This window comes from Mesorhizobium erdmanii USDA 3471, assembly GCF_000472705.1.
Classification (GTDB): domain Bacteria; phylum Pseudomonadota; class Alphaproteobacteria; order Rhizobiales; family Rhizobiaceae; genus Mesorhizobium; species Mesorhizobium erdmanii.
Window position 1 is genome coordinate 339,091 of the sequence record NZ_AXAE01000011.1, and the last position, 55,711, is coordinate 394,801.

Annotated in this window: 55 protein-coding genes and 3 tRNA genes (2 of these 58 running past the window's edge); 19 read left to right on the forward strand and 39 right to left on the reverse strand. The window is 62.1% G+C overall.

The annotated features are described in order from the left end of the window. Positions 1-1,112 carry the 5' portion of a trigger factor gene (gene tig / locus A3AU_RS0106780; protein WP_027052125.1) on the reverse strand. The gene continues 367 nt to the left of window position 1, outside the view, so the window shows 1,112 of its 1,479 coding nt (coding positions 1-1,112); the start codon lies at positions 1,110-1,112; the stop codon falls past the left edge of the window. Positions 1,113-1,471: 359 nt separating this feature from the next. Here tig and A3AU_RS0106785 point away from each other — a divergent pair. Further along, positions 1,472-1,554, forward strand: a tRNA-Leu gene (locus A3AU_RS0106785). A gap of 114 nt (positions 1,555-1,668) precedes the next feature. On the opposite strand, the gene A3AU_RS0106790 is transcribed toward A3AU_RS0106785, so the two are convergent. Then, on the reverse strand, positions 1,669-2,253 hold the full coding sequence (locus A3AU_RS0106790) for a GDYXXLXY domain-containing protein (protein WP_027052126.1): 585 nt from the start codon (positions 2,251-2,253) through the stop codon (positions 1,669-1,671). Then, positions 2,250-3,368, reverse strand: a complete 1,119-nt coding sequence (locus tag A3AU_RS0106795; RefSeq protein WP_027052127.1) for a DUF2157 domain-containing protein — start codon at positions 3,366-3,368, stop codon at positions 2,250-2,252. The genes A3AU_RS0106790 and A3AU_RS0106795 overlap by 4 nt, the downstream gene beginning before the upstream one ends. A 234-nt stretch (positions 3,369-3,602) precedes the next feature. Here A3AU_RS0106795 and A3AU_RS1000000137625 point away from each other — a divergent pair, with 234 nt between their 5' ends. The 3 genes from A3AU_RS1000000137625 to trmFO all read left to right on the forward strand — a co-directional run bounded on the left by A3AU_RS1000000137625 (position 3,603) and on the right by trmFO (position 5,909). Beyond that, entirely contained in the window at positions 3,603-3,743 is a 141-nt protein-coding gene (locus A3AU_RS1000000137625) for a DUF1127 domain-containing protein (protein WP_013531315.1), read from the forward strand. A gap of 49 nt (positions 3,744-3,792) precedes the next feature. Beyond that, the gene (locus A3AU_RS1000000137630) at positions 3,793-3,933 is read left to right on the forward strand and encodes a DUF1127 domain-containing protein (RefSeq protein WP_013895120.1); all 141 of its coding nucleotides are present in this window, start codon (positions 3,793-3,795) and stop codon (positions 3,931-3,933) included. A 566-nt stretch (positions 3,934-4,499) separates the two neighbouring features. Beyond that, on the forward strand, positions 4,500-5,909 hold the full coding sequence (trmFO, locus tag A3AU_RS0106810) for a methylenetetrahydrofolate--tRNA-(uracil(54)-C(5))-methyltransferase (FADH(2)-oxidizing) TrmFO (RefSeq protein ID WP_027052128.1): 1,410 nt from the start codon (positions 4,500-4,502) through the stop codon (positions 5,907-5,909). Positions 5,910-5,975: 66 nt separating this feature from the next. Here trmFO and A3AU_RS0106815 read toward each other — a convergent pair whose 3' ends face one another. The 7 genes from A3AU_RS0106815 to yajC all read right to left on the reverse strand — a co-directional run bounded on the left by A3AU_RS0106815 (position 5,976) and on the right by yajC (position 12,817). Beyond that, positions 5,976-6,926, reverse strand: a complete 951-nt coding sequence (locus tag A3AU_RS0106815) for a sterol desaturase family protein (protein WP_027052129.1) — start codon at positions 6,924-6,926, stop codon at positions 5,976-5,978. Further along, the gene (locus tag A3AU_RS0106820; RefSeq protein WP_027052130.1) at positions 6,926-7,360 is read right to left on the reverse strand and encodes a hypothetical protein; all 435 of its coding nucleotides are present in this window, start codon (positions 7,358-7,360) and stop codon (positions 6,926-6,928) included. The genes A3AU_RS0106815 and A3AU_RS0106820 overlap by 1 nt, the downstream gene beginning before the upstream one ends. Before the next feature lie 79 nt (positions 7,361-7,439). Continuing rightward, positions 7,440-8,291 carry a phytoene/squalene synthase family protein gene (locus A3AU_RS0106825; RefSeq protein ID WP_027052131.1) on the reverse strand — a complete coding sequence of 284 codons (852 nt, stop codon included), beginning with the start codon at positions 8,289-8,291 and terminating at the stop codon, positions 7,440-7,442. Position 8,292: 1 nt separating this feature from the next. Beyond that, entirely contained in the window at positions 8,293-8,688 is a 396-nt protein-coding gene (locus tag A3AU_RS0106830) for an Mth938-like domain-containing protein (protein WP_032916909.1), read from the reverse strand. A gap of 25 nt (positions 8,689-8,713) precedes the next feature. Continuing rightward, positions 8,714-11,263, reverse strand: coding sequence for a protein translocase subunit SecDF (gene secDF, locus A3AU_RS0106835; RefSeq protein ID WP_027052133.1), 2,550 nt, complete (start codon positions 11,261-11,263; stop codon positions 8,714-8,716). An 89-nt stretch (positions 11,264-11,352) separates the two neighbouring features. Then, positions 11,353-12,423 carry a SecDF P1 head subdomain-containing protein gene (locus A3AU_RS0106840; RefSeq protein ID WP_027052134.1) on the reverse strand — a complete coding sequence of 357 codons (1,071 nt, stop codon included), beginning with the start codon at positions 12,421-12,423 and terminating at the stop codon, positions 11,353-11,355. Positions 12,424-12,475: 52 nt separating this feature from the next. Continuing rightward, a complete protein-coding gene (gene yajC, locus A3AU_RS0106845; protein WP_010909882.1) occupies positions 12,476-12,817 on the reverse strand; it encodes a preprotein translocase subunit YajC in 342 nt (113 codons plus the stop codon). A gap of 291 nt (positions 12,818-13,108) precedes the next feature. Here yajC and A3AU_RS0106850 point away from each other — a divergent pair, with 291 nt between their 5' ends. Next, positions 13,109-13,999, forward strand: coding sequence for an ATP-binding protein (locus A3AU_RS0106850; RefSeq protein ID WP_027052135.1), 891 nt, complete (start codon positions 13,109-13,111; stop codon positions 13,997-13,999). 27 nt (positions 14,000-14,026) lie between these two features. Here the strand turns inward: A3AU_RS0106850 and A3AU_RS0106855 are convergent, their stop codons facing one another. After that, a complete protein-coding gene (locus A3AU_RS0106855; RefSeq protein WP_032916911.1) occupies positions 14,027-14,878 on the reverse strand; it encodes a helix-turn-helix domain-containing protein in 852 nt (283 codons plus the stop codon). Positions 14,879-14,989: 111 nt separating this feature from the next. Between A3AU_RS0106855 and A3AU_RS0106860 the strand changes: the two genes are divergently transcribed. Continuing rightward, positions 14,990-15,880: an NAD-dependent epimerase/dehydratase family protein gene (locus tag A3AU_RS0106860; RefSeq protein WP_027052137.1), complete on the forward strand. Its 891-nt coding sequence runs from the start codon at positions 14,990-14,992 to the stop codon at positions 15,878-15,880. A 210-nt stretch (positions 15,881-16,090) separates the two neighbouring features. On the opposite strand, the gene A3AU_RS0106865 is transcribed toward A3AU_RS0106860, so the two are convergent. The 13 genes from A3AU_RS0106865 to A3AU_RS0106925 form a co-directional block, all read right to left on the reverse strand. Next, the gene (locus tag A3AU_RS0106865) at positions 16,091-17,635 is read right to left on the reverse strand and encodes a peptidoglycan DD-metalloendopeptidase family protein (protein WP_027052138.1); all 1,545 of its coding nucleotides are present in this window, start codon (positions 17,633-17,635) and stop codon (positions 16,091-16,093) included. 165 nt (positions 17,636-17,800) lie between these two features. After that, positions 17,801-18,454 carry a protein-L-isoaspartate(D-aspartate) O-methyltransferase gene (locus A3AU_RS0106870; RefSeq protein WP_027052139.1) on the reverse strand — a complete coding sequence of 218 codons (654 nt, stop codon included), beginning with the start codon at positions 18,452-18,454 and terminating at the stop codon, positions 17,801-17,803. Between the two features lie 13 nt (positions 18,455-18,467). Continuing rightward, the gene (surE, locus tag A3AU_RS0106875) at positions 18,468-19,226 is read right to left on the reverse strand and encodes a 5'/3'-nucleotidase SurE (protein WP_027052140.1); all 759 of its coding nucleotides are present in this window, start codon (positions 19,224-19,226) and stop codon (positions 18,468-18,470) included. Continuing rightward, complete coding sequence (gene serS / locus A3AU_RS0106880; protein WP_027052141.1) at positions 19,226-20,530, reverse strand: serine--tRNA ligase; 1,305 nt, start codon at positions 20,528-20,530, stop codon at positions 19,226-19,228. Before serS ends, surE begins: the two co-directional genes overlap by 1 nt. A 192-nt stretch (positions 20,531-20,722) precedes the next feature. Continuing rightward, a complete protein-coding gene (gene tatC / locus A3AU_RS0106885; RefSeq protein ID WP_027052142.1) occupies positions 20,723-21,598 on the reverse strand; it encodes a twin-arginine translocase subunit TatC in 876 nt (291 codons plus the stop codon). Beyond that, the gene (gene tatB / locus A3AU_RS0106890; RefSeq protein ID WP_027052143.1) at positions 21,595-22,347 is read right to left on the reverse strand and encodes a Sec-independent protein translocase protein TatB; all 753 of its coding nucleotides are present in this window, start codon (positions 22,345-22,347) and stop codon (positions 21,595-21,597) included. The genes tatC and tatB overlap by 4 nt, the downstream gene beginning before the upstream one ends. A 31-nt stretch (positions 22,348-22,378) precedes the next feature. Further along, on the reverse strand, positions 22,379-22,600 hold the full coding sequence (locus A3AU_RS0106895; RefSeq protein WP_010909892.1) for a twin-arginine translocase TatA/TatE family subunit: 222 nt from the start codon (positions 22,598-22,600) through the stop codon (positions 22,379-22,381). A gap of 180 nt (positions 22,601-22,780) precedes the next feature. Then, positions 22,781-23,548, reverse strand: coding sequence for an SMC-Scp complex subunit ScpB (gene scpB, locus A3AU_RS0106900; protein ID WP_027052144.1), 768 nt, complete (start codon positions 23,546-23,548; stop codon positions 22,781-22,783). Further along, complete coding sequence (locus tag A3AU_RS0106905; protein ID WP_051355291.1) at positions 23,545-24,345, reverse strand: segregation and condensation protein A; 801 nt, start codon at positions 24,343-24,345, stop codon at positions 23,545-23,547. The genes scpB and A3AU_RS0106905 overlap by 4 nt, the downstream gene beginning before the upstream one ends. 63 nt (positions 24,346-24,408) lie before the next feature. Beyond that, positions 24,409-25,428, reverse strand: a complete 1,020-nt coding sequence (nagZ, locus tag A3AU_RS0106910) for a beta-N-acetylhexosaminidase (RefSeq protein ID WP_027052146.1) — start codon at positions 25,426-25,428, stop codon at positions 24,409-24,411. 149 nt (positions 25,429-25,577) lie between these two features. Next, positions 25,578-28,970: an SPOR domain-containing protein gene (locus A3AU_RS0106915; RefSeq protein WP_027052147.1), complete on the reverse strand. Its 3,393-nt coding sequence runs from the start codon at positions 28,968-28,970 to the stop codon at positions 25,578-25,580. Positions 28,971-29,073: 103 nt separating this feature from the next. Then, positions 29,074-30,831: an arginine--tRNA ligase gene (argS, locus tag A3AU_RS0106920; protein ID WP_027052148.1), complete on the reverse strand. Its 1,758-nt coding sequence runs from the start codon at positions 30,829-30,831 to the stop codon at positions 29,074-29,076. A gap of 62 nt (positions 30,832-30,893) precedes the next feature. Beyond that, positions 30,894-32,108, reverse strand: a complete 1,215-nt coding sequence (locus A3AU_RS0106925) for a deoxyguanosinetriphosphate triphosphohydrolase (protein WP_027052149.1) — start codon at positions 32,106-32,108, stop codon at positions 30,894-30,896. 87 nt (positions 32,109-32,195) lie between these two features. On the opposite strand from A3AU_RS0106925, the gene erpA reads away from it, so the two are divergent. The 5 genes from erpA (at position 32,196) to A3AU_RS0106950 (ending at position 34,512) form a co-directional block, all read left to right on the forward strand. After that, complete coding sequence (erpA, locus tag A3AU_RS0106930) at positions 32,196-32,543, forward strand: iron-sulfur cluster insertion protein ErpA (RefSeq protein ID WP_027052150.1); 348 nt, start codon at positions 32,196-32,198, stop codon at positions 32,541-32,543. Positions 32,544-32,547: 4 nt separating this feature from the next. Further along, positions 32,548-32,940: a VOC family protein gene (locus tag A3AU_RS0106935; RefSeq protein WP_027052151.1), complete on the forward strand. Its 393-nt coding sequence runs from the start codon at positions 32,548-32,550 to the stop codon at positions 32,938-32,940. A 7-nt stretch (positions 32,941-32,947) separates the two neighbouring features. Further along, the gene (xth, locus tag A3AU_RS0106940; protein WP_027052152.1) at positions 32,948-33,742 is read left to right on the forward strand and encodes an exodeoxyribonuclease III; all 795 of its coding nucleotides are present in this window, start codon (positions 32,948-32,950) and stop codon (positions 33,740-33,742) included. Positions 33,743-33,817: 75 nt separating this feature from the next. Beyond that, a complete protein-coding gene (locus A3AU_RS0106945; protein ID WP_027052153.1) occupies positions 33,818-34,117 on the forward strand; it encodes a hypothetical protein in 300 nt (99 codons plus the stop codon). 167 nt (positions 34,118-34,284) lie between these two features. Continuing rightward, the gene (locus A3AU_RS0106950; RefSeq protein WP_027052154.1) at positions 34,285-34,512 is read left to right on the forward strand and encodes a hypothetical protein; all 228 of its coding nucleotides are present in this window, start codon (positions 34,285-34,287) and stop codon (positions 34,510-34,512) included. Here A3AU_RS0106950 and A3AU_RS0106955 read toward each other — a convergent pair. From A3AU_RS0106955 to A3AU_RS01000000134990, 3 genes are all read right to left on the reverse strand, one after another. Further along, positions 34,484-34,702, reverse strand: coding sequence for a hypothetical protein (locus A3AU_RS0106955; RefSeq protein WP_027052155.1), 219 nt, complete (start codon positions 34,700-34,702; stop codon positions 34,484-34,486). The genes A3AU_RS0106950 and A3AU_RS0106955 overlap by 29 nt on opposite strands. Positions 34,703-34,849: 147 nt before the next feature. Continuing rightward, positions 34,850-35,389 (reverse strand): sigma-70 family RNA polymerase sigma factor, encoded by a 540-nt coding sequence (locus tag A3AU_RS0106960; protein WP_027052156.1) that lies wholly within the window; start codon positions 35,387-35,389, stop codon positions 34,850-34,852. Beyond that, the gene (locus tag A3AU_RS01000000134990) at positions 35,389-36,222 is read right to left on the reverse strand and encodes a hypothetical protein (RefSeq protein ID WP_051355292.1); all 834 of its coding nucleotides are present in this window, start codon (positions 36,220-36,222) and stop codon (positions 35,389-35,391) included. Before A3AU_RS01000000134990 ends, A3AU_RS0106960 begins: the two co-directional genes overlap by 1 nt. Positions 36,223-36,435: 213 nt before the next feature. Here A3AU_RS01000000134990 and A3AU_RS01000000134995 point away from each other — a divergent pair, with 213 nt between their 5' ends. Continuing rightward, on the forward strand, positions 36,436-36,987 hold the full coding sequence (locus A3AU_RS01000000134995) for a sigma-70 family RNA polymerase sigma factor (RefSeq protein WP_032916917.1): 552 nt from the start codon (positions 36,436-36,438) through the stop codon (positions 36,985-36,987). Further along, the gene (locus A3AU_RS0106975; RefSeq protein ID WP_027052157.1) at positions 36,984-37,604 is read left to right on the forward strand and encodes a ChrR family anti-sigma-E factor; all 621 of its coding nucleotides are present in this window, start codon (positions 36,984-36,986) and stop codon (positions 37,602-37,604) included. The genes A3AU_RS01000000134995 and A3AU_RS0106975 overlap by 4 nt, the downstream gene beginning before the upstream one ends. A gap of 143 nt (positions 37,605-37,747) precedes the next feature. On the opposite strand, the gene A3AU_RS1000000138810 is transcribed toward A3AU_RS0106975, so the two are convergent. The 9 genes from A3AU_RS1000000138810 to A3AU_RS0107015 all read right to left on the reverse strand — a co-directional run bounded on the left by A3AU_RS1000000138810 (position 37,748) and on the right by A3AU_RS0107015 (position 49,119). Beyond that, entirely contained in the window at positions 37,748-37,987 is a 240-nt protein-coding gene (locus A3AU_RS1000000138810; protein WP_154674531.1) for a hypothetical protein, read from the reverse strand. A gap of 143 nt (positions 37,988-38,130) precedes the next feature. After that, positions 38,131-38,982: a tetratricopeptide repeat protein gene (locus A3AU_RS0106980; RefSeq protein ID WP_027052158.1), complete on the reverse strand. Its 852-nt coding sequence runs from the start codon at positions 38,980-38,982 to the stop codon at positions 38,131-38,133. After that, on the reverse strand, positions 38,969-40,693 hold the full coding sequence (ilvD, locus tag A3AU_RS0106985) for a dihydroxy-acid dehydratase (RefSeq protein WP_027052159.1): 1,725 nt from the start codon (positions 40,691-40,693) through the stop codon (positions 38,969-38,971). The genes A3AU_RS0106980 and ilvD overlap by 14 nt, the downstream gene beginning before the upstream one ends. A 291-nt stretch (positions 40,694-40,984) precedes the next feature. Next, positions 40,985-42,256, reverse strand: coding sequence for an OmpP1/FadL family transporter (locus tag A3AU_RS0106990; protein ID WP_027052160.1), 1,272 nt, complete (start codon positions 42,254-42,256; stop codon positions 40,985-40,987). A gap of 361 nt (positions 42,257-42,617) precedes the next feature. Next, complete coding sequence (locus A3AU_RS0106995; RefSeq protein WP_027052161.1) at positions 42,618-45,401, reverse strand: valine--tRNA ligase; 2,784 nt, start codon at positions 45,399-45,401, stop codon at positions 42,618-42,620. A gap of 276 nt (positions 45,402-45,677) precedes the next feature. Continuing rightward, positions 45,678-46,526, reverse strand: a complete 849-nt coding sequence (locus A3AU_RS0107000) for a PopZ family protein (RefSeq protein WP_027052162.1) — start codon at positions 46,524-46,526, stop codon at positions 45,678-45,680. A gap of 201 nt (positions 46,527-46,727) precedes the next feature. After that, complete coding sequence (locus A3AU_RS0107005; protein ID WP_027052163.1) at positions 46,728-48,104, reverse strand: TolC family outer membrane protein; 1,377 nt, start codon at positions 48,102-48,104, stop codon at positions 46,728-46,730. Between the two features lie 180 nt (positions 48,105-48,284). After that, complete coding sequence (locus A3AU_RS0107010) at positions 48,285-48,953, reverse strand: protein-L-isoaspartate O-methyltransferase family protein (protein WP_027052164.1); 669 nt, start codon at positions 48,951-48,953, stop codon at positions 48,285-48,287. Positions 48,954-49,045: 92 nt separating this feature from the next. Next, positions 49,046-49,119, reverse strand: a tRNA-Cys gene (locus tag A3AU_RS0107015). A 225-nt stretch (positions 49,120-49,344) separates the two neighbouring features. Here A3AU_RS0107015 and A3AU_RS1000000138815 point away from each other — a divergent pair. Further along, positions 49,345-49,590 (forward strand): hypothetical protein, encoded by a 246-nt coding sequence (locus A3AU_RS1000000138815; RefSeq protein WP_154674532.1) that lies wholly within the window; start codon positions 49,345-49,347, stop codon positions 49,588-49,590. 41 nt (positions 49,591-49,631) lie between these two features. Here the strand turns inward: A3AU_RS1000000138815 and A3AU_RS0107020 are convergent, their stop codons facing one another. After that, positions 49,632-49,892, reverse strand: coding sequence for a hypothetical protein (locus tag A3AU_RS0107020; RefSeq protein ID WP_027052165.1), 261 nt, complete (start codon positions 49,890-49,892; stop codon positions 49,632-49,634). A 232-nt stretch (positions 49,893-50,124) separates the two neighbouring features. Here A3AU_RS0107020 and A3AU_RS0107025 point away from each other — a divergent pair. Both A3AU_RS0107025 and A3AU_RS0107030 read left to right on the forward strand, forming a co-directional pair. Continuing rightward, positions 50,125-50,199: transfer RNA gene (locus tag A3AU_RS0107025), tRNA-Asn, on the forward strand. A gap of 286 nt (positions 50,200-50,485) precedes the next feature. Continuing rightward, positions 50,486-51,037, forward strand: a complete 552-nt coding sequence (locus A3AU_RS0107030) for a hypothetical protein (protein ID WP_027052166.1) — start codon at positions 50,486-50,488, stop codon at positions 51,035-51,037. Between the two features lie 1,685 nt (positions 51,038-52,722). Here A3AU_RS0107030 and A3AU_RS1000000138820 read toward each other — a convergent pair. After that, on the reverse strand, positions 52,723-53,103 hold the full coding sequence (locus A3AU_RS1000000138820; protein WP_154674533.1) for a hypothetical protein: 381 nt from the start codon (positions 53,101-53,103) through the stop codon (positions 52,723-52,725). Between the two features lie 443 nt (positions 53,104-53,546). Here A3AU_RS1000000138820 and A3AU_RS0107055 point away from each other — a divergent pair, with 443 nt between their 5' ends. Both A3AU_RS0107055 and A3AU_RS0107060 read left to right on the forward strand, forming a co-directional pair. After that, positions 53,547-53,840, forward strand: coding sequence for a hypothetical protein (locus A3AU_RS0107055; protein WP_032916953.1), 294 nt, complete (start codon positions 53,547-53,549; stop codon positions 53,838-53,840). 128 nt (positions 53,841-53,968) lie between these two features. Further along, entirely contained in the window at positions 53,969-54,400 is a 432-nt protein-coding gene (locus tag A3AU_RS0107060) for a cupin domain-containing protein (protein WP_027052171.1), read from the forward strand. 78 nt (positions 54,401-54,478) lie between these two features. Here A3AU_RS0107060 and A3AU_RS0107065 read toward each other — a convergent pair whose 3' ends face one another. Next, positions 54,479-54,934 carry a carboxymuconolactone decarboxylase family protein gene (locus A3AU_RS0107065; protein ID WP_027052172.1) on the reverse strand — a complete coding sequence of 152 codons (456 nt, stop codon included), beginning with the start codon at positions 54,932-54,934 and terminating at the stop codon, positions 54,479-54,481. Positions 54,935-55,197: 263 nt separating this feature from the next. On the opposite strand from A3AU_RS0107065, the gene A3AU_RS0107070 reads away from it, so the two are divergent. Next, positions 55,198-55,711, forward strand: partial view of a copper homeostasis protein CutC gene (locus tag A3AU_RS0107070; protein ID WP_027052173.1) — the 5' portion only. Its footprint extends 245 nt past the window's final position; the window shows 514 of its 759 coding nt (coding positions 1-514); the start codon lies at positions 55,198-55,200; the stop codon falls past the right edge of the window.

The following is a 55,711-nucleotide window of genomic DNA, read 5'->3' on the forward strand; positions in this document are numbered from 1 at the left end:
CCGGCTTTCTCGCCGATCTCGGCCAGCACCAGGCCGAGACGCACGCGACGCTCGGCAAGGCGCAGATATTCAGCGCGGGCTTCTTCCTCTGTCGTCTCTTCGTCGGCGAAGGTGCGGCCGGCCGCTTCCAGGTCACGATTGACCTGCGCCCAGATGTTGTTGAACTCGGCTTCAATGAGCTTCGATGGCGCCTCGAACGAATAGGCCGCATCGAGCTGGTCGAGCAGCTGGCGCTTGACCTTCTGGCGCGTCATCGAGCCGAACTGGTTCTCGATCTGGCCGCGCACGATCTCACGCAGCCGCTCCAGCGATTCCAGGCCGAGGTTCTTGGCGGTCTCGTCGTTGATCTCCAGTTCGCCGGGCTTCGACACTTCCTTGACGGTGACGTCGAAGGTGGCTTCCTTGCCGGCCAGATGGGCCGCTTGGTAGTTTTCCGGGAAAGTCACGGTGACCTGCTTTTCGTCGCCGGCCTTGGCGCCGATGAGCTGATCCTCGAAGCCCGGAATGAACTCCTTGGAGCCCAGCACCAGCGGCTGGTCGGTGCCGGCGCCGCCGGCAAAGGCCTCGCCGTCGATCTTGCCGACATAGTCGATGCTGACGCGGTCGCCTTCGGCGGCCTTGCCCGTCTTCGGCTCGTAGCTGCGCGCGGATTCGGCGACGCGCTTCACCTGATCGTCGATCTCGGCATCCGGCACGTCGAACACCTGACGCGTCACCTTGATGTCGGAGAAGTCCTTGATCTCGATCGCCGGAATGATCTCGTAGTTGAGACGGAACTCGAAGTCGGTGCCGCCGGCCAGGATCTTCTCCGCTTCCTTCTCGTCCTCGGTCATGATGACTTCGGGCTGCATGGCGGCTTTTTCGCCGCGACCGGTAATGATCGAACGGGTCGAATCGTTGAGGATCTCGTTGACGACTTCGGCCATGAACGACTTGCCGTAGACCTTGCGCAGGTGCTGCACCGGAACCTTGCCCGGCCGGAAGCCGTTGATGCGGACCTTGTCGCGGGCGTCCGACAGCCGCGCTATCAGCTTGGCTTCCATGTCACCCGCCGGCACGGTGATCTTGATCTCGCGCTTGAGACCGGAGTTGAGCGTTTCGGTGACCTGCATCGTAAAACCTTTGTTTTCACCAATGAGACTGCCACGGCCTCTGCCGTTTACAGCCTGCCGGTATAATCTTGCCGGGAATGGCTTTTGGTACGGAACCTGGCGATTTGACCGAAATTACGGCTCAAACTCTCCCAAACTGCGTTCCAAAATGTGAATAAGTTCTTGTTTTTCCTACTTCTTATCACATTCTGCAGAAGCGGATCGTCGCGTCCCGTCACATTTGACACGCCTTTTGTCACAGGCGAGGCCAATTTTCAACAGTCTTCGCGTTCAGGCGAATAACCAACATTCCGGCTCCGATCCGACATCTTGTCCGTGACATTGACAGAATGATGGCTACATGGGATTGGCCGGGTAACGCGGGTATGGCGGAACTGGTAGACGCACCAGATTTAGGTTCTGGCGAGAGATCGTGGGGGTTCGAGTCCCTCTACCCGCACCACCCTTCGCTCTGACGAGCTTCGGGTGGCAGGCCACCTGAGGCTCGTCAGAGCGAAGGGTGTCCTCCGAAGCCTCGGCGAAGGAGGGCTGGCGCCAGCCAAACTCCCCCCAATTCCTAATACAGCGGCTCCTCGAACAGCGTCTTGTCGCCGTCGACCAGCGCCTTGATCTGAGCGGTGCCGTCGCTGGCGAGCGCCAGCCTTATCCCGAACGGACGCACCCGCATGTCGTTCTGGATCGTCATACCCTCGCCTTCCGGTAGATAGAAGCGCTCGATGCCGTAGTCCGGCGCGATCGTCATGCCCTCGCTGCGCAGATCCCAACCCGCGGCGACATGGCCCAAAATATCCGCCTCATCCGCGGCGGCGGGCGTCGGCGCCTTGCCGAACCATACGGTGACCGGCGTCCAGTAACCGTCGGCGCCCTTCTTCAGGCGGACGACGATCGCGGTGTCGTCACTGGAGAACGTGCCAGCGGGAATATTGGCGATCATTTTCACCGGTATGCGCGAGATGTCGTAGCCAAGAGTGATATAGTCGCCGCGCAGCAGGTCGCGCGGATCGACGGGTTCGATCTTCAGCAGCACTTCCTTGCCGTTGCGCAGGATCGCCGCCCGGCCGGCGATGATCCAGCTCAGGAAGCCGATCTGGACGAGCGCCAGCACCAGCGCCGAGATCACAAGCCTCTTTCCCGTCATCATGCCGTGGCTCCCTCTGAAGCTGGACCCTTCATGCGTTTCTCGACGCGGATGATGATGATCGCCAGGATGCCGAGCAGCACGGCGGCGGCAAGGAAGAAGCCGGCCGTGTCGAGCATCGATTGCAAGGTCACGACATAGATCATGGCGAGTTCGAAGGCGAAGCCGAGATAAGCCAGCCAGCGCAGGCCACGGCTCTCCCGCCCAGCCAGCACGATTGCGGCAACAATGCCAGCCAGGGCGACGACCGATGCAATGGCGAAACCGCTGTTGTAGGTGCTTTCATCGGCCAATTCGAACTGGATGATGGCGAGGCCGGTGAGAAAGCCGAGCAGTGCGTGCAGCGGCAGGCGGCCATCGAGTTGCACGATCCTATCGACCGGTTCCGGCGCGAAGGCGACGGCAGCGAAGAGCATGGCGGAGACAATCACCAGCGGGATCGCCACCGGCAGCGTCCCATGATTCCCGGCCAACAGCACGAGATAGAAGAGCAGCGAGAGGATGATCAGATGCCGCGCCGGCTGGCTGCGGGTCCAGAACGAGACTCCAAACAGCACGATCGCCATGACGACGAAGGCATGCGGAAACGCGCTGCGGCTGTAATAATCGAACCCTTTGAGGAACAGCCAGGCGTCGGCGATGCCGACCGCCGCGACGGTCAGCGGATTCGACCGCAGCGCGACTGCGGCCAATGCCGTGCCGGCGCCCCAGGTGATCAAGGCGGAAGCCTCGTCGCCCGACAAATGATACATCTGGCCGATCAGCGCGATCGAACCGCCGAAGGCAGCTGCCGCGACGATCCACAGGGCTTCGCCGATCGCCGAATGGTCGCGCGTCTTCAACACCGCGCCGCCGACATAGCCGCCAAGGATGATGGCAAAGAGCGCGGCCACCCGCGCCAGCCGCGGGATCGCTTCCCAGTTGGCGGCGACGAAGATCAGGATGGCCGCGCCGAACAGCAGGGCCGCCATCATCGCCAGGATCGAACCGAAGCTGAGTGATTTGCGCGCGTTGGCCTCGACGTCACGCGTCAGGGTATCGGCCGTGGAGGCGTCGATCAGCCCTGCCTGCAGCCACCGCGCGATATCGGACCTGACCCGTGTCGAGTAGCCTGCCATGCCTTGCCTCCCCCGCTAGGTCGTTTTTTCAGCCGAACCAGCCAAACCGTTGACGTCACGGCACTTTCCGATTCTGGCTCTTTGTGTCAGGTCCGTGAAGGCGCGTTAATGTTGCATTGCACAATTTGCATTGCTGCCATGCAGCCATAGCGCTTTTAAATCGATATGAGCCCGCCTATTTATGGATCGTACACAAACGGAATTATCCGCAAGAAAGACGAAACGAGAACTACCATGAACCTGATCCGCAACTACCGCAACTGGCGCCGCTACCGGGACACCGTCTCCGAGCTGAGCCGCCTGAGCAACCGTGAACTGACCGACCTCGGCATCAGCCGCAGCGACATTCCTTACGTCGCTCGCAAGGCGGTCTAATCCTTCGGACCGCGAATGGTCCGAACAAGTTTCTGAAAAGAGAACGACAATGAACCTGATCCGCAACTATCGTAACTGGCGCGTATATCGCGAGACGGTTACCGAGCTGGGTCGCCTTTCGAACCGCCAGCTGCATGATCTCGGTATCGTCCGCGACGAAATCAAGATCGTCGCCCGCCGGGCTATCTAACGACGGAATTTCGCTGAGGTCGACCTCCTCCCCGATCTTAGCGAACGGTCAGCCCTTATCCTCCTCCCGAGGGTTGACCACCAAAACGGCGCTCGCCGCACCTCCTCCCGCGGCGGGCACTGTTCTCCCGGGCGAAACTTCGTCCAAAAGGGTTTTGCCCCTTTTAAAAATGGCAAAAGAGATTTCGTCAAAGCCGACCTCCTCCCCGGCGATGACGAATAGGCCCGACCTTCACCTCCTCCCGAGGGTCAGCCAACCAAACGGCGCCCGCCGCACCTCCTCCCGCGGCGGGCGTTGTTTCCCCGGAGCGAATTTCGTTCCGAAAGGGTTTTGCCCCTTTCAAAAGATAGCAAAAGAGATTTCGTCAAAGCCGACCTCCTCCCCGGCGATGACGAATACGGTCGATCTTCACCTCCTCCCGAGGGTCGACCCCCAAAACGACACCCGCCGGACCTCCTCCCCCGGCGGGTGTTGTTGTTTTCCGGGCAGGCTTTCCCGATCAGGCGTTTCCCGTCGTCGGCGCGCGACAATTGCAATCGCCGCGCCAAGGGATTATTCCGGCGCTCATGAGCAAAAATCCAATCCACATCATCGGCGGCGGTCTCGCCGGTTCCGAAGCCGCATGGCAGGCGGCACAAGCCGGCATTCCCGTTGTGCTGCATGAAATGCGCCCGGTTCGCGGCACCGATGCGCACAAGACCGATGGCCTGGCCGAACTCGTCTGTTCCAATTCCTTCCGCTCCGACGACGCGGAAAACAACGCGGTCGGCCTGCTGCATGCCGAAATGCGGTTGGCCGGCTCGCTGATCATGAGCGCCGGCGACGCCAACCAGGTGCCGGCCGGCGGCGCGCTAGCCGTCGACCGCGACGGCTTCTCAGACGCCGTGACGAAAAAGCTCGAGGCCCACCCGCTGATCACCATCCAGCGCGAGGAAGTGCCGGGCCTGCCGCCAGCGGAGTGGGACCAGGCGATCATCGCCACCGGTCCGTTGACCGCGCCAGGGCTCGCCCAGTCGATCGCGGAAGCAACCGGCGCCGATGCGCTCGCCTTCTTCGATGCCATCGCACCGATCATCCATTTCGACACGATCGACATGGACACCTGCTGGTTCCAGTCGCGCTACGACAAGGTCGGGCCTGGCGGCACCGGCAAGGACTACATCAACTGTCCGATGGACAAGGAGCAGTACCTTGCCTTCGTGCAGGCGCTGGTCGACGGCCAGAAGACCGAATTCAAGCAATGGGAAGGCACGCCCTATTTCGACGGCTGCCTGCCGATCGAGATCATGGCCGAGCGCGGCGTCGAGACGCTGCGCTACGGGCCGATGAAGCCGATGGGCCTGACCAATGCGCACAATCCGACGGTCAAGGCCTATGCGGTCGTCCAGTTGCGGCAAGACAATGCGCTGGGCACGCTCTACAACATGGTCGGCTTCCAGACCAAGCTCAGGCATGCCGAGCAGGTCCGTGTCTTCCGCACCATTCCGGGCCTCGAAAACGCCGACTTCGCTCGGCTCGGCGGCCTGCACCGCAACACCTACATCAATTCGCCGACCTTGCTCGACGCGTCGCTGCAGTTGAAATCACGCCCCGGCCTGCGCTTCGCCGGGCAGATCACCGGCTGCGAAGGCTATGTCGAGAGCGCCGCCATCGGCCTGCTCGCCGGCCGCTTCGCCGCAGCCGAGCGGCTCGGCCATGCGCCATCGCTGCCGCCGCTGACCACGGCCTTTGGTGCCTTGCTCAACCACATCACCGGCGGCCACATTGTCTCCGACGATGAGCCGGGCAAACGCTCCTTCCAGCCGATGAATGTCAATTTCGGCCTGTTCCCACCTGTGGAAGCGGTGAAGATCGATGGCAAGCGCCTGCGTGGCAAGGACAAGACCGTTGCCAAAAGGCACGCAATCACCTCGCGCGCGCAGGCCGATTGCCGGCAATGGCTGGGGCTGCCGGCACAAGCCGAGGCGGCAGAATAGTCGATGGCAAAACGCTCCAGGCTGTCCCAGCTGATGCGCTACGATTCAGCAGGCGGATCGTGTTAGCTACTCCGCTGGCTCGACACCAGCCATCGGCAGCCCCGGCTTGCCCGCCTCACCCGGGTTGCGCCTGACATAGGCGGCCTTCAAACTCTCCGAAGTGTCACGCGAGCCGTCATGGCTCCAGCCGGGTGGCTTGATCAGGTAGTTGACGCGATCGCCTACCGAAAGGCCCGGCGAAAACGCATCCCTGAACATGCCGATCCATTCGTGGAACGCCACCTTCAGCGGGTTGAAGGTGCCGAGATTCTTGACGATGCCGTACCGCGGCCGGTCCTCTTCCAACTCCTCGACAAAAGTGCCGAACATGCGGTCCCAGATGATCAGGGTGCCGGCATAGTTGGCGTCGAGATAGCGCGGGTTGGTGGCGTGGTGGACACGGTGGTGCGAGGGCGTGTTGAAGACGAATTCGAACCAGCCCCACATCTTGCCGATGGTCTCGGTGTGGATCCAGAACTGCCAGACCAGGTTGAAACCGAACGTGAAGGCAATCACCGCCGGGTGAAAACCGAGCAGCACCAGCGGCGCCTGCAGCACGAACATGAAGGTGAACAGGCCGGTCCAGCTTTGCCTGAGCGCCGTCGACAAATTGTAGTGCTGGCTGGAGTGATGGTTGACGTGCTCGGCCCACACCCAGCGCACCCGGTGCGCGATGCGGTGATAGACGTAGTAGCGCAGATCATCGAGCAGGAAGGCGGCTAGAAAGACCCAGACCGACAGGCCGAGATTGAAGACACGGAACTGCCACAGCCACAGCAGCGCCCAGTAGGAGACGACGCCAAGCAGCAGTCCGGCCACGACATTGCCCGTGCCCATCATCAAGCTGGTCAGCGTGTCGCGCGTCTCGAACGAACCTTTCGCGCGGCCGCTGCGCACAAGCCAGAGCTCGATCAGGATGGCGGCGACGAAGAACGGAATGGCCAGCTGGGTGACCTGCGGAAAATCATAGCTGTCCATCACGCAGCCTCCGCGGTGGAATTTGAATGGTGCGGCCCAAGAGCAGTCAGCAAGGCCTGGGCATCGCCGACATTGGCGAAGCGGAAGCGGCCGCCTTTCCAGGTGAAGTCCGTCAGCCGCATAAAAATTGTGTTCGCCTCGCCGGAATTGGACACCGAAACGTCGGCGGTCGTCACGATCCTCGTCAAAAAGCAGTCGCCGATGCTGTGAACGATGCCGATGCGCCCTCGCCCGAGCTCCAGAAATGCTGTCCTGGCATCCGCGGTCAGGCGGATTTCTCGCGCCATCTCATCCGGAAAATCCTCGGCGAAACGACGCACTGCCTGATCCGGATCGGCCAGCGTGGCTGTCTTGCTGCCGCCGGTGAAATGCACCGCCGCAACCGACAGCGCAATGCCAAGGACGACGATCGCGACCAGTACGGGCAGGCTCATGGATTTCCTCCGGACCGGCCTGTCGTCTTTTGCGACAGTTCCCGGCTCGGCCGAATTCTTAACACGATTGACGTTTACGTCAAAGTGCCGGCCAGCCCTTGCTCGCGCGCCGCAACAGCAGCCAGTGCCGGCGCAAGGCCGACAGCCTCGCGACGCCGTCGAGCGGCGAATGGCGCGCGCCTTCCATCTTGTCGAGATAGGCGCGCGACAGTACCAGCGGAAGGAATGCCGGGCGCAACGACACCGGCAGCGCCGCGGCGCCCCGCTCGAAGGCGGAAAGATGTTCGCGCGCCAGCGCGATCATCGCCGCAACGGCGCGCTGCGCCCCGGGGCCGCCATCGCCAACGACAAACGCTTCCGGCGACGATCCCGCCGCCGCCAGTATGTCGGCCGGGATAAAGCACTGCCCGCGCTTGCGGTGCAGCGGCAACAGGAGCAAGAGGCCGGTCATCGCCTGCGCACAGCCCGCCCTGCCCGCAAGTTCGGCAAACTTTGGCGCCTCGACGGGATCGAGCACCATCGCCGCAAGCTGGATGAGTGCGGCTGCCGTCTCGCCGCAATAGCCTTCGAGGTCGGTGCGCGACGGCATCGGATCGTCGTAGAGATCGAAGATGCGCGCTTCGAGCATGTTGTCGAAGGCCAGCCGGGGCAGGCGATGGGCGGAAATTGTCGCCTTCAGCGCATCGGCGACGGGGTGGCCAACGCCTGCGCTATCATTGTCTGTGGCGATGAGGTCACGCCACCACTGTAACCGCACTTCACCCGGCAATGCCTCATGGATGCGATCACGGATGCCGGCAATTTCGGCGTTGAAGGCATAAAGCGAAAACAGCGCGTCGCGCTTGTCGGCCGGCGCATAGAGCGCAGTGAGGTACCGATCATGGTCGGCGGCGCGCACCGCGTCCATGACGATTTTGGCATTCTGCGACATATCAATCGACGGCGATGAGCGCGGCGGCGACCGCGCGGTCTTCCGCCAGAAGCACATTGTAGGTGCGCACCGCGGCTCCGGTCGACATCGGGTCGGAGGCAATGCCTGCGGCCTTCAACGCAGTCCGAAGCGCCGCTGGCAGCGGTCTGAGTTCCCTGCCCATGCCGACCAGCAGGATCTCGACCTTGTCGGCCTCGGCCAGCAGTTTGTCGAAATCCGCGACCGTCAGCGCCAGCGGATTTGCCGGCTCCCAGCCATGGATGCCCGATGGCAGGCAGAGCAGCGAGCCGCGATGCGACATGTCGGCAAAGCGGAACCCGCCATTGCCATAGGCCTCGATCGGCGCGCGACCAGGGAAATGCGCCTCGCGGATGACGATGCCTTTTCCGGTCACCACTTTGCCACCCCTTCGGGGCCGCGCGTCAGGTCGCGACCGCCTTGCCGCCGCCGACCGGCTTCTCCTCGTCGGCCGAAGCCTGCGGCCGCAACTTGAACAGGATCAGCAGCGGGGCGGCGATGAAGATCGACGAATAGGTGCCGAACACGACGCCGAACAGCATCGCCAGCGTAAAGGAGCGGATCACCTCGCCGCCGAACAGCACCAGGGCCAGCAGTGCCAAGCTGGTCGTCACCGAGGTCAACGTCGTTCGCGACAGCGTTTCGTTGATGGCGTTGTTCAACAGCTGCGGCAGCGGCATTCGCTTGTATTTTCGCAGATCCTCGCGAACGCGGTCATAGACCACGATCGTATCGTTCAGCGAATAGCCGATGATGGTCAGGATCGCCGCCAGCGATGACTGGTTGAACTCGAGCCCGGAGATGACGAAGAACCCGAGCGTCATGACCACGTCGTGCACCGTCGCGACGATGGCGCCGACCGCGAACTGCCATTCGAAGCGGAACCAGACGTAGACCAGGATGCCGACCAGCGCGACGATCATTGCGATGGTGCCTTGCTTGGCCAGTTCGCCGGAAACCGTCGGTCCCACCACTTCGACGCGGCGGAAATCATACTGGTCCTGCAGCTCGCCGCGGACCTTGTCGATGACGGTCTGCTCGGCATTTTCGCCGCCATCCTGCGTGCCGACGCGGATCAGCACGTCGTTCGGCGCGCCGAACTGCTGCACCTGCACTTCGCCGATGTTGAGTTCCGACAACCTGCCGCGGATGTCGGCAAGATTGGCATCACCGCTCTTGGACTGAACCTCGATCAGCGAACCGCCCTTGAAATCGATGCCGTAATTGATGCCGACACTCATGAACGCTACCACGGACAGTATCGACAATGCGCTCGACAGCGCGAACGTCCATCGACGGATGCCCATGAACGGAATTTTCGTGCCGGGCGGTACGAAGGTTATCGGTGCGCGTGGCAACTCCTTCGGGCGAGCACGGCGCAGCCAGATCGACACCAGCAGGCGGGTGAAGGTGAAAGCGGTGAAGACCGTGGTCAGGATGCCGATGGCATAGGTGATGGCGAAGCCCTTAACCGGTCCGGTGCCGAGATAGAACAGCACCACGGTGGCGATCAGCGAAGTGACGTTGGAATCGACGATTGTCGCCAGCGCCTTCGAGAAACCTGTATCGATCGCCTGGATCACGGAGCGCCCGGCGCGTCGCTCCTCTCGAATACGCTCATAGATCAGCACGTTGGAATCGACCGCCATGCCGATGGTCAGCACGATACCGGCGATACCAGGCAAGGTCAGCGTCGCGCCAAGCAGCGACAACAGGCCGACGATCATCGCCACGTGCACCGCCAGCGCGATGTTGGCGAGGAAACCAAGGAAGCCGTAGGCGACGAACATGAAGGCGACGACGAGGATCGAACCGATGATGCCGGCGACCTTGCCGGCATGGATCGAATCCTGGCCGAGGCCCGGGCCCACGGTGCGCTCTTCGATGACCGTCAATGTCGCCGGCAGCGCGCCGGCGCGCAGAAGCACGGCGAGATCGTTGGCGCTCTGGGCAGTGAAATTGCCTGAGATCTGGCCGGTGCCGCCGAGGATCGGTTCACGAATCTGCGGCGCCGAGATCACCTGGTTGTCGAGGATGATGGCGAACAGCTTGCCGACATTCTGAGCGGTGGCCTGGCCGAAGCGGGCGGCTCCCTTCGAATCGAAGCGGAATGAAACCACCGGCTCGTTGTTCTGCGAATTGTATGTCGCTTGCGCATCGACCAGGTTTTCGCCCGAAACGATGACGCGGTTTTCGATCAGGTACGGGACCGGCGGATCGTCCTGGGAATAGAGCACCGTTGAGCCTGCCGGCGGGCGCCCCTTGAGCGCGTCTTGCACCGGCATCGACTGGTCGACCATCTGGAAGGTCAGCTTCGCGGTCTGGCCGAGGATTTCCTTCAGCCGCTGCGGGTCCTGCAGGCCTGGCACCTGGACAAGGATGCGGTCGTCGCCCTGCCGCTGCACGATGGGCTCGGTGGTACCGAGTTCGTTGACGCGGCGCTCGACCACTTCGATCGACTGCGCCAATGCGGTCGACGTGCGGTATTTGATGCCGGCATCGGTGACGGTGAACTTGAGCAAACCCGGTTCGGAATCATCCAGCGCCATTTCCTGGATGGAGCCGCCGGTGAACAGGCCGGCGGCGACCGGATCGGTCAAGGTCTTCAACGCCTTCTTCGCGGAGTCGAGTTGGGCTGGATCAGTGATGCGAACCTGCAAGGTCCGCCCCGTGCCACCAAGTCCGGTGTAGCCGATCTTGGCGTCGCGCAGCAGCGTGCGGATTTCGTCGCGCGTCGTCTCCAGCCGATCCTTGATCAGATCGTTCTGGTTCATCTCGAGCAGGATGTGCGAGCCGCCCTGCAGGTCGAGGCCGAGTGTCATCTGCCGCTTCGGCACCCAGCTGGGCAGCTGGGCCAATGTGCTCGCGGGAATGAGATTGGGCGCGGCGAGGACCACTGTGGCGGCCACGGCCAGCCAGATCAGGATCATCTTGAAGCGCGAAAAGTAAAGCATCAGTTCTTATCCGTTCAGGCGTACAAGCGGCAGTGTTCCGCCATCGGTTTGGTTCGCGGGCACGTTTCTCATTCTGACCACGGCCGGCCCTATCTTGCTTCTTCGGCGATTGTCAATCTCGCTGGCAATGGACCGGTTCGTAGCAGCAAGGCAATGTTTTTCGCTTCTTGAACCGTGAAATTACCTGAAATCTGACCGAAGCCACTGTCGATGCGCTCACGAATGACAGGCGCCGAAATCACGGAGTCATCCAAGATCACGGCAAACGGCTTGCCCACATTCTGCGCTGTAATCTGCCTGAACCAGGCCGTACCTTTGGAATCAAGCCGGAATACGACAACCCGTTCATCGCCTTGCGCATTGTAGCTGGCCTTGGCGTCGAGCACATTTTTGTCGGAGAGGACGACCCGTTTCTCTATCAGATAAGGAATCGGCGGATCATCCTGCGTATACAGCACCAGCGAGCCAACCGGCGGGCGGCCGTTGATAGCATCCATCACTGGCATAGAAAGATCGATCAGTTGGAAGCTCAGGCGGCCAGGCCGGGTCAGGATATTTCCTAAAATTTGCCGATCCGGAACGCCTGCCGTCTGAATAAGTATGCCGTCCTGGTCCGTCGTCTGAACCACCGGACCGGCGACGCCCAATTCCTGGAGACGATTCTTGATAACCTCGATGCACTGCGCGATCGCAATCGAAGTTTGATGCTTCAAACCCTCATCGCTCAGCAAGAATTTGAGCAACCCGGGCTCACTGCCATCCAGGGTCATCTCCCGAACACTGCCATCCGCGGCGGGGGCAGTTATGGGTGAAAGTGCCGTCTTGGCGGCATCGATCTGCGCCGGATCGGTAATCCGCACTTGCACGGCCTTGCCCGATACAGCAAGGCCATTGAAGCCAATCTTGGCACCCATCAGCAGTGTTCGGATATCGCCGCGCGTGGCCCTCAGCCGACGGTCGATCATATCCGCCATATCCAGACGCAGCAGGATATGCGGACCATCCTGCTGGTTGAGTTGAACGACTGTCGGACCACCGACAGGCTGTGCGGGTCGCACGACTTGGGGACTGGCGGCGAAGAGGCTTGATGCGTCGAACACAATTGCCGTGGCTACGGCAAGCCACGTCAGCATCATCTTCAGGCGCCAGAAGTGGGACATATGCCGTCGCTCGTCAGAGCCTCGTCCGCGGATCGCTCCGCCTTGAATTGGGTTATTTCTTGGCGTTCTGGTTCGCCACCGGTTCGCCCTTGACGCGCACATCGGCGATCGTCGAGCGTAGCGCCGTCACCTTGGTGCCACCGCCGAGGTCGATCTCGAGTTCGTTGTCGTCGATCACCTTCGTCACCTTGCCGACGAAACCGCCACCGGTGACGACCGTGTCGCCGCGACGAACCGCCGCCAGCATCTCGCCGCGCTTCTTCAGCTGCGTGCGCTGCGGGCGGATGATCAGAAAATACATGATTACGAAAATCAGGACAAACGGCAAAATGCTGATGAACATATCGGGAGAGGCGCCGCCGATGCCTTGAGCGTATGCCGGTGTCACGAACATCGAGGTACTCCTGAATTTTGAAAAACGGCCGCCAAACGGTTAAACGGGGATTTGTCGGCCCTGCGAAATTTGGCCGGAATATAGTCGGTAAAGTTGTCAATGCAACTGCGTGGCCGGGCAAATCGGCTGCTTTCCCGGCCTGTTTGGCCGTGTTAGAGCATGATCGCGAAAAGCGCGAGCCGGTTATCGGAAAAGATCACGCTCGAACAAAAGGTTGGAACCGGTTTCGAACCCGACGGATTCGAATGGGTCCCACCTGCCCGCGCCAAGAAACGAACCAAAAGACCTGAAATGACGGACAACAGCATCGATGCCCTCAACAAGAAACTCGACCGCCTGATCGAGGCGGTCAGCCGCCTCGCCCCACCGCCGGTGCCACAAACGGACCTCGGCGAAGCCGACTGTTTTGTCTGGCAGGCCGATCCCGGCTATCTGGAGCCGGTGCGCAAGGTCAACCGCGTCGATATCGGCCTGATCCGCGGCGTCGACCGTGTCCGCGACATCCTGGTCGACAATACCGAGCGCTTCGCCGCCGGCCATCCGGCCAACAACGTTTTGTTGTGGGGCGCGCGCGGCATGGGCAAATCGTCGCTGGTCAAGGCCGTGCATGCCGAGATCAACGCCAAGGCCAAATCGCAAAAGGCCAAATCAGAGCTGCCGCTCAAGCTGATCGAAATCCACCGCGAGGACATCGACACGCTGCCGAAGCTGATGGCTCTGCTGAAGGCCGCCCCCTTCCGCTTCATCCTGTTTTGCGACGATCTGTCCTTCGATCATGACGACACCTCCTACAAATCGCTGAAGGCGGCGCTCGAAGGCGGTGTCGAGGGCCGCCCGGCCAATGTCATCTTCTACGCCACCTCGAACCGGCGGCACCTCCTACCGCGTGACATGATCGAGAATGAGCGCTCGACCGCCATCAACCCATCCGAAGCGGTCGAGGAGAAAGTCTCGCTGTCCGATCGTTTCGGGCTGTGGCTCGGCTTCCACAAATGCTCGCAGGACGAATATCTCGACATGGTCAACGGCTATGCCGGCCATCATGGCCTCGACATCGACCCCGAGCAGTTGCGCGCCGAAGCGCTGGAATGGGCGACGACGCGCGGCAGCCGTTCGGGCCGAGTCGCCTGGCAGTTCACCCAGGACCTGGCCGGCCGGCTTGGCAAGCCGCTCAAGGATTGAAGCGCCGCTGAACCGAATTCCGGGATGTCATTCGGGCGGCCGCGCCCGTCGCAAGTCACGCGGTGTCTGGCCGATCTCGCGGCGCATCCAGTGTGCCAGATGTGACTGGTGCGCGAAGCCCGTCAATTCCGCCACCTCGCCTATGCTGAGACCGTCCTGCTGCAGCAGAACGCGCGCGCGTTCCACACGGCGGCGCAACACATAGCGATGCAGGGTAACGCCCGTCGCCACCTTGAACCATGTCCGCAGATGCGAGCTGCTGGCGCCGGCAACCCGGCTTAGTCTGTCGATTGAAAGCGGCTCGTGAAGAGCCGCCTCGATATGCTCCAGCACGCGCTTGAGCTGTGTATCCGATAAGCGGCCCGTTCGATCCTGGCTTGTTGGATCCCGGCTTGTTCGATCGATGTCTGGGACATCGAGGCCGAGCAGCCTCACCGCGAGCGCGGCGCCAACGCTGTCGGCAAACAAGGCGTCACTCGGCGCGCCTGCGGTGAGATCGCTCTGGAGTGCCCGGGCAAGATGTTCGATGCGCTCGTCGCGAAGCAAATGGCGTGTATCGAGCCGCACTGTTGGCGCGTTGCCGCCAAGTTCCGCCGCTACCCTTTCCAGCAAGGCCGGCTGCAAGACAATCTCGATCGTCGCGAATGGAGTCTCGGCCTCGAACCCGCCCTCCTCGCCCGCCGGCACCAGGTCGATATCACCGGCGCGCCTGACGAAATAGCGCCCGACCTGATTGCAGTAAGAGCGGGTCGCCGCACTTGCGTGCACCATGATGCGATGGTGTGGCGCCCGTGACAGACGATGGACGCCCGCCGCAACGTGCAGCGAAGCCATTGTTACGTCGGACGGAGATCGGGGCGGAGCGAACTGCGGACGCATGCTCTCTCGATTCATGGCGAAACCTGTCCAAGATTTGGCAATTCCCGCGCGATTTTCAATGCCGCGAACCTGTACTCACGCCTCTCCATCAAGCTTGGAAGAGAGGTTGCCATGAGTTTCTATGTTGTTGTCGGTGCAGGCCCGGTTGGTCGCGAGACCGCTCGCCTTCTTGGTGAAGAAGGACATGATGTCGTTCTCACCAGCCGAAGCGTCGGTTCGCAGACGCTGTGCAACGTGCGGGCCATACAGGCCGACGCCACCGATGCGGCGGAACTGTCGCGTGTCTGCCAAGGCGCCGAGGCCATCTTCATGTGTGCCATGGCCACCTATCACCGGTGGCCGACCGACTTTTTCCCGATCATCGACGGTACTGTGCGCGCCGCGGAAGCGGTTGGCGCGAAACTCATCGTGGTCGGAAACCTCTACGGCTATGGAGAAAATGCCGAGAGTCCGCTTCGCTCCGACCAGGCCCTGAACCCGACTTCGAAAAAAGGAACCGCCAGGACCATCATGTGGCAGCGGGCGGTCCGTGCCGATATACCGGCGATCGAAGTGCGGCCCAGCGATTATCTCGGACATGGCGCGATCAGCTACTTCTCGCTGGTTGCGCTGCCCTCCATCATCGAGGGCAAGCCCACCGCCTTCATTGGAGACCTGGACGCGACGCATGCCTGGACCTTCACCAAGGACGTCGCCCGGACACTCGTCGCGGCGTCCCGTTACACCGGTGAATGGGGACGGGCGTTTCACGTTCCCTCGCAATATGCCTCACCCCGCGAGCTCATCCAGAAAACCGCGGCGATGCTCGGACGAGAAGTCCCAGAGACACGCTCCTACTCCGTCGCCGAGATGGAAGCCTTGGGCATGCATGAGCTCATCGAGATGCGCTACCTCTTCGAGCGTCCCTTGCTGGTCGATTCCTCCGACGCCGAGGCACTGCTGGGTGTGAGCGCCAGCAGCCTTGATGAGATAATCGCCGACACGGTGCGTGATCATCTCTAAAGCGCGTCGCCCTGAAACGGATTCAGGCGACGCGCTTTAAGTCTTTGTTTTGATGCATGTCGTTGTCCTAGAACCGCTGCACACTTCTGGGCGACATGCAGTAAGCCCCGCGGGGCATTTTGCACAAACTGAAAAAGCCCGCTCCTTGCGGAACGGGCTGAGCCGGCGGGCCGGACTGGAGGTCAGACGGCCCGCAAATCGCTTCTTATTCTATTCGAGATAGGTCGAGGGATCGACCGGGGCCGAATTCTTGCGCACCTCGAAGTGCAGCTTCGGCGAATCCGTCGTGCCGCTCATGCCCGACAGCGCGATTTCTTGGCCGCGCTTGACCTTCTGGCCGCGCTGCACCTCGATCGAGCTGGCATGGCCGTAGACCGTGACCAGGCCGTTCTCGTGGCGCACCAGCACGGTGTTGCCGAACTCCTTGAGCCCGTCGCCGGCGTAGATGACGACACCGTTCTCGGCCGCCTTGATCGGCGTGCCCGACGGCACGGCGATGTCGACGCCATCCTTGCCGGACCCGAAACCGGAGATCACCCGGCCGCGCACCGGCCACCGCATCTTGCCGATACCCGTGGCATCCGGCGCGACCGCCTCGTCGTCCTCGGCCTGCTGGATGACCTTCGCGTCCTTCTTCGGCGGCGTGTAGGACGCCAATGTTTCCGAAGGCGTGGTCTTTGCCGGAGCTTGCGTGGTTGCCGTGGTGACCGGATCGACCTTCGCCGGCTTGGCACTGGCGACCGTCGCGGTGCCGCCAGCCGGCACTTTCAGGGTCTGGCCGATCTTGAGCAAGCCGTCCTTCATGCCGTTGGCCTGCTTCAGCGCAACGACGCCGACGCCGGTCTTCCTGGCGATCGAGGACATCGTGTCACCCGACTGGACCGTATAGGTGCCGGCGGCGGTTGCCTTGGCGACCTGCGCGGGCTTGGGCTCCTTGGGCTGGCTTGCGGCGGCCGAAGCGTCGACCTGCGCAGCGGACTTGCCGTCCTTGAGCTTGGGTTGCTGCGGCAGGACGGCGACCTTCTCCGGCGCGGTGGCCGGCAGGTCGTGCTTGCCGTCCTTCGCCGGCCCGTCCTTCAACTGCTTTGCATCGGCAACCTTGGGTTCGGCCTTGCTCGAATAGGCGTAGGCCGGGATGACGATCTTCTGGCCGGTCTTCAGCCCTTTGGTCGGGCTCAGGCCATTCACTTTCATGATGACGTCGGCCGGCACTTTGTAATGCGCCGCGAGGCCGGAAATGGTCTCGCCGTCCCTGACGACGATCTCGGTCGCGTGCGGCCTGCCCGCCTCGGCCACCTTCGGCGCATCAGGTTGGGCATTCTTGAACGGCCTGGCGACCGGTTCGACGGTACCGGTTGTCGTCCTGTCGACATGGGGCGCCGGCCGAACCATGGCGGGCGCCGATGCGACACGCACCGGATTGGCGGCAGGCGCGAGCGCCGGCGCCGGCTGCGCCTGGGCCGAAACGGGCGGCGGCAACGGCCGGCTCGAAACCGGCTCGAGGCTCGAGCGAGCGACCGACTGCGTGTGGGTGCCGTCGAGCGGAGCCGCCGACACATCCCCCGGATAGGGTTGCACGGCATCCTGCTTGTTGATGATGGCGCGCTGATTGTTTGTCGAGGAAGTGAAGACGTCGTCGACACTGTTGAACCGCGAAGCCTGGGAACTACACCCGGCGGCCGCGCCTGCAATCATGAGAACGGCGCAGCCCCGCGCCAGATTGCGACTGTTTGTCTTCAAAACACTGAGTTGCATCGCACTAACCCGCACAAACTCTGCACCAACTGGACAGGATTAAAGCGCGTTAATGTTACTGGCCGGTTAACCCATTAGAATCCGACGAAAATTTTCTTAAAACATTTTGGGACGGTTGGCGGCGGGTCACAAACCCGAATGGCTGTCCAGCGGCCCGTTGGAAAACTAGATTACAGCCGCGACGCTGCGCAGGATCGGCTGCAGCCGGACCAGGCCGATATCCTCGCGCTCGAAACGGCTGCCGACCTTGGTCAGCTTGGCCAGCACCTGCTCGCCTTCCTCCGGCCCGATCGGCGCGATGACGATGCCGCCGCTCGACAATTGGTCCAGCAGGAAGCGCGGCAGGCTGTCGAAGGCCGCCCAGACGACGATGCGGTCGAACGGCCCTTCGGCTGGCAGGCCGCCGGAGCCATCCGTCTGGCGAACGATGACATTGCCGATGCCGAGCGCTTCGAAACGCTGCCTGGCCTGCTCGACCAGCGTCTTGTAGCGGTCGATGGTCACGACGCGCGCTGCCAGCCGCGACATCACCGCCGCCGTGTAACCGGAACCGGTGCCGATCTCGAGCACCCGGTTTCCCGCTTCGATGGCAAGCGCCGCGATCACCGCCGCCTGCATGTCGGCGCCTTCGATCGCCTCGCCGCATTCGATCGGCAGCATGCGATCGGACCAAGCGATCTGGTGGAAGTGGGGCGCCAGGAAACCGCGCCGCGGCGTCGCCTCGAAAGCCGCGATCAGCGCCTTCGGCACGGTTCCCCTGCCGCGCAGGCGCAAAAGGAGAGCGGCAAAACCTTCGCGGTCGTCGATTGGCAGGTTCATGCCAAAACCTTTTTCATGACAATGCCTTGCTCAGCTGATCACGGATCTCATGCGCGGTAAGGTCAAGCTGCAACGGCGTCACCGACACCAGACGATTGCGCAAGGCGTGGAGGTCGGTGCCATGCTTGCCCTCGACCGGCTCGCGGCCGAAGCGCAGCCAGTAATAAGGCAGGCCGCGCCCGTCACGGCGCTCGTCGACCCACAGGCTGTGCACGAGTTTTCCTTGCGTGGTGACCACCGTGCCGGCAACCTCTTCGGGAAGGCAGTTCGGAAAATTGACGTTGAGCAGCACGCCGTCCGGCAGTGGCGTCGCGACAAGCTTCTTCAGGAGTGCCGGCGCCAGCGCCTCGGTCGTCTCATAAGGAACGACGCGGTCCTCGCCGACATAGGAATAGCCCTGGCTGAGCGCGATCGAGCGGATGCCGAGCAGCGCGCCCTCCATGGCGCCGGCGACGGTTCCCGAATAGGTCACATCGTCGGCGATGTTGGCGCCGGAATTGATGCCGGACAGGATCAGGTCGGGCGCGCCGGGCAGGATCTTCTTCACCCCCATGATGACGCAATCCGTAGGAGTGCCGCGGACGGCAAAATGCTTCTCGCCGATCTTGCGCAGCCTGAGCGGCTCCGAGATCGACAGCGAATGCGCATAGCCGGACTGGTCCTGTTCCGGCGCCACCACCCAGACATCATCGGACAGCGTGCGGGCGACGCGTTCGAGCGACGCCAGGCCCTCGGCATGAATGCCGTCGTCATTGGTCAGAAGAATACGCATTATTTCGATTCGATCTTTGCCAGACCGCCCATGTAAGGCCGCAGCACTTCAGGAATGGTTACGCTGCCATCCTCATTCTGATAGTTTTCGATGACAGCTATGAGCGCGCGGCCGACAGCGGTGCCCGAACCGTTGAGCGTATGGACGAAGCGGTTGCCCTTGCCGTCCTTGTCCTTGTAGCGGGCGTCCATGCGACGCGCCTGGAAGTCGCCGCAGACCGAGCAGGACGAGATTTCGCGATAGGCGTTCTGGCCGGGCAGCCAGACCTCGATATCGTAGGTCTTGCGCGCGCCAAAGCCCATGTCGCCGGTGCACAATGTCATGGTGCGGAACGGCAGTTCCAGCCGCTTCAGCACTTCCTCGGCGCATTGTGTCATCCGCTCATGCTCGGCGAGCGAGGATTCCTGGTCGGTGATCGACACCAGTTCGACCTTGTAGAACTGGTGCTGGCGCAGCATGCCGCGCGTGTCGCGCCCTGCCGAACCGGCCTCGGAACGAAAGCACGGTGTCAGCGCCGTGTAGCGCAGCGGCAGTTTTTCATGCACTATGATTTCCTCGCGCACCAGATTGGTGAGCGGCACTTCGGCGGTCGGGATCAGGCCAAGCCTGCCCTCCCCGTGCGGTGTGAAGAACAGATCCTCTTCGAATTTCGGCAGCTGGTTCGTGCCGAAAAGCACCTCGTCGCGGACCATCAACGGCGGAATGACTTCCTCATAGCCATGCTCGGTCGTGTGCAGGTCCAGCATGAACTGGCCGATGGCGCGTTCCATGCGCGCCAGCCCGCTCTTCAGCACGGTGAAGCGCGAGCCGGACAATTTCGCTGCCCGCTCGAAATCCATCATGCCGAGCGCTTCGCCGATCTCGAAATGCTCCTTCACCCAGTTCGGCCGCGTCGGCACCTTGCCGACGATGTGCTTGACGACGTTGTCATGTTCGTCCTTGCCTACCGGCACATCGTCGAGCGGCACGTTGGGCAGCACCGCCAGCGCGTCGTTCAGCGCCTTGTCGAGCTCGCGCTCGCGCGCCTCGCCGTTCTGGATGAAGGTTTTTATCTCGCCGACTTCGGCCTTCAGTTTTTCGGCAAGCGCGGCATCGCCAGAACGCATGGCGTTGCCGATCTCCTTGGAGGCGGCGTTGCGGCGCTCCTGCTTGGTCTGCAGCTCGGTGACATGCTCGCGCCGCGCCTCGTCCCTGGCGATCAAATCATTGACCGTGGACCGCGCCTCGTCAGCCGACCAAGAGCGCTTCACCAGCGCCTCGACAAGGGCCTTCGGGTTGTCGCGAATCCATTTGATGTCAAGCATGGTATATCCGTCCTCAGGGAGCATGCCGCCCAAAAGTGCGCGGCGGTTTTGGGACAACGACATGCTCAAAACAAAAACTGAAACGCACCGCCTTAATGGCGATGCGTTTGAGTCAGAGGGCGTAAACCGCATCCATGATTGATGCAAGATAGGCTGGGCAGCGACCGTCTTTTTCCGTCGCCGCCCCTTGCTTTACGAAGCAGCTGGCGTTGGCGGCTCGTCCGGCGTTTTGTCCGCCACGGTCTCTGCGGCATCTTCCTTCTCGCGCGCCACCCGCTGCTTTTCCTGGTCCCGCTCGATCCACCGCGCGGCCCAGATCGAGACCTCGTAGAGAAGGATGGTCGGGATGGCCAGGCCGATCTGGCTCATCGGATCCGGGGGTGTCAGCACGGCGGCAACGATGAAGGCAATGACGATTGCCCATTTTCGTTTTTCCGCCAACGCCTTTGACGACAGCATGCCGACGCGGGTCATCAGGCTGGTCACCACCGGCAACTGGAACACCAGACCAAAGGAGAAGATCAGCGTCATGATCAGGCTGAGATATTCCGACACTTTCGGCAGCAGTGAAATCTGCACCTGGTCGTCGGTGCCGACCTGCTGCATGGCGAGGAAGAACCACATCACCATCGGCGTGAAGAAGAAATAGACCAGCGAAGCGCCCATGAGGAACAGGATGGGCGACGCGATCAGGAACGGCAGGAAGGCGTTACGCTCGTTCTTGTAGAGACCGGGCGCGATGAATTTGTAGATCTGCGTGGCGATCAGCGGAAAGGCGATCACCATGCCGCCGAACATGGCGAGCTTGACCTGCGTGAAGAAGAATTCCTGCGGCGCGGTGTAGATCAGCTCGACCTTGTGCGGATCGAGACCAGCCCATTTCGTCGCCCATTTGAATGGCACGACCAGCAGGTTGAACAGCTTCTTGGCAAAGAAGAAGCACACCAGGAAGGCGACGAAGAAGCCGCCGAGCGACCAGATCAGCCTGCGGCGCAACTCGACGAGATGCTCGATCAGCGGCGCCGACGATTTCTCGATCTCATCCTTTTCCTTGTCCGAAACGCTCACTTGGCGGCTCCAGCCGTCTTCTTGGTTGCCGGTTTCTTCACTGGCGCGGGTTTCGGTTCGGCTTTCGCTCCAGTCTTGACAGCAGTCGCCTTGGCAGCAGTCGCCTTGGTGGCAGTCGCCTTGGCCACAGTCGCCGCGGCAGGCTTTGTAGCGGCGGCAGTTAAGGGCTTTACCGCCTTTGCCTTGGTGGACGTCGACGCCTTGGACTGCACAATTGCGGCCGGTGCCGCCTTGGCAGCCTTCCTGGCCGCGGATGCCTTGGGCGCCACAGCCGGTTCCTTGGCTGCCGCTACCACCGATTCATCGGTCATCGCCGCGAAAATCGGCGTCGGCGCAGCCGCTCCCGCCTCGCTGGCGCCAGGCATTTCCGTTGCGCCATTCTTCAACGGCTCAACCGCCTGCGGCGTTGAAGCGGTAGGCGTTGCCGGATCGGCGGCCGGCTTCGGCTTCATCGCCGCATCGACACCGGCACGCACATCGGCGGCCGCCTGTTCGAACGGATTGAGCTGCTTCTTGATCTCGGCAACCGGGCTCAGGCCCTTGAGCTCGTCGACCGACTTCTTGACGTCGTCGAGTTCGGCTTCCTTCAGCGCCTCGTTGAACTGTTTCTGGAAGTCGGCCGCCATGGCACGCAGCTTCGCCGTCGTACGGCCGAAGGTGCGCAGCATATTGGGCAAATCCTTCGGCCCGACGACCACGATCATGACGATCGCGATCACCAGCATTTCGGTCCAGCCGACTTCAAACATGGCACTCTGTTCCGACTAGAACTTCTTCAGCTCAGCTCTTGCTGGCTTTTTCCTTCACGGCCGAAACGGTCTCGTCGGCACGGTGTTCGACGGTACGCTTGTCGTCGGCGACGTCGTCGTCCGCCATGCCCTTCTTGAAGCTCTTGATGCCTTTGGCCATGTCGCCCATCAGTTCCGGAATCTTGCCGCGGCCGAAAACCAGCAGCACGATCACCAGCACGATCATCCAGTGCCAAATCGAAAATGAACCCATAGCAAATCTCTCTCGAATGTTTTCCCTGGCGATGATCTATGCGTTTTCGCGTTGGGATTCAAACACAACAGCGACAGAGTTTATGAAAGGGTGACGTATGTCACGCTTTTTCGACTCGCTGGCCCGCTACCAATCGGCGCATCTACGACCTATCGGCACGTTTGGACAGAGGCCGACCGGTCAATCTTCCGTGACGCGCGGCGTCAACAGGCCGAGCTCCTCGAGGTCGATGTCGGTCAGCGGATCCTCGTCCTCGGTCAGGACGTCGGGGTCGGCCGGCGGCTGCGGGATGGAGAAATTCGACGGCATGCGGCCCGAAAGCAGGCCGGCGCCCTTCAGTTCTTCCATGCCGGGAAGATCGCGGATTTCCTCGAGCGCAAAATGGTCGAGGAAGGTTTCGGTGGTGCCGTAGGTGACGGGACGGCCGGGTGTCTTGCGGCGGCCGCGCATGCGCACCCATTCCGTTTCGAGCAGCGTGTCCAGCGTGCCTTTAGACGTCTCGACACCTCGGATGTCCTCGATCTCGGCGCGCGTCACCGGCTGGTGGTAGGCGATGATCGCCAGCACTTCGAGCGCCGCCCGCGACAGCTTGCGCTGCTGCACCGTGTCGCGGCTCATCAGGAAGGCGAGATCGCCGGCGGTGCGGAACGCCCAGCCGTCGCCGACCCGCACCAGATTGACGCCGCGCCGGGCATAGACCTGCTGCAGTTCCGCCATGGCCACGGCGACATTGATCCCGTCGGGAAGGCGTGCCGCAAGCTGCTTTTCGCTGACGGGTTCGGCGCTGGCGAAGACGATCGCCTCGGCCATGCGCACGGCTTCGGCCATATGCAGGCGCTCGGCCGGATTCTGCGCCGGATTCTGGGGCGAAGCCTGGTCGAACTCGCCTTCTTCCCGTTCATCGTCGATCTTGAAGGGGATAACCGAAGCTTTGGCGCGCTCGCTCATGATGCCACCTCGACTGCCTTGATTGCCGGCGTGCGGCCGCGCAGATAGATCGGCGCGAATGTCTGATCCTGCCGCACGTCCATCGTGCCATCGCGCACGAGTTCCAATGTTGCCGCGAAGGAACTGGCGATGGCCGTGCGCCTTTCCTCGGGACTGGTCATGTACTCGATCAGAAAGCTTTCCAGCGTGGTCCAGTCGCTTACGGCCCCGACCAGGCGGGTCAGGATATCGCGCGCGTCCTTCAGCGCCCAGACGCCGCGCCTGGCGATCGTCACATTGTTGATCGCCTGCTTCTGCCGCTGCTGGGCATAGGCGGTCAGGAGGTCGTAGAGCGATGCCGAATAGGCGTTACGCTTCTCGATGATGACCATTTCCGGCATGCCGCGCGCGAACACGTCGCGGCCAAGCCGGTTGCGGTTGACCAGACGCGCGGATGCGTCACGCATGGCTTCGAGCCGCTTCAGCCGGAATTGCAGCACCGCCGCCAGTTCCTCGCCACTTTCACCCTCTTCCCCCGGCTGCTTGGGGATCAACAGCTTCGACTTGAGGAAGGCGAGCCACGCCGCCATCACCAGATAGTCGGCTGCAAGTTCGAGCCGCAGCGCCCTCGCCGTCTCGACAAACGTCAAATACTGCTCGACCAGCGCAAGGATCGAGATGCGTGCCAGATCGACCTTTTGGGTGCGGGCAAGATGCAGCAACAGATCGAGCGGGCCTTCGAAGCCGGCCACATCGACGACCAGCGAGGGGTCGCCGGTGACGCGCGAATCGTCATTCTCGGCCCACAGGCGGTCCATCGGTGCGGCCTTAGGGGCCTTGCTTTCCAATGTTTCCGCCACAGCCCTGTCACTTCCCTGTCGTTAGGCCACCGCATCGAAATAAGTGGCAAATTCCGCGCGTATCTCGGTTTCTTCAACCGTGTCGCTTTTCCTAATATAGGTCATCGCCCGCTTTGCGCGCTCCAGCGATTTGCCTTCAAGTCCCGTGGTACGCGACGCAATGCCCGCCATCTCCTCGAAAACGCCGTTGCAGTGAAGGACCAGATCGCAGCCCGCCGCAAGGATCGATGCCGCCTTTGTCGGGAAATCCCCAGAAAGTGCCTTCATCGAGGTGTCGTCGCTCATCAGCAGCCCGTCAAAGCCAATGTCGCGGCGGATAATCTCGTCGATGACCTTGCCGGACGTCGTCGCCGGGTTCTTCGGGTCGATGGCGCTATAGACCACATGCGCGGTCATTGCCATCGGCAGGTGGTTGAGCTCGCGGAACGGAGCAAAGTCATGCCGCTGCAGATCGCTGAGCGAGGCATCGACCGTCGGCAACTCGAAATGCGTGTCGGCAAAGGCCCGGCCATGGCCTGGAATATGCTTCATCACCGGCAGCACGCCGCCCGACATCAGGCCTTCGGCGGCGGCGCGGCCGAGTTCGATGACCGCGCGCGGTTCCTTGCCATAGGCACGCGCGCCAATGACGTCGCTGGCGCCCTCGATCGGCACGTCGAGCACCGGCAGGCAATCCGCCGTGATGCCGTAGCGCAGCAGGTCGAAGGCATGCAGGCGCGCCATCAGCCAGGCGGCACGGGTGCCAGCGTCATGATCGTCACGCCACAGCGCGCCAAGCGCGCCGCCGGCCGGATAGTTCGGCGCCAGCGGCGGCCGCAGGCGTTGCACCCTGCCGCCTTCCTGATCGATGAACACCAGCGCATCCGGGCGTCCGATGCAGTCGCGCATCTCGGCGACCAGATCGCGGATCTGCTCGGTCTCGCCAATGTTGCGGGCAAACAGAATGAAGGCCCACGGGCATTCATTGCGATAGAAATTGATTTCTTCGCGGGTGAGCGATTTCCCGGCACAGCCGAGGATCATGGATTTTGATTCGGTCATATCACGACACTAGGGCTTCACGCGGCCAAAGGGAATCGTCTTGGATTACATGCTGTCCAACGCCGGAAATGCTTGCACAAGCCATCTCGAGCACATGAAAAAGCCGGCGCGACCCTGGGCCGCGCCGGCTTTGAATGGTTGAACGGCGCCTAGCGCGAGACGAAGCAGTTGCCGCCGGCGGCCTTGTAGCTGGTGCACAGGTTGATGGCATCGTTGCGCGACTGGGCCGTAACGCGGACGCGGTAGAACGTGCCCTTGCCGGCGATCTCGGCCTTGACGATGTTGGCGGTGCGGCCGGCAAGCACATTACCGTAGCGGCGCTGCAGGTCTTGGTAGGTCGACTGGGCGCTTTCCACCGTCGGCTGCGACGCAACCTGCATCGACCACGAACCACCACCGGTCGCCGTCGTTGCAGGGTCGATGGACGCGACCTGATCGGGCTTGACCTCGCCGACGACATCGACCGGCTGGTCCGACGGACGCTGCGGCGCGATCGCAACCTTGGCCGGCGTGTTGGCCGATTGCGCCTTGGCCTCGGCCTTGGTCGGTTTGGCTGCCGGCTTGAGGGCCGGCTCGTCGCCCGACTGGGCTGCGGCGGGCGCCACGGTGCCGGTCTGATCGGCATCGGCCTGGGCCGACGGCGCTACATGCTGCGGCGCCGGATCGGCAGGTTCAACGGCGGCCACCTGCGGCGCGGCCGGTGCCACATCCTCGCGCGGCACCAGCGAGCCGTCCGATTTGACCACCATCGTCCTCACCTTGCGCGGCGCAACGGCGACGACATCGGTGTTGGTGCCCTTGTCGGCATCCTGCAGCACCTGCGCGATGCGATCCTCGGACTTGGGCGCCGGCGCGACAGTGGCGGCCGGCGCGGCATTGTCAGCCGGCACGGCACTTGCGGTTGGCGTGGCATTGTTGTCGGCTCCGCCGACGGCAGCACCCTGGTCAGCGGAAAGATCGGCGGCACGGGCCGGATCCTTGGCCTGCACATCCACCGGAACCTCGGTGTTGGTGACAAGCTTCTGCTGCACCGGCTCGGCAGGCTTCGCGCCCTTGACCACCGCGTCATAGACCTTGTTGTCCTGGTTCGGCACCACGGTGCCGCCTGGATTTTCCGGCTTGACCTTGATCGGCGAATTGTCGGCCTTGACGATCACCGGAGCCTCGCTGCCACCCTTGCCACCAAACGACAGGGCAAAGGCACCCAGGCCACCCGCGATCGCAACGGCACCAACAATGGCAGCGATGAACAGGCCGCGTCGGCCCGATGGCCTGCCCGCTTCCCGCTCGCCCAGACCCGGAACGGACATCGCCTCGTCCAGTTCGGGATCATAGTCGAGTTCGTCGACGGTGAAATCGTCGGCCTGCGAGACCGGCTGGCTGCCGGGCAAATTGTCGAGATCGAAGCCGGCGGCGTCGGCATAGCCCGTGTTCGTCGCGGCGCGTGCCGGCATTTCCGCCGGACGCGCCACATAGGTCCGCGCTTCCGGCTGATAGGCCGGTTTGACCCCGTCATAACCGTGCGTGGGCTCCTCATACGCCGGCGCCTGATGGCCCGGTTTGAATCCGGCGCTGTAGGATTCATCGGTATAGGAAGCGTTACTCGCCGGAGCGGCGGCAGTCGGCGCCACCTCCACCGAATTCATTTCCGTCAGCAGGCTGGCGAACTCGGCATCGAGATCGTCGTAACCAGGCGTCGCCGGCTCATCTTCCTCGAAATGCAATTCCGGAATGTCGAGATCGTCCGCCAGCGCCACGACACGCTCCGGCACATCGACCGTCTCGACGTCAGGCATTTCTTCATAGCGCGACTGTCGCGGCTGGGGCGCAGATACGGGGGCTGCATAGGGAGCAGCCGCAACCGGCTCGGGCGCGCGGTAGGAAGGCACAACGGCTACGGCCGGGGCCATTTCCGGCGCGGCAGTCCTGGCCGTGATCGAGGCGGAGGGCTGCGCGGCGAATGCCGGCTGCTGCGGAACCGGCGTCACGCGGCTCCATGACCGGCTCGGCTCCGTCGGCGCGGAGCGTTCGGCCAGCCAATCGAGGGAATCAGCCTGATCGTGCCGGGAAGCAGCCCCGTCGCGCGGTTCAAGATTCCTTGCCAAGGCGGCATCGAACGCATCGTTGTCGAAATCGACATGATCAGCGGCATCAGCGCCGAAATCCTGACCCTGGAGCTCATCGAGCAGCATGTTGTCGAGATCGCCATCAGCGGCGTGACCAGCGCTGGAGGGATGCGCATCCTCGGCCGCTTGTTCGTCGAGACCCCAGTCGAGATTGCCGACCAGATCGGCGGGTTCCTCGGCAACCCTTGCAGGCGCGGCGTACTGCTGCTGAACAGGAGCAGCAGCCGGCTGAGCCATGAAGGGCTGGGTGACGACAGGCTGTCCCACGACAGGTGGGGTTACGACAGGCTCCTTGACCGACGGCAGCGTGCGCGCGGTCATCGCGCCCAGAAGCGCGTTCAACTCGTCTTCGAGGCTCCGTTCGTCCGCCACGGGGGCCGACACCGGCTTTGCGGGCGCCATTTGCTGAACCGCGGCAGCCGACACCTCGGCAACCGGCTCCTCGGCGGGCTCGACGAACGCATCATCGAAGTTCAGGTCGAAAGCATCATCCGGGACGGCCTCGAAATCCGAAGTCCCGTCATTCGCCTCCACGGCATGGGTGGGCACCTCGTGCGCGTCCGGCTGATCAAACGCCACCGGCTCGTCCGCCTGAGCGTCAAAGTCCACATCGACATCGGCCATGGAGTGGTCGAAGTCACCCGCGAAATCCTCGTCGGAAATCGCCTGCGCTTCATTCGAGGCAGCCAATGCGGGCTCGGGATAGTCGACCGCGGTTGCAGCCGCATGGCGCTGGTCCGCCGAATGGTCGTCAAGCATCAGCTCGTCTTCGAGCGAAAGCGCAACCGCATCATCGAATTCGTGCTCGGGGGCCGGCTCGACAGCCACCGGCACTTCGGCAACGGCATGCTGGGGCTCGACGGCCTCGACCTCGACGGCATGGTCCTCGATGTGGAAATCCCGATCGAGGGACGCGGCAAGCTCGTCCTCCATCGGCAGATCGTCTTCGAACGGCGAAACGTCTTCGAGCGAACTGGCGACGGCGTTGTCGAAATCGGCGTCGAAGGCGGGTTCGACGGCTGGCGCGGCTTCCGCCACAACGGGGTCCGCATGGCTGGCGACCAGCGCCTGATCATCGACACCCGTGAAGTCCAGATGGAAATCGTCGTCGAGCGACAGCGCAAGATCATCGTCGGCCGCATGGGTCGCCGCCGTTTCGAATGCCGGCTCATGAACCTCGACAACCGGAGCGGCGACGCTTTCGTCAGCGTCGAACTCGCCCATCAGTTCCTTTTCCAGGTCGATGTCGAAATCGCCCTCTTGCGCGGGCTGACTGGCGGCAGCGGCCTGTGGCTGGGCCTGCTGCTTGACCGGCTGGCGCGGGTCGAATCCCATGATCCTGGTCAGTTCCGCGAACGGATCATCGTCAGCGATGTCGTTGTTGTCGGCTACTCTCAGCTGGGTTCTGTCTGCCATTATTGTTCCCGAACTCGCACTCATTCGGACGCCATGGACGTCGCGCAGGGTTGGCCCTTACCAGCGCAATGTGGGCAAAAGGTGACAGGTTTTTTAGTCAAACCTAACGCATTTCGGTGGGCGCGGCGGCCCCGATCAGCGTCAGGCCGGACGTCAGAACGTCCGAAACAGCCTGCACCAGCCCTAGTCTGGCATGCGTCAATTGTCGGTCGTTAACCTTAACAAAACGTAAGTCCGGATTATCCGTGCCCCGGTTCCAGTGCCCGTGGAAACTGGAAGCCAGATCATAGAGATAAAATGCCAGCCTATGCGGCTCCAGCGCAAGAGCGGCGGATTCGATCAGGCGCGGATATTCCGCGAGTTTGCGGATCAGGCCGATCTCGCCCTCGTCGGTCAGCGAAGCCGCGGCGGCGGCAAGGCTTTTGCGGTCGAAATTCGCCTCGCCCAGTTGCTCGCTTGCCTGCCGGAACACCGAATGGCAGCGCGCCGAGGCGTACTGCACATAAAACACCGGATTGTCCTTGGACTGTTCGGTCACCTTGGCGAAGTCGAAGTCGAGCGGTGCATCGTTCTTGCGGAACAGCATCATGAAGCGGACTGCGTCGCGGCCCACCTCTTCGATGACTTCCCGCGCAGTGATGAAATTCCCGGCCCTTTTTCCCATTCGGACCGGTTCGCCGTCGCGATACAATTTGACCAGATTGCAAAGCAGAACCGTGAGCTTCACCTCGTCGCCGGCAATTGCCCGCGCCAGTGCCTCCAGCCGCTTGACGTAGCCGCCATGGTCGGCGCCGAGCACATAGATCAGGTCGACGAAGCCGCGATCGACCTTGTCCTTCAGATAGGCCACGTCGGCGGCGAAATAGGTGAACGAGCCATCCGACTTGACCAGCGCGCGGTCCATGTCGTCGCCGACCGCGGTCGAGCGGAACAGCGTCTGTTCGCGGTCTTCCCAGTCGTCCGGCTTCTCGCCCTTGGGCGGCGGCAGCTTGCCCTTGTAGATATGGCCTTTCAACGTCAGGTCGTTGACCGCCGAGCGGATCTTCCTGGCATTATCGGCATGCAGCGTGCGTTCGGAGAAGAACACGTCATGATGCACGTTGAGCAGCGCCAGATCCTCGCGGATCATCGCCATCATCGCATCGATTGCGCGGTCCTTGACGATGGCTAGCGCCTCATCGTCCGGCATCTGGAGCAGACTGCGCCCGAACTCCTTCGCCAGCGCCTGGCCGAGAGGAACCAGGTAATCGCCGGGATAAAGGCCCGCCGGAATATCACCGATCTCGTCGCCAAGCGCCTCCCGATAGCGGAGGATGACAGAGCGGCCGAGCACGTCGATCTGCCCGCCGGCATCATTGATGACATATTCCTTGGTCACGTCGTAGCCGGCGAACGCCATCAGATTGGCGAGCGCGTCGCCGACAACCGCGCCCCGGCAATGGCCGACATGCATCGGGCCCGTCGGGTTGGCCGAGACATATTCGACATTGGTCTTCCGGCCGGCGCCGACCGTCGAGCGGCCGTAGTTGCGGCCCTCGCCCAGAAGCGCCGTCAGATGAGCCTGCCAGAAGCCGTCCTTGAGCCGCAGATTGACGAAGCCCGGGCCGGCGACTTCGGCGGCGGCGACATCCTCGTCGGCCTGCAGTGCCAGCGCCAGCCTTTCGGCCAGCGCGCGCGGATTCTGGCCGGTGGGCTTGGCCAGCACCATCGCCGCATTGGTCGCGAGGTCGCCATGGCTGGCATCGCGCGGCGGTTCGACGGCAATGCGCGACAGGTCGGGCGAAACGCCGTCCTTGTCTTTCAGGTCAAGCGCTTCGACAGCCTTTGTGACTCGCGCGGTGAAATCGGCGAAGATGTTCATGGGTATTGCTCTGGCGGCTTTATGGCGAATCCGGCTCGCTGGCCGGCAAAATCGCGCCCGCCCTAGCTCAAATCCGGAGTGCGGTCAAACAAACGCCTGTGTTCCTTGAGCGCGTAGGTGTCGGTCATCCCTGCCAGAAAATCGGCCACGCTGCGCGCCTTGATGCGATCTTCAGCCCGGTCAAGGCCCTCGCGCCAGCCGTCCGGCATGGCGCGCGGGTCCGCGAAATAGGCGTCGAACAGGTCCCTGACGATCTGCTCGGCACCGGCGCGTACCCGCATCACCTCCTTGTGCCGGTAGAGATGCTTGTAGAGAAAGGCCTTCAATTCCTTCTCCGCCGCGGCAATCGCGGTGGAAAAGGTCACCATCGTCTCGCCCGCCGCCCTGACCGCATCGGCGCTCCGCGGCCCGACGCGCTCAAGATTGGCGGTCGCGGAAAGGATGACATCCTCGACCATGGCGGTGATCTGCCGCCGCATCAGTTCGTGGCCGGTGCGCACGTCATCGAGCGTGGGATAGCGCTGGCGCACGCCTGCCAGGATCTTGCCCGGCAGCGAGACGGTTTCCAGCATATCCAGCGTCAGCAGCCCTGCCCGCAGGCCGTCGTCGATGTCATGGGTGTTGTAGGCGATGTCGTCGGCGATCGCCGCGCACTGCGCCTCGATGCCGGCGAACCGGTCGAGTTCGAGGTCCTGCAGCTGCGAATAATCACGGATCGCCTGCGGCACCGGCCCTTTCAGACCCTTGCCGCTGCTGTCCGTCAGCGGGCCATTGTGCTTGACCAGGCCCTCCAGCGTCTCCCAGGTCAGGTTCAACCCGTCGAATTCGGCGTAGCGCGCCTCCAGCCGTGTCACGATACGCAACGACTGCGCATTGTGGTCAAAGCCGCCCCAGGCAGCCATCTTGTCGTTCAGCGCGTCCTCGCCGGTATGGCCGAACGGCGTGTGGCCGAAATCATGCACGAGCGCCACCGCCTCGGCGAGATCCTCGTCGCCGCGCAGCGCCCGTGCCAGCGCACGTGCGATCTGCGCCACCTCGATCGAATGGGTCAGCCTTGTGCGATAATGGTCGCCCTCATGGGCGATGAAGACCTGCGTCTTGTGCTTGAGCCGCCGAAACGCTGTCGAATGGATGATGCGGTCACGGTCGCGCTGGAACGGCGTGCGGGTCGGGCTTTCGACCTCGTCGAACAGCCGGCCGCGCGAGCGCGCCGGATCGGTGGCATAGGCCGCACGTGGCCGATAGCCGAATCCGATGTCGCCCAACTCGTTGGTCATGGTCGATGCCGCAGGTTGACTGGTCTAGTTGACTTGGCCGCTCGCGCTTCATACCTATCATGTGAAACCGAAAGCAAGGTGACGCCCATGGGCGCTGATGCCAAGACTGCCATGAAAGTCGACATGACCGACTCCGCCGCCAAGCGGATCGCGAAAATCGTCTCGGGCGAGGCCGGCAAGACGGCGCTGCGCGTTTCCGTCGAAGGCGGCGGCTGCTCCGGCTTTTCCTACAAGTTCGACCTTGTCGACACCCGCAACGACGATGACGTCGCCATCGAGAAGGACGGCGCCACCGTTCTGATCGACGATTTGTCGCTGGTCTATATGGGCGGCTCGGTGATCGACTTCGTCGACGATCTGATGGGCCAGTCCTTCCAGATCCGCAATCCGAATGCGGTCGCCTCCTGCGGCTGCGGCACCAGTTTCTCCATCTAGCGGCATGCCTGCCATAGGTGCGGTCCGTCAGGTCGCCCTGTCGGCCGGACGCGATCTTGATTCGACGCTCGCCTTCTGGCGCGACGTGCTCGGCATGGGCGTTCACGCCCGCTACGATCCTCCCGGCATCGCCTTCATCATGGCCGGCGACGTGCGCCTGCTGTTTACCGACGGCGTTCCGGCCGGGACGGTCTATCTCGACATTAGGGGCGTGGAAACTTTCCACGCCGAGGCGAAAGCCGCGGGCGTTCCCTTCACCGCGCCGCCGGCACTTGTCCATCGCGATGCCGAAGGCACCTTCGGCCCGGCTGGGGAAAGCGAATGGATGGCCTTTCTAAAGGACCCGGCAGGCAATACGATCGGCCTTATCGAACGCCTTCCGCCGAAACACCCCTGAGGTTGCCATGAAAATCGTCACCTGGAACATCAATGGCGTTCGCGCTCGCATCGGCAACCTCACCCATTGGCTGACCGAGAGCGCGCCCGACATCGTCTGCCTGCAGGAGATCAAGACGGTCGACGAGCAGTTTCCGCGTGCTGAGATCGAGGCGCTGGGCTACAACGTCGAAACCCATGGCCAGAAGGGTTTCAATGGCGTGGCGCTGCTGTCGAAGCTGCGCTTTGACGAAGTCAATCGCGGCTTGCCGGGTGACGACACCGACGAGCAGGCACGGTTCATCGAAGGCGTGTTCTCGACCGACAAGGGCGCGTTGCGCGTCGCCTCGCTCTATCTGCCGAACGGCAATCCAATCGACGACGATAAGAAATTTCCCTACAAACTGTCCTGGATGGCGCGGCTGGAACGCTGGGCCGAAGAGCGGCTGAGACTTGAGGAAGCGCTGGTGCTGGCCGGCGACTACAACGTCATTCCCGAGCCGATCGACGCGCGCTTTCCGGAGAACTGGCTGGGCGACGCGCTGTTCCAGCCGCAGACCCGGCAGGCCTTCCGGCGGCTGCTCAACCTCGGTTTCACCGAGGCGGTGCGCGCGGTCACCGATGCACCCGACACCTACACCTTCTGGGACTATCAGGCCGGCGCCTGGCAGAAGAACAACGGCATCCGCATCGACCATCTGCTGTTGTCGCCGGAAGCCGCCAACCGGTTCTCGTCGGCCTCGATCGAAAAGCATGTGCGTGCCTGGGAAAAGCCCTCCGATCACGTGCCGGTGGCGATCGATCTCGCCTTGCTGCCGGCCTGACAGCCGCTTCTCGCGGACCTTCTATCGCCACATTCCGGCGCATGATGGAAAATTCATCATGGCGCCGGGGATTCCATGACCACGCGAAGTCTACTTTGTCCGATCGGTCTGGCACTGGCCATGGCCGCTCCCGCGACGGCACTTGCCGATCAGGAATGCCTGGCCAATGGAAAGTCGTACCAGGTCGGCCAGGTCGCTTGCCTTACTGTTGCCGGCCAAAGCCACCTCGCCCGTTGCGATATGGTGCTCAATAACACATCCTGGACGAAAATCGGCGATACCTGCCCCGCCAACACCATGGCTCCGCATCTGCATGTGACGCCGATTTCGACACCCGCGCCGAGCATGGTGCCGACCGAACCCACCGAGAACTGATTTTCTCATCAGGCTATCGACCTCGCCGCCGACTATTTTCATCGTTATGTCTTATGTTAAAGACGCGGACCTCGGTTCGGTACAAGGTGCGCCAGTCAGCGGCCAGTTAAATGGGCTCCGCTGCTTGGGAGCGACCATCGCACTCTCGCCCTTACCGGAGCGCAGAGATGTTTGGACAAGACAGCAGCCAAATTCTGTATCCCGAGGATATCGACCGCCTTTGCGCCGTGTTTGAGGCTGTGTGTGACCGTTACCGGATTTTGCCGGATTCCGAAGCCGCTCTCGACCTAGCCGCGGATTTGGTGCGCTTGTTCCAGTCCGGCATGGCAGGCGAAACGGCCCTCAGAATTGCGGCGGAGGCGCGCCTCACGGAACCCTATCGTCTCGCGGGCTGATCTGGCGTCGGCTGCTGGTGACTTCCATGATCACCGCCCGCCGTTCAGCCTCGACCTGGGCGACGTTGACCAACGTGTCTATGTCCAGCATCTCATGAAGGTGACCGGATTGCACAACCATGTTTCGAACGGTTTTCAGCATTTCGCTGGTGGCTCGAAGCGTCGCGGCGAGCGTAGGCATGTCAGTCATTTGCTACTCCCGGAGAAATCTCGCGTGGAGACAAACACTCAACCAGACATAGTGTTCCCCAGCAAAATTCGACCGCCGGTTTATTGATTATCGGCCATCGCTAATTTCACAATTCAGCCGCAACCGCTTGCGCAGCCGTGCCGCATTCTATTCGCCAAAATTGGCTCTGATATTTATCAGCCCGCGACGAAGCCAGGTCCGCATCGTGTTTATCGGCACGTCATGACGCTCGGCCAATTGCGCGTAAGAGAGGCCCTCGATGTAAGCGCCTCGCACGGCTTCCGCCTTTTCCCTTCCCAGTGCATCGATGCATCGATGCACGCGCTTCGTATCGTCGGCTGCGATTAGCAAAGCTTCGGCCAAAGGGGTCGGATCGGCGACATCGTCCGCGGCAGCGAGGTCGGCGGTAGCTGGCCGGCGCGACCGGACCCGATCTATCGCATGATTGCGAGCGATTGCCGCAAGCCATGAGATGGGGCTGAGCTCCGAAATCACGAAGCGGTCTGCTTTGGACCAGATCTTGACGTAAACCTCCTGCAACGCCTCCTCCGCTTCGCACCGATGACCAAGTATCCCCAGGCAAATTCCGAATAGTTTCCCGCTCGTATGCCGATAGAGAAGATCGAACGCGGCGCGGTCTTGCATGCTCGTCCGCAGGATCAGCCTTGATATGTCATCACGATTCATCACGAGAATCGCTCGAGCTCGACCGGAGGTGAAACAACCTTGGATCCGCGTCCGCCGCAAAAATCGCTTGGAAATGCCGAGTTTGGAATATTCCTTACAGAAGATCTCCAGTGGTCATCGATTTTAGAGAGAGAGACTCCATCGAAGTCCGAGATACTTTCCCAATACCGCCCACTCTGGACAAAATAGCCAAGCTCACTTTCGAGCCTGATGGCGTTCTCCATCGACGTATCGTCGATCGCCGATCTGAACTTCGCCCTGATGGCATTGATACGGGCGGAGGTAAGCCGCTCGATTAAAGGCAGCGTCACGCGCGGTAGGGCAAGACGCGTTACCGGAAGCTCAGACAGGTTGAGGCACAGCGTTCCGTGACGCAGGGCTTGGGCGAACAGCCTTGCCGACTTCGCCTTCAGATCCCTCAGCGTTACGTCGTTTCTCAGCGGATCTGCTGTACCAACCCCATAGAAGTGCGTAGGCGCGTTCGCGGGATACACCATATCGCAGCCTAAAAAGGCTATGATGTCGGGCTTCAGCGCCTTCAGCGCCCAGTAGCCCGCGGTAAATGCCATTGTCCCGCCGGCGTAGACGAATCCACCGAACAGGTTCTGCGCGGGCACGAACTCGGCGGATGTTATGATCGATGCAAACCGCGGGCTCCGGCTATCCGGCAACCGTCCCTCGGGAAAATCGTCTGGGTGGATCAGATAGTCCCAATCGGGCCGCACGGCCCAGGCGTTGTTTATGGCGACGACCTCGGTGAATGCCGAGCGATCCCAGTCCCTGGCCCTGACCGCGTCGGGCGCGCTGCCGATTATCAGCGAGATCTTAGGCATCTCAGGCGGGCTCCTGACTGCTGGTCGCTTGCGAAGCGATTGATTTGTTCTGGTTACGGCCCAAGACCCGAATTGGATCACTGCCGATCAAACGAACAAAAATCATTTTGCCTGGGGAATGTGATCCGAACCCGAGCCCAGTTCGTAAACAGACCAACAACCCAAAGAGCTGCCTGGTCAGCCGGAGCAAGTTTGAGCGTATACTGCAAGGCGATGGTTGAATTCGATCCAGCCTGGTTAATCACTCGCGTTGCGGCAACCCAGGATCGGGATGCTTTCGTGAGCCTATTCGAACACTACGCGCCACGCGTGAAATCCATGATGATCCGACGCGGCGCAAGCCCCGACCGTGCGGAAGACCTCGCGCAGGAAGCCCTGCTCAGGCTCTGGCGAAATGCCAGCCAGTTCGACCCCGGACGCGCTACGGCATCGAGCTGGGTCTATGCCATCGCGCGCAATGTAGGCATCGATCTCGGCCGTCGTGACCTTCGAGCCGCCAGATGGTTGGAAGACGAAGCCGTTCAGGAAGAGGCAGATCCGGACGAGCCAGAAGGGCAGCTTCTCGCGGCCGAGCGCGAAGACCTGGTCAGGACCTCGATCGCAACGCTGCCCAGCGACCAATTGCGCGTTGTCCGATTGTCGTTTTTCGACGGCTTGGCGCATGCCGAGATCGCCAAACTGCTTGGAATACCGCTCGGCACCGTAAAGTCGCGGATGAGGCTGGCTCTGCATCGATTGAGAGGGAAGCTTGGTGAGCTGAGATGACGAACGACATTACCCACCATCCGAGCGACGAGACTCTGGCCGCCTTCGCCTCCGGCACGCTTGATGAAGCGCGTAGCCTGGTCGTCTCGATCCATCGATCCTTGTGCGCCGCCTGTGGCCACGCGGTCGATCAATATGAAGCGATCGGTGGAGCGCTGCTTGAGCAGGCATCGCCAGTGTCGATGAGGCCCGGCGCGCTCCAGGCGGCGCTGGGATCGATCGGTACGAGCGCCCAGGGCGCGGAGATTGCATCCGAGCAGCCGCTCGACCGTCATAAATTGGGTCCATGGCGCCGGGTGTGGCCCGGTCTGCAGCAACGCGCCGTCTCCGTCGCCGGCCCTTCCGACATCAAGGTCTTCATGCTGAAGGCGGCACCCGGAATCAGACTTCCGCACCACAAGCATACCGGTGACGAATGGACGTGTGTGCTGGAGGGCGCTTTTGAACACCAATTCGGCCGTTACGGTCCTGGCGACTTCGACGAGGCGGACGAGACCGTCGACCACAAACCACGCATTTGCAGTGACGTGCCCTGCGTCTGCATAGTCGCGCTTCAAGGAAGCATCAGGCTTCAAAGCTTTTTGGGCCGGTTGATACAGCCAGTCCTCAGGCTCTGATCGCCGCAGGGAGCGCGGCAATCGTTACCGTTCGCGGCCTGATGCACGTCGCCCAGAACTGTGCAGCGGTTCTGGGACAACGACATGCATCAAAACAAAGACTTTAAAGCGCGTCGCCTGAATCGGCTTCAGCGCGACGCGCTTTAAATGCCGTGACCCGGCCTTTGTCGCATCGAACGCAATCGCCACGTTACCGACGAAAGAATCGAAGCAAGGATCACGAGAATAGGGTGCGGGCGTGCCGCAACGGCGCTCGACAGCTTACCGGGCAGAACAGTAGGACCCAGGTGTCCGGACTGCACCAGAAACAGCACCTTCTGATCGGTCGTCATGCCATTTCCTTCTGCCACCTCTCGAAGTTGCGGATCGCTGAACATGACCATGAGGACACCATTGAGAACTCGATGTTACATAACGTGATCGAGCCTCACGCGTTCCAATCATTTGTGATCTCAGGCAAAGATGTTCGCCAACGTGAACGGAGGGCGCGAAAGGTCGCTACCTCGAGCCAAGACGCGGTCAGCCGCTATTGGTCGGCGTTGGCGGTGCCCTTGGTCAGGATGTCGTCGGCCAGCGAAATCGCCGTGCGCCGGTCGGCTTCGCCGGCGGCGGCGAAGGCCTCTTCTTGCATGCCGCGAATCCAGGGCTGATCGGTCGGCGACGCGCGTTCGAGCGCCGCGGTCATCATTGCCAGGCCGCGAACGATCTTTCCGCTCTGGAACAGGAGATGACCAAGCGTCGCCTGCGCTCCGGCATGACCCTTCTCGGCGGCGAGTTGGAACCAGCGCCCGGCCTGCTTGACGCTGGCCTTCACGCCGCCCTCGCCTTTCAGGAACATCTGCCCCATCTCGAACTGGGCGTTCGGGTTGCGGTAGTTGGCGGCGGCGCGCATGTAGTACTCCTGGGCCGCCACCTCGTTCTCGGTGACCGGACTGCCAGGAATGCCCTTGCGCAGATAATCGCCGAGCGCCACCAGCGCGTCCGAGACGTAGCTTTCCTCGGGCGAACCGGGCTCGACATCCTGGTCGACGATCTCGGAGAAGAACTTGAACGCCTCATAGTCGTCGCGCGCCACGCCGTCGCCCTCGGCATACATGCGGGCAAGCTTCCAGGTGGCGCCGATCTGGCCGTTTTCGGCGGCGTATTTATAGGCCTCAGCGGCCTGTTCCTTGTGGCCGTTCTTGTAGGCGGAGAACCCGAACTGGAACACTGCCCAGGGGCTGGACTGCGGCTTCACGCCGGTCTTGTCGTCGAACACCTTGTCGTCGAAGGCCAAAGCCTGGCCCACGGCGCCAAAGATCGCAAACGCGACCAGTGCCGGCAGCACAGATGACCTCAAAAACTCTGGTGTTGACCTCAACAACTCAGATATCCGCATAGCAGTGTGTTTCGTTCGCACCGCCCGGATGGGTAACCGCGCCGTCGCGGGCTGACCCGACCGTCTGTGCGTATTTCCAGATCGCGCCCGACTGGTAGTCGGTCGTGCGCGCCTTCCAAGTCTTGGCTCGCGCCGCCAGTTCACTGTCGGACAGCGCCACTTCGATCGTGCCATTCACCGCATCGATCGAAATCACGTCACCATCTCGGATGAGACCGATCGGACCGCCCACGGCTGCTTCCGGCCCGACATGGCCAATGCAGAAGCCGCGCGTCGCGCCCGAGAAGCGGCCGTCGGTGATCAGCGCCACCTTGCCGCCCATGCCCTGGCCGTAGAGTGCCGCCGTCGTCGACAGCATCTCGCGCATGCCAGGACCGCCGCGCGGCCCTTCGTAGCGAATGACGAGAACCTCGCCTTCCCTGTAGTTGCGATGCGTCACCGCCTCGAAACATTCCTCTTCCGAATCGAAGCAGCGTGCCCGGCCGGAGAATTTCAACTCCGCCATGCCCGCGACCTTCACGATCGCACCTTCAGGGGCGAGGTTTCCCTTCAACCCCACGACACCGCCGGTTTGGGTAATTGGTTTGCTGGCCGGGCGGACCACGTCTTGATGCTCATTCCAGGCAACGTGCTGCATGTTTTCGGCCAAAGTACGGCCAGTCACCGTCAAGCAGTCGCCATGCAGGTAACCATGGTCGAGCAGTGTCTTCATCAGCAACGGAATGCCGCCGGCCTCGAACATGTCCTTGGCGACATATTTGCCGCCCGGCTTGAGGTCAGCGATGTAAGGCGTCTTCTCGAAGATTTTCGCCACGTCGAAGAGATCGAACTTTATCCCGGCCTCATGGGCGATCGCCGGCAGATGCAGCGCCGCATTGGTCGAGCCGCCGGTGGCCGAGACCACGGTCGCCGCGTTCTCCAGCGCCTTCAGCGTGACGATGTCACGCGGCCGGATGTTTTTGGCGATCAGCTCCATGATCTTTTCGCCGGAGGCGAAATTGAACCGGTCGCGCATTTCGTAAGGCGCCGGCGCACCGCAGGAATAGGGTAGCGCCAGACCAATCGCCTCGGCGACGGTGGCCATGGTGTTGGCGGTGAACTGGGCGCCGCAGGACCCGGCCGACGGGCACGCCGCCTGCTCGATTTCCAGCAGTTCGGCATCGCCGATCGTGCCCACCGAATGCTGGCCGACCGCTTCGAACACATCCTGCACGGTTATCTGGCGGCCGCGATAGCTGCCTGGCAGGATGGAGCCGCCATAGATGAAGATCGACGGCACGTTGAGGCGCACCATGGCCATCATCATGCCGGGCAGCGACTTGTCGCAGCCGGCGAGACCGACCAACGCATCGTAGCAATGGCCGCGCATGGTGAGCTCGACCGAATCGGCAATGACTTCGCGCGATACCAGCGACGACTTCATGCCCTGGTGGCCCATGGCAATGCCGTCGGTGACGGTGATGGTGCAGAATTCGCGCGGCGTGCCGTTGGCAGCGGCCACGCCCTTCTTGACCACCTGCGCCTGGCGCATCAGCGAGATGTTGCAAGGTGCGGCCTCGTTCCAGCAGGAAGCGACGCCGACCAGCGGCTGCGCGATCTCGGCGGCGGAAAGCCCCATCGCATAGAGATAGGACCGGTGCGGCGCACGCGCCGGACCGACAGTCACATAGCGGCTAGGGAGCTTAGCCTTTGAGATGACCTTGGCGTCCATTCTCTTCCTTGCCGCGGGCGGTGCGGCCTTGTCCCATCGCCGAGCCTTTTGGCGCGTGTCCCGAGACCTTTTCGAGGTGCGCCGGGTTTATGGCGGGAAATGGGCAATTTCCTCGGCCTGACTTCTAGCGCAGGGGTTGTTCAGAAAGTGTTGCCGAAACGTCACAATCGCACGAGGCGGCCGCACTGCAGCTTATATGCAACGCAGCTTGAATGACGGGAGCATCGGCGATGCCGGCGCAAACGAAAAAGGCCGGGCGATGCCCGGCCTTTCTCTTTTAATTTCAGCCAGTTACCATTTGACCTTGAATGAAGTCGAAAGTGCCGTGACAAGGTCATTGCCGAAGTCGGCGGTATAGCCATTATCGTAGGTTAGGCCATCCGCCGAGCTCACGGCCGTATGTATCGATCCGCCGGTAAGCACGCCGATCGCTCCACCGACACGGAGTTCAATGTTCTGAGTTGGCGTATAGGCCACGCCACCGCTGAGGGTCCAAGTATCGGTCTGAGCGCTCAGGCCGGTCGACGTTCCACGATCCCAGGTGATAATCGCCGCACCGCTCCACTGATCGTTGAATTTATGGCCGATACCGCCCGAAACCGTCCAGCCATCGCGATAGAGCAAATCAAGCGAAGTAAGCCGCAGTGGGCTTGTTGTGGTGCAGGAAGGCGTGCCGCTGGGGCAAAAGGGAATGCTCTGCAACTCGCTCCAATTCATCCACTTTATGGATCCGAATGCCAGCCAGCCGGGAGCTATGCCTGACTGAAGCTTGAGCTCCAAAGAATCTGGAACCTCCGACGAACCACTAACGTTCGTCACCTTGCCCAAAAACGGATTTAGAGGATTGAGGGCCGAAGGCACCTGAGTCAGATCGAGCGTTCCGTCCAAACTGTCGAGCTTAACCGCCGAATTATAGACCAGGCTGGCGCGCAGGGCGATGTCCGGAATCTCATAGGCAACGCCGGCTCGCCAACCCCATCCATCGCCCTGAAGGTCAAGCCGTCCTATGCCCGCGCCGGGAATGGGAGCCACCAATTGTTCTTTGAAGCCAGAAACATCCTCGTGGAACACGCCGCCGATGAAACGAAGCTGTCCCTTGCCAACATCCATCTTGTAGGAGCAGGTTCCACCCACAGCCTCGCTCTTCACCTGCGTGTTAACATTGCTGTTCGCGCCGGCCCAGTTACGACCCGGGTTGCTGGACGCACCTATCGGTTGGCCATAGTCGACGAGGCAGTCGACGGGGCCCATGCCCGCCTTGATACCGACGCTCGGCACCCAATAGCTTTCGGTATCGCGAGCACTATCGGAGAAACCCGGAATGAGGTTGAGGGGCCCGTCAGACGGGTCAGTGTCCTTCACATTCTTGAGATTGCGTTGCGGCATCACATAGGTGCCTGTGACCTCACCCGTAACTGGCGCTGGATCAAACAGCAGATCGATGTCGTAGCCGCCGCGCTCCAAGCCGCCTGCCTGCGCCGTTCCGACTACAGCCGGCGTCCCGATCAAAGCCAGCGAAAAGCACCCCGCCCCCAGCAGTGCTTTCAGACGCAAATTGTTCATGGATGTCCTCCCCGAATAACTAGTGCATCAAGCTAGAACCAATTCAGGTTAACGGCGCAACAACGAATTCCCGAAGCGTACATGTACACGCTTGCCAAACGCATTTTCGACAAAATGCAGATGGCCACGACGGACCCGAAAAACGGTCCGAGCCGCGCTCATCCGACCAGAAAATCAAGGAAAGCGGCCTCAAATGGATCGAAAACGGCCACTTTTAGGGGTCTTTCGGCCTGATTGTTACATTAAGGCAACAATGGGGCTAAAACTTCCGTTTACGTCAACATTAACGCAACGGAATGCCCGTTTTCGAGGCAAAACGATCACCATTTTAGACGACGCTAAAGCCCATCGAATCTACCTCTCAACCGGCGTCGCGAACCCTGATCAACGCCACCGAAAGCTTATCCTGCGCGTCGCGGTATTCGGCGAGCTTTTCGCGCTCGGCATCGACGATCTCGGCTGGCGCGCTGGCGACGAATCTTTCATTCGACAGCTTCTTGTGCAGGCGCGCGATTTCCTCGGTGACCTTGGCCAGTTCCTTCTGCAGCCGCGCAGCCTCGGCGGCGATGTCGATGAGGTTGCCGAGCGGCAGGCAGATCGTCGCCTCGTTGAGCACGATCTGCGCCGAGCCCTTGGGCGCCGCGTCGGCCAATGAGATGTCGCCGACGCGCGCCAGCCGCTTGATGGCGGACTCTTCGCGAACCAGCCGCTCGCGCGTGACATCGTTGGCGCCGACCACTACCAATGGCGCGATCGCCCCCGGCGGCACGTTCATCTCCGAGCGCACCGAACGGATGCCGGAGACGAGGTCGACCAGCCAGTTGATATCGGCGGCCGCACCCGCGTCCTCGAAGTCCGGCGCCGGCCATGCGGCGTGGCAAAGCAGCGAGGAGCGCTCCTTGCCCTCGCCCGCCGTCTGCGCCCACAGCTCCTCCGTCATGAACGGCATCATTGGATGCAGAAGCTTGTAGACCTCGTCGAGCACGAAGGCGACGCAGGCGCGGCTCTCGGCCTTGGCCACCTCGTCCGTGCCGATGAACACCGGCTTCAGGAGCTCCAGGTACCAGTCGCAGAACAGGTTCCAGACGAAGCGGTAGGCAGCACCGGCTGCCTCGTTGAAGCGGTACGAGGTGATGCCGTCGGTGATCTGGCGCGTGGCGCGCGTCAGTTCGGTCAGGATCCAGCGGTTGACGGCAAGCTTGGCATCGTTCAGCCAGAAATCGTCATTGCGGGCGACTTCGTTCATCTCGGCGAAGCGCGTCGCGTTCCACAACTTGGTACCGAAATTGCGATATCCGGCGATGCGCGCCGGGTCGAGCTTCACGTCGCGCCCCTGTGCCGCCATCACCGTCAGCGTGAAGCGCAGCGCATCGGCGCCAAACTCGTCGATCAGGTCGAGCGGGTCGATGACGTTGCCTTTCGACTTCGACATCTTCTGCCCGTTCTTGTCGCGCACCAGCGCATGCACATAGACGGTGTGGAACGGCTCCTCGTCCATGAAATGCAGGCCCATCATCATCATGCGGGCAACCCAGAAGAAGATGATGTCGAAGCCGGTCACCAGCACGTCGGTCTGGTAATAGGTCTTCAGCTCCGGCGTCTGGTCCGGCCAGCCCAAAGTCGAGAACGGCCACAGCGCCGAGGAGAACCAGGTGTCGAGCACATCCTCGTCACGGGTCAGAATCTCGCCCGGCTTGAAGTTTTCCAGCTTGTCCTCGACCCAGGCCTTCCATGGCCCTTCCAGCGCCAGATAATATTCGATCGCCGCGCCCAGCGCCTCTTCCTCTGTCTTCTCGACGAAGACGCGCCCGTCCGGTCCGTACCAGGCCGGAATCTGATGTCCCCACCACAGCTGGCGCGAGATGCACCAGGGCTGGATATTCTCCATCCAGTCGAAATAGGTCTTTTCCCAGTTCTTCGGCACGAAATTCGTGCGGCCTTCGCGCACCGAGGCGATTGCCGGTTTGGCGAGTTCCGCTGCATTGGCATACCACTGCTCGGTCAGGAACGGCTCGATCGGCACGCCGCCGCGATCGCCATGCGGCACCGCGTGGCGATGCGGCTCGATCTTTTCGAGGAAGCCGCCGGCCTCCATCAGCTCGACGATCTTCTTGCGCGCGACGAAACGGAAGAGCCCGTCGAGCTCGTCCCAGACAGCCTGGCGTTCCGTCGTCACGTCGAGGCCGGCGAGGAAATCCTCGTTGTCCTTCAACTTGATCGCGGCTTCGACGGTCAGAATGTTAATCGCCGGAAGTTTGTGGCGCTTGCCGACCTCGAAATCGTTGAAATCATGCGCCGGCGTGATCTTGACCGCGCCCGAACCCTTTTCGGGGTCGGAATACTCATCCGCCACGACAGGTATCTTGCGGCCGACGATCGGCAGCACGACGTTCTTGCCGACCAGGTGCCGGTACCGTTCGTCGTCCGGATGCACGGCGACGGCGGTGTCGCCCAGCATCGTTTCCGGGCGCGTCGTCGCCACGGTGATGAAGGTTTTTGGATTTTCCGGATCGAAGGTCTCGCCCTCGATCGGATAGCGGAAGTGCCAGAGGTTGCCATTGACCTCCTGCTGCTCGACCTCGAGATCGGAGATCGCGGTCAACAGCTTCGGATCCCAGTTCACAAGGCGCTTGTCCTTGTAGATCAGGCCTTCCTTGTAGAGGGTGACGAAGACTTCGAGCACGGCCTTGGACAGGCCTTCATCCATGGTGAAGCGTTCGCGCGACCAGTCGGCCGAGGCGCCGAGGCGCTTCAGCTGGTTGAAGATGGCGCCACCGGATTCGGCCTTCCACTCCCACACCTTCTCGATGAACTGTTCGCGCGTGAGATCGCGGCGGTGGATCTGCTTTTCCATGAGCTGGCGCTCGACCACCATCTGCGTGGCGATGCCGGCATGATCCATGCCTGGCTGCCACAGCACGTTCTTGCCGCGCATGCGCTCGAAGCGGACCAGAATGTCCTGCAGCGTGTTGTTGAGGGCATGGCCCATATGCAATGAGCCGGTGACGTTCGGCGGCGGGATGACGATGGTGAAGGCCTCGGCCCCTTCCTCCGCCCCGGCACCGGCGCGAAACGCGTCGGCCTCCTCCCACACTTTGGCAATCTTCGGCTCGACGGTCTTGGCGTCGTAGGTCTTTTCAAGCATGGGAAAATGGTCCGCGCTGTCGGGATTTTTGCTGGTTCGGTGTAAATCGGAAGGTCTTCGCCAAGTCAACCGCAAGCGCCGGCCCGGCTCATGAGAACCAGATAGGCGTGGCACTGTCCATTTCAACGGCATTGCGCCTGAGCCGTGGGGTGCCCGCGCCTTCATCGTCAGCGATCCCGACGGCAATCTGATCGCGTTCCCGACATCGGCCGAAAGCCGAGCCCAAAAAAAGCGCCACGCGAGGGCGGCGCTTCGATCCGGAATCAGTCGAGAGGCTTACTGCGCGCCGCGCGCGACGCGCTCGATTTCCTCGCGCACCAGGCGCTCGACCAGCGTCGGCAGATTGTTGTCCAGCCAGTCCTGCAGCATCGGCCGCAGCATCTCCTCGGCCATCTCGTCGAACGTCTTCTTGCTGCGGCTGGCAAAAGCATCTGATAGCTCACCGAAAGCGGCGGCGACCTGCCGGCCCGTGTGTTCGGAAAGAATTGCCGGACGAGCCGAAGGCGCTTCGCTTGCCGCCGCAGGTGCCTGCGCAGCGCCTGCCGGAGCATCGCTTGACGAAGGCTGCTCAATCGCAGCCTCCACCACCAGCTCACCGGTCGGCTCCTCGGGCTGGGCGACCGGCTTGCGGATGCCCGGTATCGCTTTTGCCTGCTCTCCGACCGCCGCGATCTCGCGCCGCCAATCGGCAACGATGCTATCGCTCGTCGCAACGGCCTGCGGAGTCCCTGCCTGCGGCACCATTGGCGTGTCGATGCTGGCGGCCGGCGCCGGCTCGGCGGCGACCCTCGCACTAACCTCGGCAAGCGTCATCGACGGCTTGACCGGCACGGGATCGGCGCGCAACTGCTCGTCCATGCGCGCGATCGCCGGCTCGGGCGACGGCGTCTGGGGGTCAGCGATCGCGACCGGCTTTCCGACTTCGGGGACGGCATGCAACTCGGCGCGAAACGCATCGACATCGGCGGCGGCAGCCTCGCTCGGCGACGGCTCCAGATCCTGCCGCAGCTCTTCGGCCTCGCCCGGCTGCTTGCGACCGTTGTCGCTGTCCTCGATGATCCTCCTGATGGAAGCCAGTATCTCTTCCATTGAAGGTTCGCGCTGTGCGCTGCTCGCCGTGGCCATCGTCACATCCGCCGCCTTTGTGACCCCTGTGGACTTCCCCTCCGGCAGAAGCCGGATTCGAATCATGGCGCCAGCGTAACCGACGGAACGCCGCCCGAGAATCCCCAATCTGGGGACATGTGGGATTTCAACAGATTAGAGCACGAAATCGAAGCAGGACCGGTTTTCAGGAAAGGTCTCGCTCCACAGGGTCGGCTGCGCCTAGCGGCCGTCCGGCGTGCGCACGCCGATCCACTTGTCCTTGACGGCGTTGTAGTGCTCTTCGGGCTTGTACTTGGTCACCGGCAAGCCGAGCCGGTCGATCGACAGGCGCCCCACCGCCGACAGGATGGCATAGCTCGCCACCACCACATCGTGTTCGGAATTGGCCTGGTTGATCTTGGCGGTGATGACGGTGGCCTGGGCGTTGAGCACGTCGAGCGTGGTGCGCTGGCCGACATTGCGCTCTTCGATGACGCCGTTCAGTGCCAGCTGCGCCGCGTCGATCACCTGCTTGTTGGCGGAAACGCTCTGTTGCGCGGCAGTGTATTGCGACCATGCCGTCGCGACGGCCTGGCGCACTTGGTCGCGGCTGACATCGACCTGGATGCGGGCCTGGCCAAGCGATTCCTTGCTCTGCCGCACGACCGCCGAGGTCCGCCCACCCGAATAGATCGGGATGGTCAGGGTCGCGCCGATATTGGCCGAAGTCGAATTGCCGTTCGTTCCGACATTCGGATTGCGATTGAGATAGTCGTCCGAGATGCCGGCCGAGGCGGAAAGCTGCGGCAACAGCGCGCCTTCCGCCGACTTCACCGAAAACGCCGCCGCGTCGACCAGATGCTGGGTGGCGAGAATGGCCGGATGTTCGGCCGAGCCGATGGCAATCGCCGAATTGAGGCTCGACGGCAACAGCTTCGCCAGCGGCGCGGCGGGCTTGAGCTTGCCCGGCTCGTCGCCGACCACCTGGTGATAGGTTGCGGCGCTGGCCAATGCCTGCGCGCGGGCGGCGCTTAGCGAGGCGACGGCTGAGGCGCGCGACGCATCGGCCTGCGCGACATCCGTACGGGTGCCCTCGCCAACCTCGAAACGCGAGCGGGCGGCGCGCGCCTGCTCGGTCAGGAACTGCAGGTTCTGTTCGGTCAGCACCGCGATCTGCCGGTCGCGAATCACGTCCATATAGGCGGTCGCGGCATTGAAAAGGGTGTTCTCCTCGGTGTTGCGCAGGCTTTCGACCGACGCCTTCACCTGGGATTCCGCTGCCGCCACATTGTTCCTGGTCTGAAAACCATCGAACAGGGTCTGGTTGATGACAATGCCGACACTGGCCGAGCCTGTCTTGTTGTTGGCGCCGCTGGCGCGCGTGTTCACATAATTCGCGTCGGCGGATCCGGTGATGGTTGGGCGCCAACCCGACTTGGCAATGGCCACGCCTTCATCGGTGACGCGCACGCCGGCGCGGGAAGCATTCAGCGACGAATTGTACTGATAAGCCTTGGCGAGCGCGCCCGTGATGGTTTCCGCCGTGGCGGTCAGTGGGGACAGCGCGGTCGCGGAAACGAGGACGGCGGCAAAAAGTGACTTGGATACAGACGGCACGGGTATATCCCTCATTCGTTTTCCATGGGAACCGCGCCGCGCCAGCTTCTCGTCAGAGTAGCCGGAGTGGCGTGTTATGTTCCCTGTCGCTCGGTCCCAAAGTGCCCCCAGTCTGGAATCCGCAACGATTGTTCAAATGCAAGCGACCATGACAAAGCCTTTGCTGCAAGGCCAAATCATTCAGAATTCGAAAGCATGCTCACGTTCGAACCCGGGTAGTGGCTTAATTGCCGCATTAAATGCCCGTCTACCGGTTACAACCCCCCCAGCCTTGAAAAAAAGTCGCGCCACGCCGGAATTGCCCTGCCCTTCGACCGCGACGAGTCGGCCGCCCTCGGCGAGCTGGTCGAGCAGCGGCGCCGGCACTTTCTCGACACTGCCGCCGATGAAGATGACGTCATAGGGCGTCTTGGCCGCATGACCTTGCGCCAGCGCGCCCTGGACCACGGTCACATTGCCGCAGCCCAGGCCGGAAAGGGTCAACGCCGCGGTTTGCGCCAGTACCGAATCGCTCTCGAGCGCCACGACGGACCGTGCCAGCCGCGACAGGATGGCCGAGGCGTAGCCGGTGCCGCAGCCGACATCGAGCGCCGAATCTGTCGGGTTGATCTCGGCCAGTTGCATCAGTTTGGCCAGCGGCGAAGCTTCCATGAGATAGCGGGCGCCATTGGTGCCGTCGGCTATGCGGATGTCCTCGTCGATGTAGGCAAGATCTCGTTGGCGGTCGCCGACGAAAACCTCGCGCGGGACGGTAAGCATGGCTTCAAGCAGCGGGGCGCTGGTCACATCGGTGGTGCGAACCTGACCATCGACCATCTTGACGCGAAGCTCGGCAAAATCAGCGCTCATGTCCCAACCAATCAGTTTGCCGCGCCAGAACCGCGGCTCATTTCGATCGGAACGTCAGGCTCCGGCGCTGGAGCGCGCGGGAGCCCGGGCATTGGAGGCCTCGCCCGGAATCGAACCGGGGTGCAAGGATTTGCAGTCCTCTGCGTAACCACTCCGCCACGAGGCCTCGTTGCTCCCGGCGTTCCACCCGGTTCCAATAGGTTGCGGCGAAAATGGCGTCAAGCGGCCACCACGCATTCCGCGCGGTTTCCTCTGCAAGAATGTGGCCCTGCGCATCGAGCCTCGCGGCCACAGCGGTGGCCGTGCATATTAGTGGATAATTAGGGATAGCGGCAGGTCACGAGAAACTCCATGCCCGGGCCACCGTTGAGAATAGGAGGAGGACTGCGCCATGCGGCCGGCAAGCCCCGACAACGGAATGAACACCTGGGAGGGCTTGTCGCGATCCGGGTGCCAGGAGTTGTTGCGCTACGCCATAGATTGCCTTGCGATAGACGGCACCGCCACGCTTTCACCGCGTGACCGAGCGCGGCTCGCCTCGGCTGCCGCCGTGCTCAAGCAAATCCGCGAGGATCTGCAGAGAAGCGCCGACAGCAAAGCCGATCCACGAAAATCCGAAACCAGAACAAGTGCATAACGCCACGGAAAGACGATGCAGGTCGACTTGATGCCTGTCGCTCAATCCGGCCGGCGTCGCCGCTCCCACCAGACGACGAAGCGGCGCCGGTGGCGGCGTACCATGGCGAATTCATAGGAGAGCACCAGCAATCCGATCGGGATCATCCAGAAGCCGAGAATTGGCAGGAAACCGAGAATACCGCCGATGGTCAAAAGGATGCCGATGGTGATTCTGAGGCCGCGCGACTGCGGCATGGTGAACTCGCGCCCGAAAATCGAGATCTTTCGGGCCGGAGTCCGGTTTTCGTCTGCTGCCGTCATCGCCAATGGCTGCCTGTGTGGTCGCTTCTCTGGTCGTTCGAAAATATCATTTTACGAAAGCCGCGACCGCCCTTTTCGGTTCCGCGCCCGTCGCCAGGACGGCTAATATGAGGGCGGACGCCACCGATTGCGAGAAACCGCGCGAAAAAGTCTCGGAAAAAAGCGAAATGCTGCTTTGCAAAGCCGAAAGGTGTTTGCTATAGGCTGCGCCACTTGCTCAAAGAGCCTCCGTTCCCCGGTAGCTCAGTGGTAGAGCAACCGGCTGTTAACCGGTTGGTCGCTGGTTCGAATCCGGCCCGGGGAGCCAAATATTTCCAAGCACTTACCGAAAATGCAAAATTGCCGATTTTGGCGATAGGTACGGTATAGGTACGCAACTCGACTTCGCTAGGCCTTGATCACACGGGGCTCGCTAAGGAGAGAAACGAGCATGGAACGCTTATCTGACGATCTGATTTGCCTTCAGTGGAAGCGGCCTCGATGGAATTGGCGCGCCGGCGCGCCAGCTTGGACGCTTCGCCTTGCCGAAAGTTTGGCGATCGGCGTCGTGATCGGTGTAGGCTTAGCGGTCGGAATTGTTCTGGCGAGATGAGATGACTAATCCCGTCGGCCTCAAGCAGGTATCGGCAAGGCTGTGGGAGATGCCTCAGCCCCTGGGGCATTTTGCTGGCGAACTGCTGAAACGCGGCAGATCCTACTACCAAGCCTTTCAGATCATTGCCGAGCGCCACGACGTAGGCCTCAGTTATCCGGCCTATTTCCTACTCGCCCATGCTGTGGAGGTCATCCTCAAATCGTACCTAGCCTTCAAAGGCGTCTCGAAGCTGGACCTGCGCCGCAAGCCTTTCGGTCACGACATCGACTATATTTTCTCGGAATGCGAGCGACGGGGGCTTGTCATCACCGACCAGTTGATGAAGCCGCTGGCCGAGGGGCTCGGCCATATAAATCAAGATTATGACCTCCGATATCCAACTGGCTTCAACCTGTCGATCGCGGGGCCAAAGCATTACATCCCTCCGGTCGACGCCTTGATTGCCGTTATCGCACCAGTCGTCGAACAGGCCGCCATAATGGCTGACCTTCAGTTTGCCGCTGACACGCGGCATCTTCGCGGCAAGGGCAAGATCCGATGGAGCGATTAATAGGTCCCCGGTAGCCTTGCCTTGGCCGCCGCCCACTGAACGCGGCGATATTTAAGAAGATGCGAAACAAAGCCCCTCCTGCGGCGTTTGACGCTCGTGCAATTGGAGAGGTTTGATAATGGACCCGGGAACCGCAGCAGTGATGGTTATGCTGTCGTGCAACTCCTCGCTGTGTCGGCCTATGAATTCACCGCCGGTACCCTACTCGTCCATGGACGATTGCCAGACGGCTCTCGCGGCGCGGTTGGCGCCATGGCCGAACGGCGAGATGGTTGGCCGATGCACAGCAGTCGACATGGCGGAGACTGGCTCGATCCCCGAGGGGTATGCGGCTGTTCAGGTCACGCGGGGCGTCGGCGCCAATGCTGCCACTATCACTTATTTCGTGCCTCACGGGAAATAGGAAAGGCCCGGAAGCCGAAGCCGCCGGGCCTTATCGTTTCCGATATTCAATGCTTGGTGGCCGACATCGCTTCCAGCAAATCCCAAGCCGAGTCTCTGTTGCGGTGCTTGCCGGGTATGCGGACCCAACATTGCTTACATGACACGCTGCCTTGAAGCGAAAGGCTTTGCTGTATGGCTTTCAAAAACATGCGCAACGAAGGCAGAGGAAGACAAAGCTCTCGCGGACCGGGCGGCCGGCCAGTTTCCAACTTGGGCTGTTGCAATGGCTCAGCAAGCCCACGCCCCTGTTGGCGGAGGGACGCGGGCCGATCGAGATACCCCCCTCGATCTTCGGCAAGGATCACTGCCGCAAGACAGGACTAATGTTCCGTCTCATTATTGAAATTTGTCCGGAGTGATTGGCAGCGGCCGGCGCGCCATCAGTTCGGGAACTTCCTGGCGCTGGCGACGTTCGCTCGCATGGCTCTCGTTACCGGCGTTGCATCTGCACTGGTGATTCTGTCTGTGGTGCTGCTCTTCACGCACGCAGCCCGTGACCTTCAGAGCTCACCTATCTATCATCGGATCCGCCGCCGACTGCGTTGAGCGGTTTAGGGCTTCCGTGATCACGCCATACCTACGTAGCGTCGAATCGGTGATGTTGGTTGTGCGGCGGACCTGGTGTTCGCTCGGCCGGCGCCTTGCTCATAGCCCACCCAGCTCCCAACTTGGTGCCGGCCACCTTTCACCCGAGCGTCGCTTTAAACCTTACAAATCTGTATGTGGTCGATTGAGCCCACGCTGGGTTAGGAATGCCGCTGGCAGCGAAAATGTCCCCGCTGCCCGGTGGGACACCCTACATTTCCCGCTAATGGCCCGCTGCCTCCCCCAAGATCCGCCCTGGCAGCGGGCCTAGCGCCTGAACGTCGGCTTCCAGTCCTGATTCCGTGCCCGCTGAATGCCCTCGCAGTCAGGAATGACGGTGAAGTGCACCGAACGCCGATCGCGGCCGGCGGCCTTGCAATCCGAGCAGGTGAAGAGCCCGACCAAATCCTGGTGCATCGAGCCATGAGCAGGCCCAAGCCTGTCGATCAGCGCCTGAACCTGGCCATTGGCGATCTCCGTATGAGGAGCTCGCCGCAAAGGGGGATTATATTCCTCGCCCCGATCTCAATAGCAAAGTCTGTCCAGGCAAGCTGGGTCGGAATGTGAGTGTGCGACGGCTTATGGGCAAGTCGCACCCCCCTATCGGCCTTGGCGTTAGCACTGGGATCGCACTGGCCGGTTAAGCCGCACCTGTATCAGTCGTCACCGCCGCCACCGCCGCCGCCACCGCCGCCATCACCGCCGCCACCGCCGCCATCACCGCCGCCGCCGTTGCCGCCGTTGCCGCCGCTCCCACCACCAGCATGCTCGCCGCTCTGATGGTCGCCGCTCTCGCCGCTATCATCACCGGATTTATCACCCTGGTTGTCACCACCCTTTTGCTGGCCGGCGGTCGCGCTATCGTCACCCTGGTGGCCTGTGCTGGCGGTTTCGACCGCATCATCATCGTTCTGGTCGCCGGTAGTCATTGTCGCTGTACCAGCGTGATCGGACACCTGGCTTGCAAAGGCGTTCGCGGCCATGAAAATTCCCAGCGCACCGAGAGAAGTCGCTAACAGCAAGGGGAGCTTTTTCATCGTTTTCTCCAATGTCGGCTTGCCAGCCACAGTGACTGATTCCGGCTTTATCGTTCCGGGCACATTACGGCGCGCTTAAACGCAAAGGAGCAATTTTAGAGACTGCTAATTTTCTCGGTCGAGACTTTACCGATTTCGCATCCATGGACTCGGCCTTGGAGTGGAAGCGTTCTTCCCCTCGGGGAAGCCTCGCCTGATGGCCTAGTTCGGCGAGTTCGGCAGGAGGCTCAGGCAGCGTTCCTATCGCGTCGCTGGTTCGAATCCGGCCCGGGAGCCAATATTTCCAAGCGTCCGAAAGTTTCGGTTGAACAGGCTCGAAATGTCGGCGCGTGTTGGCTCGCTGTATCGTGACAGCGCGACCATTGCCGAACCGCATCGCAAGATGCGAACTTCCCAACCAGATGTTTCGTTGGGAAGCCATCATGCTCGTCTGCAAGACCGTAATGCCCATATGCAGGATTGTGCTCTGTGCGGCAGCGATCACGATTGCTGCGGTAAGCTTGGCCAATGCTCGGCCGGACACGCGCAATATGACCTGCGCGCAGACCCAGGCGCTGATCCAGACGCAGCATGCAGCGGTGCTGGCCACCGGGCCGAACACCTATGATCGCTACATCAGACAATTCGGCAACGAGTGCGACGTCCCTTACGTGCCGATGGTAGCCTATGTTCCGACCAGAGACGGTCAATGCATGGTCTACCAATGCGAGGAGCCCTCGCCTCAGGTTGGGTACTGATTGGCGGGTTCACCTCGCAAATCCCGAACGGATTGGCGTTTTCCAAGCTGGAAGTATCCACCCGCACCTCGTGGTGCTTGCGCGCGCACTACCGGCGCGCGATAGATGCGTCGGTTCAGGGAGGACTCATGCGCAAAATCCTGATATCGGCACTGCTAGCCGCGGCGGCGCTTCACGCGAATTGCGCCCTGGCGCTCGACAGCAACAGCACGCCCGTCGTCGTGACGCCGCTGGCGTCACGCACGACCACCGCTTCCGGCCAGCCTATCACGCTGCCGCAGAAGAACGTGCAGGTGCTGGTGTCGACCTATGACATCGCGGTGGGCGCGACCTTGCCGGTGCACCGCCACCCGTTCCCGCGCTACGCCTATGTCGAGGCCGGAACGCTGAAGGTCACCAATGTCGAGACCGGCAACAGCAACACCTACAAGACAGGCGATTTCATCATCGAAATGATCGGGCAGTGGCATCAGGCCACCAACATCGGCGATGGCCCGGTCAAGCTCCTGGTCATCGACCAGGTCGAGGAAGGCGCCAAGAATACGGAGTTGCGCCAGTAACCGCCTACGCTCCGAAAGCGGGAAGGCAATTCCGCCCGCCTTCCTTGCTGATGCAAACGGCACCTGCCCCGAGTGCACTCAGCCCCAGGTCCCGACCATCTGCCGTGTCGTCGCGTTCAGCCGGTTGAATGCGTTGATCAGGGCGATCTGGATGACCAAAACGGCAAGCGCCTTTTCGTCATAGTGCCGGGCGGCTTCCTGCCAGATATCGTCCGGCACCGCGTCCGGGCGATCAGCGAGCCTGGTGCCGGCCTCGGCCAGCGCCCGGGCTGCCCGCTCGGCCTCGGTGAAGTATGGCGTCTCGCGCCATGCCGCGAGCGCAAAGATGCGCTCGTCCTTCTCGCCGGCCGCCTTCAGTTCACGCGCATGCATGTCGACGCAGAGGGCACAGCTGTTGATCTGGCTGGCGCGCAGATGGATGAGCTTGCGCGTCACATAAGGCACGTCGGCCGCCTCCGTCGACTTGTCCAGCGCCAGCAGCGCCTGCAGGGCGCCGGGGATCAGCATCACCGGATTCTTGATTCTCGCTTGCATCGTCTTTCTCCTTTCGAGGGCGTGTTTTGCCGCGCCCGTATGCAGTGCATCCAGGTTTTCAGCCGATGGAATTGTCGGCTGCCGCCCGGCCACCAAGTGCCAATCAATAACCATATGGCTATGGTTTATCTCATAACCATGCAGTTATAAGACTGTCAAGCCGCGAAATGCCGCCTGGTCCAAATGGCGGGGCACCGTTCACGCTTTCGCGCCAGCCGCCCGGGTGCTAGGGCTGTCCGAAATATCATGAACTGGATCGCCCCTTGACCACACAAACCCACCCGCCGCTGATCGAAATCTGTGTCGAAGGCATTGATGGCCTGCTCGCCGCGCAGGCTGCCGGCGCCGACCGGGTCGAACTGTGCGCCAGCCTGGTCGAAGGCGGCATCACGCCGAGTCTCGGCACGGTGCGCGCCGCACTGGACCAGGCTACCGTGCCGTTTCATGTCATGGTGCGGCCGCGCGGCGGCGATTTTCTCTACAGCGAAACCGAATACCGCTCGATGCTCGCCGACGTCGCGGCGCTCAGAGATCTCGGCGTGCCCGGCGTCGTGTTTGGCTGCCTGAACGCCGACGGCACTATCGACGAGAAGCGCATGGGCGAACTGACGGAGGCCGCCGGCCCCCTGAACGTCACCTGCCATCGCGCCTTCGACATGACGCGCGATCCCAAGGAGGCGCTGGAAGCACTGATCCGCTGCAAGGTCGGCCGCGTGCTGACCAGCGGCCAGCGCGACACCGCCATCGAAGGCCTGCCGTTGCTGGCGGACCTGGTTC

Bases quoted from the DNA above. Each gene is read 5' to 3' on its own strand.
- A3AU_RS0106865 (WP_027052138.1), bottom strand. From the start codon at position 17,635: ATGCAACTCAGTGTTTTGAAGACAAACAGTCGCAATCTGGCGCGGGGC.
- nagZ (WP_027052146.1), bottom strand. From the start codon at position 25,428: ATGACCGAATCAAAATCCATGATCCTCGGCTGTGCCGGGAAATCGCTC.
- surE (WP_027052140.1), bottom strand. From the start codon at position 19,226: ATGCGTATTCTTCTGACCAATGACGACGGCATTCATGCCGAGGGCCTG.
- A3AU_RS0106955 (WP_027052155.1), bottom strand. From the start codon at position 34,702: ATGACTGACATGCCTACGCTCGCCGCGACGCTTCGAGCCACCAGCGAA.
- A3AU_RS0106850 (WP_027052135.1), top strand. From the start codon at position 13,109: ATGACGGACAACAGCATCGATGCCCTCAACAAGAAACTCGACCGCCTG.
- xth (WP_027052152.1), top strand. From the start codon at position 32,948: ATGAAAATCGTCACCTGGAACATCAATGGCGTTCGCGCTCGCATCGGC.
- A3AU_RS0107020 (WP_027052165.1), bottom strand. From the start codon at position 49,892: ATGACGGCAGCAGACGAAAACCGGACTCCGGCCCGAAAGATCTCGATT.
- argS (WP_027052148.1), bottom strand. From the start codon at position 30,831: ATGAACATCTTCGCCGATTTCACCGCGCGAGTCACAAAGGCTGTCGAA.
- A3AU_RS0107065 (WP_027052172.1), bottom strand. From the start codon at position 54,934: ATGCAAGCGAGAATCAAGAATCCGGTGATGCTGATCCCCGGCGCCCTG.
- A3AU_RS0106870 (WP_027052139.1), bottom strand. From the start codon at position 18,454: ATGAACCTGCCAATCGACGACCGCGAAGGTTTTGCCGCTCTCCTTTTG.
- A3AU_RS0106915 (WP_027052147.1), bottom strand. From the start codon at position 28,970: ATGGCAGACAGAACCCAGCTGAGAGTAGCCGACAACAACGACATCGCT.
- A3AU_RS01000000134995 (WP_032916917.1), top strand. From the start codon at position 36,436: ATGGTTGAATTCGATCCAGCCTGGTTAATCACTCGCGTTGCGGCAACC.
- A3AU_RS0107010 (WP_027052164.1), bottom strand. From the start codon at position 48,953: ATGAGCGCTGATTTTGCCGAGCTTCGCGTCAAGATGGTCGATGGTCAG.
- A3AU_RS0106905 (WP_051355291.1), bottom strand. From the start codon at position 24,345: ATGGACCGCCTGTGGGCCGAGAATGACGATTCGCGCGTCACCGGCGAC.
- A3AU_RS0107055 (WP_032916953.1), top strand. From the start codon at position 53,547: ATGCCCATATGCAGGATTGTGCTCTGTGCGGCAGCGATCACGATTGCT.
- A3AU_RS0106855 (WP_032916911.1), bottom strand. From the start codon at position 14,878: ATGCGTCCGCAGTTCGCTCCGCCCCGATCTCCGTCCGACGTAACAATG.
- A3AU_RS0106815 (WP_027052129.1), bottom strand. From the start codon at position 6,926: ATGGACAGCTATGATTTTCCGCAGGTCACCCAGCTGGCCATTCCGTTC.
- A3AU_RS0106995 (WP_027052161.1), bottom strand. From the start codon at position 45,401: ATGCTTGAAAAGACCTACGACGCCAAGACCGTCGAGCCGAAGATTGCC.
- A3AU_RS1000000137625 (WP_013531315.1), top strand. From the start codon at position 3,603: ATGAACCTGATCCGCAACTACCGCAACTGGCGCCGCTACCGGGACACC.
- A3AU_RS0106935 (WP_027052151.1), top strand. From the start codon at position 32,548: ATGCCTGCCATAGGTGCGGTCCGTCAGGTCGCCCTGTCGGCCGGACGC.
- serS (WP_027052141.1), bottom strand. From the start codon at position 20,530: ATGCTTGACATCAAATGGATTCGCGACAACCCGAAGGCCCTTGTCGAG.
- A3AU_RS0106945 (WP_027052153.1), top strand. From the start codon at position 33,818: ATGACCACGCGAAGTCTACTTTGTCCGATCGGTCTGGCACTGGCCATG.
- A3AU_RS1000000137630 (WP_013895120.1), top strand. From the start codon at position 3,793: ATGAACCTGATCCGCAACTATCGTAACTGGCGCGTATATCGCGAGACG.
- A3AU_RS0106950 (WP_027052154.1), top strand. From the start codon at position 34,285: ATGTTTGGACAAGACAGCAGCCAAATTCTGTATCCCGAGGATATCGAC.
- A3AU_RS0106820 (WP_027052130.1), bottom strand. From the start codon at position 7,360: ATGAGCCTGCCCGTACTGGTCGCGATCGTCGTCCTTGGCATTGCGCTG.
- A3AU_RS0107060 (WP_027052171.1), top strand. From the start codon at position 53,969: ATGCGCAAAATCCTGATATCGGCACTGCTAGCCGCGGCGGCGCTTCAC.
- A3AU_RS0107030 (WP_027052166.1), top strand. From the start codon at position 50,486: ATGACTAATCCCGTCGGCCTCAAGCAGGTATCGGCAAGGCTGTGGGAG.
- A3AU_RS0106795 (WP_027052127.1), bottom strand. From the start codon at position 3,368: ATGGCAGGCTACTCGACACGGGTCAGGTCCGATATCGCGCGGTGGCTG.
- A3AU_RS0106975 (WP_027052157.1), top strand. From the start codon at position 36,984: ATGACGAACGACATTACCCACCATCCGAGCGACGAGACTCTGGCCGCC.
- A3AU_RS0106960 (WP_027052156.1), bottom strand. From the start codon at position 35,389: ATGAATCGTGATGACATATCAAGGCTGATCCTGCGGACGAGCATGCAA.
- yajC (WP_010909882.1), bottom strand. From the start codon at position 12,817: ATGTTCGTGACACCGGCATACGCTCAAGGCATCGGCGGCGCCTCTCCC.
- tatB (WP_027052143.1), bottom strand. From the start codon at position 22,347: ATGTTTGAAGTCGGCTGGACCGAAATGCTGGTGATCGCGATCGTCATG.
- A3AU_RS0106895 (WP_010909892.1), bottom strand. From the start codon at position 22,600: ATGGGTTCATTTTCGATTTGGCACTGGATGATCGTGCTGGTGATCGTG.
- scpB (WP_027052144.1), bottom strand. From the start codon at position 23,548: ATGAGCGAGCGCGCCAAAGCTTCGGTTATCCCCTTCAAGATCGACGAT.
- A3AU_RS0106980 (WP_027052158.1), bottom strand. From the start codon at position 38,982: ATGCGGATATCTGAGTTGTTGAGGTCAACACCAGAGTTTTTGAGGTCA.
- A3AU_RS0106925 (WP_027052149.1), bottom strand. From the start codon at position 32,108: ATGACCAACGAGTTGGGCGACATCGGATTCGGCTATCGGCCACGTGCG.
- A3AU_RS1000000138815 (WP_154674532.1), top strand. From the start codon at position 49,345: ATGCGGCCGGCAAGCCCCGACAACGGAATGAACACCTGGGAGGGCTTG.
- A3AU_RS1000000138810 (WP_154674531.1), bottom strand. From the start codon at position 37,987: ATGGTCATGTTCAGCGATCCGCAACTTCGAGAGGTGGCAGAAGGAAAT.
- A3AU_RS0106990 (WP_027052160.1), bottom strand. From the start codon at position 42,256: ATGAACAATTTGCGTCTGAAAGCACTGCTGGGGGCGGGGTGCTTTTCG.
- trmFO (WP_027052128.1), top strand. From the start codon at position 4,500: ATGAGCAAAAATCCAATCCACATCATCGGCGGCGGTCTCGCCGGTTCC.
- A3AU_RS1000000138820 (WP_154674533.1), bottom strand. From the start codon at position 53,103: ATGAAAAAGCTCCCCTTGCTGTTAGCGACTTCTCTCGGTGCGCTGGGA.
- A3AU_RS01000000134990 (WP_051355292.1), bottom strand. From the start codon at position 36,222: ATGCCTAAGATCTCGCTGATAATCGGCAGCGCGCCCGACGCGGTCAGG.
- secDF (WP_027052133.1), bottom strand. From the start codon at position 11,263: ATGCTTTACTTTTCGCGCTTCAAGATGATCCTGATCTGGCTGGCCGTG.
- ilvD (WP_027052159.1), bottom strand. From the start codon at position 40,693: ATGGACGCCAAGGTCATCTCAAAGGCTAAGCTCCCTAGCCGCTATGTG.
- A3AU_RS0106860 (WP_027052137.1), top strand. From the start codon at position 14,990: ATGAGTTTCTATGTTGTTGTCGGTGCAGGCCCGGTTGGTCGCGAGACC.
- A3AU_RS0107000 (WP_027052162.1), bottom strand. From the start codon at position 46,526: ATGGCCACGGCGAGCAGCGCACAGCGCGAACCTTCAATGGAAGAGATA.
- A3AU_RS0106825 (WP_027052131.1), bottom strand. From the start codon at position 8,291: ATGTCGCAGAATGCCAAAATCGTCATGGACGCGGTGCGCGCCGCCGAC.
- A3AU_RS0106840 (WP_027052134.1), bottom strand. From the start codon at position 12,423: ATGTCCCACTTCTGGCGCCTGAAGATGATGCTGACGTGGCTTGCCGTA.
- A3AU_RS0106790 (WP_027052126.1), bottom strand. From the start codon at position 2,253: ATGATGACGGGAAAGAGGCTTGTGATCTCGGCGCTGGTGCTGGCGCTC.
- erpA (WP_027052150.1), top strand. From the start codon at position 32,196: ATGGGCGCTGATGCCAAGACTGCCATGAAAGTCGACATGACCGACTCC.